General features: G+C 37.8%; 57 protein-coding genes and 1 other annotated feature (2 of these 58 running past the window's edge). Of the genes, 11 read left to right on the top strand and 46 right to left on the bottom strand.

What is annotated here, in order from left to right:
* The 4 genes from IGJ95_RS03405 to IGJ95_RS03390 form a co-directional block, all read right to left on the bottom strand.
* Window positions 1-1,166, bottom strand: the 5' portion of a protein-coding gene (locus tag IGJ95_RS03405; protein WP_153830479.1) for a glycoside hydrolase family 1 protein. Its footprint begins 280 nt before the window's first position; only the first 1,166 of its 1,446 coding nucleotides appear in the window; it begins with the start codon at window positions 1,164-1,166; its stop codon lies beyond the left edge, outside the window.
* 205 nt (window positions 1,167-1,371) lie between these two features.
* On the bottom strand, window positions 1,372-2,184 hold the full coding sequence (locus tag IGJ95_RS03400; protein WP_010736164.1) for an amino acid ABC transporter substrate-binding protein: 813 nt from the start codon (window positions 2,182-2,184) through the stop codon (window positions 1,372-1,374).
* Window positions 2,185-2,202: 18 nt separating this feature from the next.
* Window positions 2,203-2,838: an amino acid ABC transporter ATP-binding protein gene (locus tag IGJ95_RS03395; protein ID WP_153830478.1), complete on the bottom strand. Its 636-nt coding sequence runs from the start codon at window positions 2,836-2,838 to the stop codon at window positions 2,203-2,205.
* Window positions 2,839-2,858: 20 nt separating this feature from the next.
* On the bottom strand, window positions 2,859-3,500 hold the full coding sequence (locus tag IGJ95_RS03390) for an amino acid ABC transporter permease (protein WP_010736166.1): 642 nt from the start codon (window positions 3,498-3,500) through the stop codon (window positions 2,859-2,861).
* Between the two features lie 91 nt (window positions 3,501-3,591).
* Window positions 3,592-3,822 (bottom strand) — a binding site (T-box leader).
* A gap of 92 nt (window positions 3,823-3,914) precedes the next feature.
* Here IGJ95_RS03390 and IGJ95_RS03385 point away from each other — a divergent pair.
* Window positions 3,915-4,400, top strand: a complete 486-nt coding sequence (locus IGJ95_RS03385; protein ID WP_023519207.1) for a YbaK/EbsC family protein — start codon at window positions 3,915-3,917, stop codon at window positions 4,398-4,400.
* Window position 4,401: 1 nt separating this feature from the next.
* Here the strand turns inward: IGJ95_RS03385 and IGJ95_RS03380 are convergent, their stop codons facing one another.
* The 3 genes from IGJ95_RS03380 to IGJ95_RS03370 form a co-directional block, all read right to left on the bottom strand.
* Window positions 4,402-6,477, bottom strand: coding sequence for a DNA topoisomerase III (locus IGJ95_RS03380; protein WP_080674304.1), 2,076 nt, complete (start codon window positions 6,475-6,477; stop codon window positions 4,402-4,404).
* Window positions 6,410-6,787 (bottom strand): DUF1033 family protein, encoded by a 378-nt coding sequence (locus IGJ95_RS03375; protein WP_010736169.1) that lies wholly within the window; start codon window positions 6,785-6,787, stop codon window positions 6,410-6,412. The genes IGJ95_RS03380 and IGJ95_RS03375 overlap by 68 nt, the downstream gene beginning before the upstream one ends.
* 124 nt (window positions 6,788-6,911) lie before the next feature.
* A complete protein-coding gene (locus IGJ95_RS03370; RefSeq protein WP_010736170.1) occupies window positions 6,912-7,478 on the bottom strand; it encodes a TetR/AcrR family transcriptional regulator in 567 nt (188 codons plus the stop codon).
* A gap of 147 nt (window positions 7,479-7,625) precedes the next feature.
* Between IGJ95_RS03370 and IGJ95_RS03365 the strand changes: the two genes are divergently transcribed.
* Window positions 7,626-8,888, top strand: a complete 1,263-nt coding sequence (locus tag IGJ95_RS03365) for a multidrug efflux MFS transporter (RefSeq protein WP_438761452.1) — start codon at window positions 7,626-7,628, stop codon at window positions 8,886-8,888.
* A 50-nt stretch (window positions 8,889-8,938) separates the two neighbouring features.
* Here IGJ95_RS03365 and mnmA read toward each other — a convergent pair whose 3' ends face one another.
* From mnmA to IGJ95_RS03335, 6 genes are all read right to left on the bottom strand, one after another.
* Window positions 8,939-10,060 (bottom strand): tRNA 2-thiouridine(34) synthase MnmA, encoded by a 1,122-nt coding sequence (gene mnmA, locus IGJ95_RS03360; RefSeq protein ID WP_153830476.1) that lies wholly within the window; start codon window positions 10,058-10,060, stop codon window positions 8,939-8,941.
* A gap of 199 nt (window positions 10,061-10,259) precedes the next feature.
* Entirely contained in the window at window positions 10,260-10,883 is a 624-nt protein-coding gene (locus tag IGJ95_RS03355; RefSeq protein ID WP_023519203.1) for a hypothetical protein, read from the bottom strand.
* A 321-nt stretch (window positions 10,884-11,204) separates the two neighbouring features.
* Window positions 11,205-11,480: a hypothetical protein gene (locus IGJ95_RS03350; RefSeq protein ID WP_153830474.1), complete on the bottom strand. Its 276-nt coding sequence runs from the start codon at window positions 11,478-11,480 to the stop codon at window positions 11,205-11,207.
* Between the two features lie 373 nt (window positions 11,481-11,853).
* Window positions 11,854-12,117 (bottom strand): hypothetical protein, encoded by a 264-nt coding sequence (locus IGJ95_RS03345; RefSeq protein ID WP_224434552.1) that lies wholly within the window; start codon window positions 12,115-12,117, stop codon window positions 11,854-11,856.
* Between the two features lie 389 nt (window positions 12,118-12,506).
* Entirely contained in the window at window positions 12,507-12,794 is a 288-nt protein-coding gene (locus tag IGJ95_RS03340) for a hypothetical protein (RefSeq protein WP_023519200.1), read from the bottom strand.
* Window positions 12,795-13,186: 392 nt separating this feature from the next.
* The gene (locus IGJ95_RS03335; protein WP_023519199.1) at window positions 13,187-13,444 is read right to left on the bottom strand and encodes a hypothetical protein; all 258 of its coding nucleotides are present in this window, start codon (window positions 13,442-13,444) and stop codon (window positions 13,187-13,189) included.
* A 2,176-nt stretch (window positions 13,445-15,620) separates the two neighbouring features.
* Here IGJ95_RS03335 and IGJ95_RS03330 point away from each other — a divergent pair.
* A complete protein-coding gene (locus IGJ95_RS03330; RefSeq protein WP_153830472.1) occupies window positions 15,621-17,534 on the top strand; it encodes a hypothetical protein in 1,914 nt (637 codons plus the stop codon).
* Window positions 17,535-17,622: 88 nt separating this feature from the next.
* On the opposite strand, the gene IGJ95_RS03325 is transcribed toward IGJ95_RS03330, so the two are convergent.
* From IGJ95_RS03325 to IGJ95_RS03315, 3 genes are all read right to left on the bottom strand, one after another.
* Window positions 17,623-18,348, bottom strand: a complete 726-nt coding sequence (locus IGJ95_RS03325; protein WP_153830471.1) for a hypothetical protein — start codon at window positions 18,346-18,348, stop codon at window positions 17,623-17,625.
* Between the two features lie 156 nt (window positions 18,349-18,504).
* A complete protein-coding gene (locus IGJ95_RS03320; RefSeq protein WP_438761449.1) occupies window positions 18,505-19,113 on the bottom strand; it encodes a metallophosphoesterase in 609 nt (202 codons plus the stop codon).
* 92 nt (window positions 19,114-19,205) lie between these two features.
* Window positions 19,206-20,477 (bottom strand): MFS transporter, encoded by a 1,272-nt coding sequence (locus IGJ95_RS03315; RefSeq protein ID WP_224434550.1) that lies wholly within the window; start codon window positions 20,475-20,477, stop codon window positions 19,206-19,208.
* A gap of 91 nt (window positions 20,478-20,568) precedes the next feature.
* On the opposite strand from IGJ95_RS03315, the gene IGJ95_RS03310 reads away from it, so the two are divergent.
* A complete protein-coding gene (locus IGJ95_RS03310) occupies window positions 20,569-21,348 on the top strand; it encodes a hypothetical protein (protein WP_010736188.1) in 780 nt (259 codons plus the stop codon).
* A 142-nt stretch (window positions 21,349-21,490) separates the two neighbouring features.
* Here the strand turns inward: IGJ95_RS03310 and IGJ95_RS03305 are convergent, their stop codons facing one another.
* From IGJ95_RS03305 to IGJ95_RS03290, 4 genes are all read right to left on the bottom strand, one after another.
* A complete protein-coding gene (locus tag IGJ95_RS03305) occupies window positions 21,491-21,838 on the bottom strand; it encodes a DUF1831 domain-containing protein (RefSeq protein ID WP_010736189.1) in 348 nt (115 codons plus the stop codon).
* A 75-nt stretch (window positions 21,839-21,913) separates the two neighbouring features.
* Entirely contained in the window at window positions 21,914-23,044 is a 1,131-nt protein-coding gene (locus IGJ95_RS03300; RefSeq protein WP_153830469.1) for a cysteine desulfurase family protein, read from the bottom strand.
* A 166-nt stretch (window positions 23,045-23,210) separates the two neighbouring features.
* Complete coding sequence (locus IGJ95_RS03295; RefSeq protein ID WP_010736191.1) at window positions 23,211-24,191, bottom strand: ribose-phosphate diphosphokinase; 981 nt, start codon at window positions 24,189-24,191, stop codon at window positions 23,211-23,213.
* Between the two features lie 77 nt (window positions 24,192-24,268).
* The gene (locus IGJ95_RS03290; RefSeq protein WP_438761446.1) at window positions 24,269-25,123 is read right to left on the bottom strand and encodes a dihydrolipoamide dehydrogenase; all 855 of its coding nucleotides are present in this window, start codon (window positions 25,121-25,123) and stop codon (window positions 24,269-24,271) included.
* Between the two features lie 237 nt (window positions 25,124-25,360).
* Here IGJ95_RS03290 and IGJ95_RS03285 point away from each other — a divergent pair, with 237 nt between their 5' ends.
* A complete protein-coding gene (locus IGJ95_RS03285; protein ID WP_153830467.1) occupies window positions 25,361-27,268 on the top strand; it encodes a M13 family metallopeptidase in 1,908 nt (635 codons plus the stop codon).
* Window positions 27,269-27,456: 188 nt separating this feature from the next.
* Here the strand turns inward: IGJ95_RS03285 and IGJ95_RS03280 are convergent, their stop codons facing one another.
* The 7 genes from IGJ95_RS03280 to IGJ95_RS03250 form a co-directional block, all read right to left on the bottom strand.
* Window positions 27,457-27,552: a putative holin-like toxin gene (locus IGJ95_RS03280; protein WP_353629272.1), complete on the bottom strand. Its 96-nt coding sequence runs from the start codon at window positions 27,550-27,552 to the stop codon at window positions 27,457-27,459.
* 156 nt (window positions 27,553-27,708) lie between these two features.
* The gene (locus IGJ95_RS03275) at window positions 27,709-27,795 is read right to left on the bottom strand and encodes a putative holin-like toxin (protein ID WP_411151637.1); all 87 of its coding nucleotides are present in this window, start codon (window positions 27,793-27,795) and stop codon (window positions 27,709-27,711) included.
* Between the two features lie 1,569 nt (window positions 27,796-29,364).
* On the bottom strand, window positions 29,365-29,652 hold the full coding sequence (locus tag IGJ95_RS03270) for a hypothetical protein (protein WP_010736195.1): 288 nt from the start codon (window positions 29,650-29,652) through the stop codon (window positions 29,365-29,367).
* 150 nt (window positions 29,653-29,802) lie between these two features.
* Window positions 29,803-30,354, bottom strand: coding sequence for a cysteine hydrolase family protein (locus IGJ95_RS03265; protein ID WP_023519187.1), 552 nt, complete (start codon window positions 30,352-30,354; stop codon window positions 29,803-29,805).
* 12 nt (window positions 30,355-30,366) lie between these two features.
* Window positions 30,367-31,059, bottom strand: coding sequence for a 5'-methylthioadenosine/adenosylhomocysteine nucleosidase (locus tag IGJ95_RS03260; RefSeq protein ID WP_023519186.1), 693 nt, complete (start codon window positions 31,057-31,059; stop codon window positions 30,367-30,369).
* A gap of 17 nt (window positions 31,060-31,076) precedes the next feature.
* Window positions 31,077-31,361: a cell wall synthase accessory phosphoprotein MacP gene (gene macP / locus IGJ95_RS03255; protein WP_010736198.1), complete on the bottom strand. Its 285-nt coding sequence runs from the start codon at window positions 31,359-31,361 to the stop codon at window positions 31,077-31,079.
* A 12-nt stretch (window positions 31,362-31,373) separates the two neighbouring features.
* On the bottom strand, window positions 31,374-31,937 hold the full coding sequence (locus IGJ95_RS03250) for an NUDIX hydrolase (protein WP_010736199.1): 564 nt from the start codon (window positions 31,935-31,937) through the stop codon (window positions 31,374-31,376).
* A gap of 217 nt (window positions 31,938-32,154) precedes the next feature.
* Here IGJ95_RS03250 and IGJ95_RS03245 point away from each other — a divergent pair, with 217 nt between their 5' ends.
* Both IGJ95_RS03245 and IGJ95_RS03240 read left to right on the top strand, forming a co-directional pair.
* Window positions 32,155-32,811 (top strand): 5-bromo-4-chloroindolyl phosphate hydrolysis family protein, encoded by a 657-nt coding sequence (locus IGJ95_RS03245; protein ID WP_023519185.1) that lies wholly within the window; start codon window positions 32,155-32,157, stop codon window positions 32,809-32,811.
* Between the two features lie 89 nt (window positions 32,812-32,900).
* Entirely contained in the window at window positions 32,901-34,100 is a 1,200-nt protein-coding gene (locus IGJ95_RS03240) for a toxic anion resistance protein (RefSeq protein WP_010736201.1), read from the top strand.
* A gap of 64 nt (window positions 34,101-34,164) precedes the next feature.
* Here IGJ95_RS03240 and IGJ95_RS03235 read toward each other — a convergent pair whose 3' ends face one another.
* The 4 genes from IGJ95_RS03235 to sapR all read right to left on the bottom strand — a co-directional run bounded on the left by IGJ95_RS03235 (window position 34,165) and on the right by sapR (window position 38,503).
* Window positions 34,165-35,544 carry an APC family permease gene (locus tag IGJ95_RS03235; protein ID WP_019724164.1) on the bottom strand — a complete coding sequence of 460 codons (1,380 nt, stop codon included), beginning with the start codon at window positions 35,542-35,544 and terminating at the stop codon, window positions 34,165-34,167.
* Between the two features lie 43 nt (window positions 35,545-35,587).
* A complete protein-coding gene (locus IGJ95_RS03230) occupies window positions 35,588-36,454 on the bottom strand; it encodes a GRP family sugar transporter (protein WP_153830465.1) in 867 nt (288 codons plus the stop codon).
* A 331-nt stretch (window positions 36,455-36,785) separates the two neighbouring features.
* Entirely contained in the window at window positions 36,786-37,811 is a 1,026-nt protein-coding gene (gene sapS / locus IGJ95_RS03225; protein ID WP_153830464.1) for a two-component system sensor histidine kinase SapS, read from the bottom strand.
* A gap of 17 nt (window positions 37,812-37,828) precedes the next feature.
* Window positions 37,829-38,503, bottom strand: coding sequence for a two-component system response regulator SapR (sapR, locus tag IGJ95_RS03220; protein ID WP_010736206.1), 675 nt, complete (start codon window positions 38,501-38,503; stop codon window positions 37,829-37,831).
* Window positions 38,504-39,125: 622 nt separating this feature from the next.
* On the opposite strand from sapR, the gene IGJ95_RS03215 reads away from it, so the two are divergent.
* Entirely contained in the window at window positions 39,126-39,956 is an 831-nt protein-coding gene (locus IGJ95_RS03215) for a manganese catalase family protein (protein ID WP_438761444.1), read from the top strand.
* Window positions 39,957-40,006: 50 nt separating this feature from the next.
* On the opposite strand, the gene IGJ95_RS03210 is transcribed toward IGJ95_RS03215, so the two are convergent.
* From IGJ95_RS03210 to IGJ95_RS03200, 3 genes are all read right to left on the bottom strand, one after another.
* The gene (locus IGJ95_RS03210; protein ID WP_023519183.1) at window positions 40,007-40,213 is read right to left on the bottom strand and encodes a hypothetical protein; all 207 of its coding nucleotides are present in this window, start codon (window positions 40,211-40,213) and stop codon (window positions 40,007-40,009) included.
* A 190-nt stretch (window positions 40,214-40,403) separates the two neighbouring features.
* On the bottom strand, window positions 40,404-40,859 hold the full coding sequence (locus IGJ95_RS03205; protein ID WP_010736209.1) for an arginine repressor: 456 nt from the start codon (window positions 40,857-40,859) through the stop codon (window positions 40,404-40,406).
* A 57-nt stretch (window positions 40,860-40,916) separates the two neighbouring features.
* Window positions 40,917-41,567 (bottom strand): GyrI-like domain-containing protein, encoded by a 651-nt coding sequence (locus tag IGJ95_RS03200; protein WP_010736210.1) that lies wholly within the window; start codon window positions 41,565-41,567, stop codon window positions 40,917-40,919.
* A gap of 209 nt (window positions 41,568-41,776) precedes the next feature.
* On the opposite strand from IGJ95_RS03200, the gene IGJ95_RS03195 reads away from it, so the two are divergent.
* Window positions 41,777-43,153 carry an MFS transporter gene (locus tag IGJ95_RS03195; protein WP_153830463.1) on the top strand — a complete coding sequence of 459 codons (1,377 nt, stop codon included), beginning with the start codon at window positions 41,777-41,779 and terminating at the stop codon, window positions 43,151-43,153.
* 178 nt (window positions 43,154-43,331) lie between these two features.
* Window positions 43,332-44,438, top strand: a complete 1,107-nt coding sequence (locus IGJ95_RS03190) for an NAD(P)/FAD-dependent oxidoreductase (RefSeq protein WP_438761441.1) — start codon at window positions 43,332-43,334, stop codon at window positions 44,436-44,438.
* 64 nt (window positions 44,439-44,502) lie between these two features.
* On the opposite strand, the gene IGJ95_RS03185 is transcribed toward IGJ95_RS03190, so the two are convergent.
* The 6 genes from IGJ95_RS03185 to IGJ95_RS03160 form a co-directional block, all read right to left on the bottom strand.
* Window positions 44,503-45,111: a LysM peptidoglycan-binding domain-containing protein gene (locus IGJ95_RS03185; protein ID WP_023519180.1), complete on the bottom strand. Its 609-nt coding sequence runs from the start codon at window positions 45,109-45,111 to the stop codon at window positions 44,503-44,505.
* A 377-nt stretch (window positions 45,112-45,488) separates the two neighbouring features.
* Window positions 45,489-46,655 carry a tRNA epoxyqueuosine(34) reductase QueG gene (gene queG, locus IGJ95_RS03180; RefSeq protein ID WP_153830461.1) on the bottom strand — a complete coding sequence of 389 codons (1,167 nt, stop codon included), beginning with the start codon at window positions 46,653-46,655 and terminating at the stop codon, window positions 45,489-45,491.
* Between the two features lie 15 nt (window positions 46,656-46,670).
* Window positions 46,671-47,417, bottom strand: a complete 747-nt coding sequence (locus tag IGJ95_RS03175) for a hypothetical protein (RefSeq protein ID WP_010736215.1) — start codon at window positions 47,415-47,417, stop codon at window positions 46,671-46,673.
* A 273-nt stretch (window positions 47,418-47,690) separates the two neighbouring features.
* Window positions 47,691-48,626: a metal ABC transporter substrate-binding protein gene (locus IGJ95_RS03170; protein ID WP_153830460.1), complete on the bottom strand. Its 936-nt coding sequence runs from the start codon at window positions 48,624-48,626 to the stop codon at window positions 47,691-47,693.
* Window positions 48,627-48,641: 15 nt separating this feature from the next.
* The gene (locus tag IGJ95_RS03165) at window positions 48,642-49,514 is read right to left on the bottom strand and encodes a metal ABC transporter permease (RefSeq protein ID WP_153830459.1); all 873 of its coding nucleotides are present in this window, start codon (window positions 49,512-49,514) and stop codon (window positions 48,642-48,644) included.
* Window positions 49,511-50,257 (bottom strand): metal ABC transporter ATP-binding protein, encoded by a 747-nt coding sequence (locus tag IGJ95_RS03160; RefSeq protein ID WP_324186887.1) that lies wholly within the window; start codon window positions 50,255-50,257, stop codon window positions 49,511-49,513. Before IGJ95_RS03160 ends, IGJ95_RS03165 begins: the two co-directional genes overlap by 4 nt.
* 241 nt (window positions 50,258-50,498) lie before the next feature.
* Here IGJ95_RS03160 and IGJ95_RS03155 point away from each other — a divergent pair, with 241 nt between their 5' ends.
* Window positions 50,499-51,869 (top strand): amino acid permease, encoded by a 1,371-nt coding sequence (locus tag IGJ95_RS03155; RefSeq protein ID WP_010736219.1) that lies wholly within the window; start codon window positions 50,499-50,501, stop codon window positions 51,867-51,869.
* A 337-nt stretch (window positions 51,870-52,206) separates the two neighbouring features.
* Here the strand turns inward: IGJ95_RS03155 and IGJ95_RS03150 are convergent, their stop codons facing one another.
* From IGJ95_RS03150 to IGJ95_RS03125, 6 genes are all read right to left on the bottom strand, one after another.
* On the bottom strand, window positions 52,207-53,571 hold the full coding sequence (locus IGJ95_RS03150; protein WP_438761438.1) for a sensor histidine kinase: 1,365 nt from the start codon (window positions 53,569-53,571) through the stop codon (window positions 52,207-52,209).
* Entirely contained in the window at window positions 53,568-54,224 is a 657-nt protein-coding gene (locus IGJ95_RS03145) for a response regulator transcription factor (protein WP_019723143.1), read from the bottom strand. Before IGJ95_RS03145 ends, IGJ95_RS03150 begins: the two co-directional genes overlap by 4 nt.
* Before the next feature lie 12 nt (window positions 54,225-54,236).
* Complete coding sequence (locus IGJ95_RS03140) at window positions 54,237-55,469, bottom strand: ABC transporter permease (RefSeq protein ID WP_023520607.1); 1,233 nt, start codon at window positions 55,467-55,469, stop codon at window positions 54,237-54,239.
* A 6-nt stretch (window positions 55,470-55,475) separates the two neighbouring features.
* Entirely contained in the window at window positions 55,476-56,159 is a 684-nt protein-coding gene (locus IGJ95_RS03135) for an ABC transporter ATP-binding protein (protein WP_114543529.1), read from the bottom strand.
* A complete protein-coding gene (locus tag IGJ95_RS03130) occupies window positions 56,146-57,399 on the bottom strand; it encodes an efflux RND transporter periplasmic adaptor subunit (RefSeq protein ID WP_178946657.1) in 1,254 nt (417 codons plus the stop codon). Before IGJ95_RS03130 ends, IGJ95_RS03135 begins: the two co-directional genes overlap by 14 nt.
* Before the next feature lie 61 nt (window positions 57,400-57,460).
* Window positions 57,461-57,671 carry the 3' portion of a hypothetical protein gene (locus IGJ95_RS03125; protein ID WP_023519169.1) on the bottom strand. 20 nt of this gene lie beyond the right edge of the window, so the window shows 211 of its 231 coding nt (coding positions 21-231); its start codon lies beyond the right edge, outside the window; it ends in the stop codon at window positions 57,461-57,463.

Genomic DNA, 57,671 nt, shown 5'->3' with positions numbered 1-57,671 from the left:
TCTGTCAATTTGTCATATTCACCTAAACCGTTTTCCGTGATCAACACAGGGATACGGTAGCGACTCGTGATTCGTCGCAAAGCAATACGTAAACCTTCTGGATCGATTTCCCAATCCCAATTTGTACGTTCGACAAATGGATTTTCTACTTTTTTGTACATGCCAGGCACGCCTGTTTCTTCTGATGAGCCTTTTTTACCTGTAGTATTCATCTTACCAGCGCCGACACCATCTAATGGATTAAAGGCATTCGTTGCTGTTTGGTAGTAGTTGATGCCTAAAAAGTCAGGTTTCGCAGATGCTAGTAGCTCCTCATCGCCTTCTTCAATCGTTGGCGCCCACCCTTGTTCTTCCAAGAATTTCATCGCAGCGATTGGATATTTGCCCCACATATAAACATCCATCCAATAATGTGCCATCAAATCTTCCGCATTTTCAGCAGCCAAAATGTTCTTTGGATCACTGTCGATCGGATAGTTTGGCGTATACGCAAAACTTGGTCCGATTTTCCCAGGCATATCCATTTCATGGAACTCATTGATCACTGCTGCATTAGCTAAGTTGGCAATGTGGTTCACTTGGTACATTCGTTTTGGATCAGTCACTCCTGGAGGATGTACCGCTAATAAATAACCGAGTGAAGTAAAAATATTTTGTTCGTTCAAACTAACCCAATAGTGGACTTTGCCACGAAATGCTTCGAATAATGTTTTTGCATAGTTCGTAAAATCTTCGATGATCTGACGAGATTCCCATCCTTGGTATTCATCTTGCAATGCTTGTGGCAGATCCCAATGATACAAAGTCAACATTGGTTCAATGTCGTGTTTGATCAATTCATCAATCAAATCCATATAGAAAGCTAAACCTTCTTGATTGATCTCGCCGCGGCCATTTGGAAAAATACGTGTCCAAGCTACAGAGAAGCGATACGTTTTCAAACCTTGTTCTTTCATCAAGGCAATGTCTTCTTTATAACGATGGTAGTGATCTACTGCTAGGTCACCATTTGTTCCTTTAAATGTCTTACCTGGAATACGAACAAAGCGATCCCATACAGACTCACCTTTTCCGCCTTCTTGCCATGCACCTTCTACTTGATAGGCAGCTGAAGCAGATCCCCAAAGAAAATCATCAGGAAATGCCGTTAATTTTTGGTGTTCCATGAACATCTTCCTTTCCTAGTTCAATCTTTACCTCTTTAGAATAACACGAAACCCTTTTCATTACCAAGTAGATTTTTGACATTTCTAAATAAAAGTCTAGTCATTTAAAAAATAAGTCCAAAACAAACAAAAAAAGCGGAGCAGCAGATGCTGTTCCACTATTTTGACTTCCCCTATGATTCGATCCTTCATGTCATCCTGTCACCTATTCTGGTGTGACATCTTCACCAAACCACTTCTCTGAGATCTTTTTAAATTTTCCGTTTTCAACCAATTCGGCTATGCCATCATTGACTTTTTCCACAAGTATTTCGTCATTTTTTCGCGCACCGACAGCAAAATCTTCTCCATCAAAGTCCCCTTTGATCACATTGAAATTGTCTAATTCGTCTCGTATGTTCAAAAAATACTCGGCATAGACTTTGTCGATCAACACACCATCTGTACGGCCACTTTTCAAATCGATCAATGCTTCATTAAAGCTTGCATACAAAACTGCCTCTTGATTTTTCACATAGTCTTTGAGTATTTCTGGATGTCTGACAAACATATCATAACCAGAAGAACCGTTTTGTGCGCCTAAGATTTTGTCTTGCATTTGTTCAAAGCTTGTAATACCAGAAGTTTTTGGTGTGATCAACACTTGATCATTTTTCATATATGGTTTTGTAAACAAGACTTTTTCTTCACGTTCTGGCGTTTTTGAATACCCGTTCCAGATCAAATCAATTGTTCCGTTGTTTAATTCGAACTCCTTCATTGACCAGTCAATTGGTTGGAACTCAACAGTAATGCCATATTCATCAAAGACAGCTTTCGCTAACTCAATATCAAATCCTGTCAGTTTACCATCTTTATCACGAAAACCCATTGGTACAAAGCTGTCGTCTAGTCCTACGATAATCTTTTTTTCTTCATTGATTCTTGACCAGCTTTCTGTCGCTGTCCGCTCATTCGTGCAGCCAGTTAAAAAGAAAAAACCAATCAAAGATAAAATCAAAAAGCTGAATTTTTTCATTTTCTCCCCACCGCTTTCCTACTTACTTGGCATAACTTTGATCAATTGATCCCCAACGTTTTCAGCAAAGACTAAATCGTGGGTCACGATGATTTGTGTCACGCCTTCTTCTTTTAATGAAAGAATCAACTTCTCTACTTGTTGGCGTAACTCTGGATCTAATGCACTCGTCGGTTCATCATAAGCTAACACTCGTGGGTTCATCGCTAACGCACGAGCAATGGCCACACGTTGTTTTTGTCCTCCAGATAATTGATAAGGATAATTTCCTAATAAATCACGAATCCCTAATGAGTCCGCTAATTCCTCCACCTTTTTCGTGTATTCTTCTTTACTTTGTTTCAACACCATTTTAGGTGCCAAAGTAATATTGTCAAAAATACTCAAGTGTGGGAAAAGCTGGAAATCTTGAAACACGACGCCTACCACTTGTTCTTCTGTTTTCAATTCAAAAGGGGCAAATTTCGTGCCATCCAGGTAAAACTCACCACTGTCAGCTTTTTCTAAACCGGCTAAAATCCGTAACATCGTTGTTTTACCGCCTCCTGACGGTCCGCCGATCGCTAATGTTTGTCCTTCCGGTATTACTAAATCAAAATCTTTGATCACTTGTTTGTCACCAAATGATTTACTAATCTTTTTTAATTCAATCATCGCTGTTCCCTCCTCGTTTCTTAGCGGTAATAATTTAATTTTTCTTCAATTTGCTTCAACACGATCGTCAGCACTCCTGTTAGTGCGAGATAGATCAGTGCCACGCCAAGCAATGGAAGTAAACTTGCATCTCTCTCCATCGCGATCTTACCCGCTCGCATCACATCACCTAAACCTAAGATATAGATCAACGAAGAATCTTTCACTAGATTGATGACTTCATTGCCGACAGAAGGTAACACGATTTTTGTTACTTGCGGAATAATGATTCTTGTCACTGTTTGGAAAGGACTCAACTGTAAGACTTGAGCTGCTTCATACTGCCCTTTAGGGATAGACTGGATACCACCACGGAAAATCTCAGCAAAATAGGCAGCATAATTTAAAACGAATGCGATCAAAGCAGCTTCGAAACGATCAAACACGATCCCGATCGTTGGCAAACCGTAAAACACGAAGATCAATTGTAATAATAGCGGTGTTCCTCGCATGATCCAGACATACGTTTGTAGGAAATAACGGATCGGTTTAAAATGTAACGACAACCCTAAGGCTAAAATAATTCCTAATGGCAAAGAACCAATCAAGGTAAAGGCAAATAATTTCAAGGTTGTCAGCGCCCCTACTAACAACTGTGGCATCACTTCTAATAAATCATTCATTTTCTTTTCCTCCTCTTTTCTTTAAAGGGGTACATTGTTAGCTGTCCCTTCCAACCACATGAAAAACAAAAAAAGTCCTTTGATCCGAAGATCAAAGGACGCAAAATACGTGGTTCCACCTTTTTTTATTAGTTTCTCGCAAAACTAACCTTATCTGGTCGTCTAACAACGACCGCAGCTATAACGGGCTTCCCGGATTTTCTTACTGGCTGTTCAGAAAATCGACTCCAAGATGTGTTTCACAATCAGTTATTGCCTCTTCTCACCAACCAGAGACTCTCTTCAAACACTTAATTGCTACTCTTCTTTTCGATGTCTTTTATTTAACTTAATGAGTAATTTACCTGATTCATTTTTATTTGTCAATCTTTTTTGTGCTAAAATAAATAAAAAATGAATGGAGGATTGTTTTTTATGTGTCATGCCACGAAACAAGAGGCCTATGAATTGCTTGATCTATTGGCAATCAATTACCAAGAAGTGAATCATCCAGCCATTACTTCTGTCAAAAATCTAACTTTTACTTTACCAGGTCCACAAGTTAAAAATCTTTTGGTCAAATCAAAGAAAGGCAAACAAATATATTTTGTCGTCTTACCTGATGAAAAACAAGCCGACTTGAAGTTATTGGCAGAACAGTTGAATGAAAAACGATTATCGTTTGTGTCAGGAGACCAAGTCAAACAGTTGTTACATGTTCCGCCAGGTACCGTCAATCCATTTGCCTTAGTCAACGATTTAGAAAACGAGATCCAAGTCGTCATTGATTCCTCGATCGATCGCAAAGATACCGTGGGCTTTCATCCAAACAGCAACACCAGTACCATCATTTTTCCCTTTGCAGATTTTGAACGACTACTCGCTCATGTGGATCATCTGCCAAGGTATGAAGTCTTGTAACTTAACTATCCTTCATCGCAGCTTTTAAGGCTGCTGCTAATGGGCTTTCTTCCGGTTCTTCTGCTTGAGAATATTTCTTCATCAAGCGACGTTCTTCATGTTTTGTCATTTTTTTCTTCTGCTCTTTTTTTTCTAGCATCTTCTCTGTCGTCCCGTCAAATTTACAACGGAAGTAAGCGCCATTTTTGCCTTCAATGATCTCCATTTTGCGGTGACATTGTGGACAACGATGGTTAGAGACTTTCGGATCTTTCCGACGACGATAGCTACAATCTTGATTCGTACACACATAGATTTTGCCATCTTTTGTGTTCTTCTCACGAAGATTCGAGCCACAATCCGGACATTTCTTTTGGGTAATCGAAAAATCTTGGTATTCTTGCTTACTTGTTTTGATTTCTTGGACAAGTCGCTTCGTTTCTTTTTCGATGGATTGTAAAAAGACGTTGGCTTGTTTTTTTCCAAGCGCGATCGCTTCTAGATCTCTTTCCCAACTTTCAGTCAAATCTGGTGTCACAAGTGATGGATTGACCAGTTCTAACAACTGCTTGCCCTTCGGTGAGACTTGTAAGCCTTGCGGTGTGCGTTCCATTAATTCGGATTTGATCAACTTTTCAATGATCTCCGCACGAGTCGCGGGCGTGCCTAAACTGTGTTTTTCCATCAAACCTAACAGACTTGCTTCTGTCAAAGGTTTTGGCGGTGCCGACAATTCCTTTTTGATCGTAAAATCAGGTTGGATGCGCATGTCTTTTTTCCAGTCAAACGAATCCACATGACTTTCAGCAGACGTTTTCCAACCAGCTTCCAACACCCGGTTTTGGCGGAAAACAAATTGTTCGTTCCCAAATACGACAGTGATTTTCGTTTGACTGATTTTATGTGGTTCTGCAAATAACCCTAAGAATCGTGTCACGATCATTTGGTAGATTTTTTGTTCTTCGTTACTTAATTTTTCATAGCGTGGACGATTTTCCGTCGGTAACAAAGCATGGTGATCTGTTACTTTACTATCTTGGAAGACACTCGTTTGACGAACCACTGCCCCATTCTTCAAATAAGTTTTCACTTCTGGTGCAAAATCGCTGATGGCTTGAAGTCTTTCTTTCATGGTACTTTTCATATCATTCGTCAAATATTTACTATCTGTTCGTGGATAGGTGACGATCTTGTGCGTTTCGTATAAACTTTGAACAAGTCCTAACGTTTTCTTTGCAGAATAACCATAACGTTGGTTGGCTTCTCGTTGGATCTCCGTGAGATCATAAGGCAGAGGAGCTTTTTCTGTCTTTGTTTTTTCTTCAATGTTGACTACTGTTCCCTTACTCTGACTAAGGGTTTTAACAAACGCTTGGGCTTCTTCATGGGATTTCAAAGCAAACTGGTTTTTTTGGACCATTTTTGCTTGTTCATTGCCGACTGTCAATGAAATCGTAAAATACGTTTGTGGTCGGAATGATTCGATTTTCTTTTCCTGATTACGCACCAAAGCTAAGGTTGGGGTTTGTACCCGACCCGCTGATAAATTGTCTTGATATTTTACTGTCAGTGCACGTGTCACATTCAACCCGACCAACCAATCTGCTTTTGCCCTGGCCAAAGCAGACTCATACAGCGCATCATAGCTTTTAGCTGGTTTCAATTGGCTGAAACCTGTCTTGATCGCTTTGTCCGTTTGAGAGGAGATCCACAAACGTTTCACCGGCTTATTGAAGTGAACGTATTCCAAGATCCAACGTGCAACGAGTTCTCCTTCACGTCCGGCATCTGTGGCGATCACTGCTTCTGAGACATCTTTACGACTAGCCAATTGCTTGATGGCTTTCAATTGATGACCAGTTTTTGGTAAGGGTTTGATCCCTAGTTTTTTAGGGATCATCGGCAAGGTCTCCATCTGCCAGCTTTGCCATTCCTTATTCAGATCCTCCGGCATCTTTAGACCTAATAAATGACCAAGGGCCCAAGTCACGATCACCTTGGGTCCTTCGTAATAGTTTTTGTGTTTTTGATTAGCACCAAGCACCTTGCTTAGGTCTTTCGCAACGCTTGGCTTTTCCGCTAGAATTAGTTGTTTCATAAAAATCCTTTCTGCTTTCCAAAGTGATCGGTTGATAATCTTTCAGCAAAGCCAGTCCTTTGTATTGCTGCAAATCATCATCGCATTCTTCACACCAGCGCTCATCGCCATCATTCCAAAAAGCGCTAAGAAAATTATTTTTGGCATGGATATACTCATAGTTGTCTTTAATGGCCAGCCATTTTTCTTCATAGTTTTGTTGCGCTTCTTCAAAAGAGGAGAAAGTTTCCTCCATTTGAATATCTTCTTGCCAATCTTCAAAGAACCACCAAGGCTCATTATCACCGAACATTGTAATTACTTGATACATACATGCGCTCCTTTTCTCAGGTCATCTTAAAAACATATTAGTCACTTTCCAAGAAAGTTGCAAGAAATTTTGCTTAAAAGGGGCTTTTTATGAATGTTCAGAAAATTAATTTAAATGATGCCTTTTATTTTATTGGTAAAGTTGCAATAAAGTCGTCGATCATCCAGACATAACTTTCTTCTGGAGAAACATTCGGTTCATTGGTAAAGTACCCTAAAAAACGTAACGAAAGGTACCCATGGATCATACTTCGCAGTTCTCGACTTCGATGGACCTTTTCTTCTTTCGACAAAGAAAAAGCGTCAAATATTTGTAAAATGATTTGGTTCGTTTCGTGTATTCCCTCTAATAGAATTTCTTCATTTGTATGCGGTACACTGATCAGCAGTTCATAGACTGCCTGATTTTGAAACGCAAATGACTGATAGGTTTGCGCGTACGCTTGGATCGCTTCTCCCTTACTTTTCCCAACTAACACTCGACGTAATTGATCATTCAACTCCGTTAAAAGTTTCGCAGTCAACGCCGTTTTCACTTCTCGAATATTCTTAAAGTGGTTATAAAGCGACGGTGATTTGATATTCAATGCCTTAGCTAAATGTTGGAAAGTGATTTGCTGTACAGCCATCTCTTCTGCCAATTCTCGAAAGCAGTCTATGATTTTCTCTTGTGACAGCGTTCGTTTTTTCATTTGATTTCCCCTCTTATGGAATAAACTCAATCCCTTTAAGTTTACCATGAAAGACGAAGAGAAAAAAGACTTGTTGTTGATAAACTACACGTTGTAGTTTATAATAAATGATTGTAGATGAAAATTTTCAGAAAGAAGGCTTTAATTGTGGTGTCAAGAGTAAAAGAGACAGTATTCAGAAAAAGAGAAACATGGGAGAAAAACCTAGTTGTTTTGTGGTTTGGTACATTTATGGCAGGGATTGGGTTTAGTCTAGTGATGCCTTTTATGTCGCTTTACATAGATACGTTAGGAAATTACAGTACGTCACAATTGAACTTTTGGAGTGGCTTGACCTTCTCCTCTACATTCCTTGTTACTACTTTGATTTCTTCATGGTGGGGACGACTTGCCGATCAAAAAGGCCGAAAGATGATGTTGTTGCGCGCTTCTCTAGGGATGGCGGTAGTGATTTCCTTGATGGGTCTAGTAACCAGCGTGTATCAATTAGTCGCATTACGTCTGTTGCAGGGAATTTTTTCCGGCTATATCAGTAACGCTACAGCTTTAGTCGCCACTGGTACCCCAAGAGAAAAAAGTGGACAAGTACTTGGCACTTTGGCGACCGGCTCTGTGACCGGAACATTACTTGGTCCTTTACTTGGCGGACTTTCTGCTTCTGCTTTTGGGTATCGCCCTACCTTCTTTATTACCGGGACAATTTTGTTCTTCGTTTTCTTACTTAGCTTATTTTTTGTCCATGAACAATTTGTGCCAGTAGAAAAAAGCGAGTTGGTTTCTGCTAAACAAATTTTCCGTGACCTGAAATACCCACATGTCGTCATCGGCATGTTTATTACCACAATGATCATTCAAGCATCAAATAATTCGATCAGTCCGATCATTAGTTTATATATCCGGCAATTATTACATGGACATGGCAACGTCACGTTGGTCAGCGGGATCATTGCTTCTATTCCTGGGATTGCCACCCTGATAGCCGCTCCTCGTTTCGGCCGCTTAGGTGATAAGATCGGGAGTGAACGAATCTTAGCCATCGGATTAGGCTTCGCCTTGATCGTCTATATCCCAATGGCTTTCGTAACGAATGTATGGCAACTTGCAGGACTACGATTTTTGATCGGGATCTCAGACGCTTGCCTCCTTCCAGCCGTGCAAGCATTGATCACTAAATACTCTCCCCCACAAGCTGCCGGAAGAATCTTTAGTTACAACCAATCCTTCCAAGCCACTGGAAATGTCGTTGGCCCCTTGATCGGTTCAAGCGTTTCAAGTATCTTCGGTTATCGTGGTGTCTTTTTATCCACATCCTTACTTGTACTTGCAAACTTTGTGCTGGTCCACCATAATACGAAGGAGATTCATAAGCAGGAAGAAACAAGCAATGGTCATGCTTTTGTCAATAAATAGCAAAAAAGCCACAGGATTCGTAAAAAATCCTGTGGCTTTTTTAGACTATCTTAGACGTATTGCAAAACTTTCGTTTCTTGATACGCATGATCGATCAATCCGCCACCTAGACATTCCATTCCGTCATAAAAAACAACGGCTTGTCCTGGTGTGATTGCGCGTACGGGTTCGTCGAAGATGACTTCTGCCCGATTATTTTCTAATAAGCGCACGGTTACCGGTACATCTTGCTGACGGTAACGGAATTTCGCTGTACATTTGAATTCTTTTGGCATTGGTTCATTCGTTGTAAAATGGATTTCGCTTGCATCCAAACTGGTTGCATACAATGCAGGGTGGTGGAAGCCTTGTCCAACATATAATGTATTCGTCGCAAGATCTTTCCCCACCACGAACCAAGGTTCTTGTGAATCGCCACCGCCGCCGATACCTAAGCCTTGACGTTGTCCGATCGTGTAGTACATCAAACCAGCGTGTACGCCTTTCACTTCACCATCAAGGGTCACCATATTGCCTTTTTTAGCTGGTAAATAGTTACTTAAGAATTGTTTGAAGTTCTTTTCGCCGATAAAACAGATACCAGTTGAGTCTTTTTTCTTCGCCGTTGCTAGACCGGCACGTTCCGCAATCGCACGTACTTCTGATTTTTCCATACCGCCTAACGGAAACATCGTTTTTGCTAACTGTTCTTGTGACAATTGGCTAAGGAAATACGTTTGGTCTTTGTTATTATCGACCCCACGCAACATATGTGACACGCCATTTTCATCACGTGTGACTTGCGCATAGTGACCAGTAGCAACATATTCCGCTCCTAAGTCCATTGCATAGTCTAAGAATGCTTTAAATTTGATTTCCTTATTGCACATTACATCTGGGTTCGGGGTACGTCCTGCACGATATTCTGCTAAGAAATATTCAAACACACGGTCCCAATATTCTTTTTCAAAATTGACCGAGTAATAAGGAATCCCGATTTGGGCAGCGACTTTCGCTACATCCTTATAATCTTCCGTCGCCGTACAGACGCCATTTTCATCGGTATCATCCCAGTTTTTCATAAAGATCCCGATTACATCATAGCCTTGTTCCTTTAACAAAAGTGCTGTTACAGATGAGTCAACACCGCCACTCATCCCAACGACAACGCGTGTTTTGCTGTTGTCTGTCATGGTATCACCATCATTTCAATTAGATTCTGAAACATCTACGAGTTGAAGGTCGCAACTTTTCAGTATTTTACATTATACGTCATCTTTCTGAAAATTTCACCCCTAAATAATCAATTTAAAAAAACGACGTTTTTTAGTTGGCCTATTCTGTACTTTTCAGATACCAAAACTTTGCTATGAGAGGCGTTTTGTTCGTGATTCAGTTTCTTACTACATTCACCAAAAACAAAAGTAACAGCACAACATTGAAATATGTAGAAAACAAATAGTTGATAAACAATAAGTAAAATTTTCGCCGGCTAGTTTCAAGCTTTGTTGCGGCGTATAATCCAATCAAGCCAGAGATCACCATCAACATCAGTAAAGGAATCAAATAATAACTTTCGAATGAATGACTTTGAAAAATAATCAAATAATGAGCATAAATAAATGCGAGTGTAGAAATAGACATCGGGATGATCAATCCCATGATAAAGAATGCTTTCTTTTTCTCTAACTCATGAAGCGCGCCCACAATTAATACGTACGCAACAGGGAACAATAAATACTCCACCTTACCAAAGCTGACAAAACCTAATAAAGTTCCTAGTACAATACCGTACATCAAAACAAGATGAATGCCAATGAGCACTCTTTTTAAGAATGCTGAGGGGATTCTAGTTGAGTAAAACAAACTGATTCCACTGATGATCCACCAAGAATATTGGACTGTTGCAAATAACCAATAAAATTTGAAAACAAAAACTAAACTTCCTAATAGAAAACAAAGCGCCAATAGATAGAACGAAATATATTTATTCGGCATACTTTTTTTTACAAACATTCCACTCACTCCTTTTAAAACATACTTATCTAGTAGAAAACCACCAGCCAAAGATACAGAACCAGTTAACCAAAATGATCAATACTTTTACCCAACCGAATTTTATTCCTGTCGAAAAAAATAAACTAATCCCACTCAAGAACCAGCAAATCGTGGAAATCATCAATTTAGTCTCGCCAGTATATGGTAAATATGGTAAATACGGTAAAAAATAAAAAATCGCAAAAAAACTGACAAGCACATAAATAGTAGGGAAAAAACTTAAATCTTTTAGGTTCAATCGAAATCATTCATCTCACTCCTTTTTTCAACGATTACCGATCATAGCTTACTAGAAATAAACTCAATCACACGCATCAAACTCATAGCGGTCGCAAATCCATAATTTACGACTAAGAGAAATCCTTTCTGATAGTTACTCATCGTAAGACAGTTCGTAAAATAAATCCCCATAAGTCCAGGAATTACCATGTACAGGATAAATGCAAAACTTGAAAGTGGCTCTTCTCGATATAGAAAGCTCCCTATCATAAATAAGATCATAAATAAGATAGACAACAGCATCGAAAGACCCAATCCTATTTTATGGAATTTCATGGTGATCTCCTATTCATCTTTTATTTATTGTGGCGTTATGGTGCTTTTTTCTATGTACAGTTACTGTTCATTTCACCAGTAAATAGAGTCTTAACTAAAGGAAAACAGCCAACCATAGATACAACTAAAGTTCAAAAAAAATGACTAAGTTTTTTAAGGCTTTACTTTCAATGAACCTTGAAAAAAATAAACTTATACTGCTAAGTAGCCAACAAATCGATGTCAATATTACTCGCCATTCAATACTATAGCGACCTCCTTGAACCATACTGAACGTAATCACACTGATCGATAAGAGTAAAATAATCAATGAACAATATCTTTTGTATGTACTTTTCATTTCAATCTCCCTTTCAAGTAATATTTAACTCTATTAATTGTTCAAAGTTAAAACAATTAATTGAATGAATTGTCCAATAATAATAAATGTAGCAAAAAAATAATTCAGAGAAACAATCATCCATTTGTATCGTCCAAGATTCGCTTTCATCGAATAATAAAACCCAGCTAATCCAGGAAATGTCATAATGAAAAACAATAAGACACTCTGAGGACTATCTCCATAAACGATTTCTCCAACAAAACAACAAATCGAAAAAAACATCGCTATTAATAATCTGAATTGATTATTCGTCATCTTATTCTCCTTTTAATTTTATGAATATCTGTAGTTTCAAAAATCAAAATATAAACCACCAACCATAAATACAAAAAATATTCGCTCCTACAACAATACACTTAATAAATTTATTGTTGATTCCTGTAGAAAAAAACAAACTACATCCACTCAATAACCAACAACTGATAACGATGATTCCTTGATATACAAGAGGCAAAGTTCTATAAGATGAAAAATAACTGCTACTAAATAAACAAGAAGCGAACAAAAAGATGATCGATAAAATCCAGTACTTGTTATTCTGTTTTATAATCATATGTGACTCCTTCTTTCTTAAATCCACTCACAACTAGATATAATTTCTATTAATTTTTAAATTGTTCAATTGATACATAAAATAAAATGTACTAACTTGTAAAAAACTCTATCCCGAAGACTTGTAACCAATAAATTACGATAATCAAGACGGTACTGTAAGTAGCGAAAAGGTAATTCAGCCCTAGCAGTAGCCATTTCAACTTCGTCTTTTTTATTTTTGTCGAACAATAAAAACCAATCAAACCCGGAAAACCTAAACCTAATGCAAAAAGAATCCCCTCAATTTCTCCACTTAAATAAATATGTATATAAAACAGACCACTGACACATGCAAGTATTGACAAAAATAAAACGACTAGATTCAATGCACGTTTCATACTTCTTTCTCCTCCTTATCAACATCAATATTTCTCACTAAAAACAGAAATAGCTTCAAAAATTCAAAGAAAAATGAAAAATCGTAGATAAAAAGACATAGCTAAACACAAAATTCAACGTAATCAACGTCCTTTTCAGGTATCTATCTGCGATTCCTAACGCAAAAACGATACTCCCTCCATTGATGACCCAACAAATCGAAATTGTGACTATAAATAGATGCGGTTGATACTTAAATGAGTCAAACAAGATGGGACTAGCAAAGACACACGTAATAAATACAAGAAAAATTGATAATACCAATAGAACTACTTATTTTTTTGTACGAGACTTATTTTTTTGGAAAAGACATTTATACGCTCCTTTTTACTATTTTACAAGCACACATAGACTAACCAAAATAAAATAACCAACCATAGATACAACAAAAATTCACTAATATGATTCCTCTTTTCAAATATGGATAAGTGATTTTCGTTGAAAAAAACAAACTTGCAGTGCTACATAACCAACAAACCGTCATGATGAATATTCTGATTTCATATTGCAATTTAGAATACGGATAGGCATAGAATAAAAATAAAAGAATAGAGATTGCCAATAAAACAATTGAAAGAATAAATTCTAAATAATTTTTCTTGGTTAACATTCCTATTCCTCCTCGTAAATAGTCTTAACTCATTTGGATAAACTTTCTAATAAACCATTCAATGAATTGCCCAATAACAATATACGTAGCAAAAAAGTAATTCAAAGAAATAAGCAACCATTTATACTGTCGAAGTTCCGCTTTAGTGGAAAAATAAAGTCCTAGCAGACTTGGAAAAGTCATCATGAAAAACAAAATAATCCGTAGAGCACTCTCTCCGGAAATGATTCCTCCAACAAAGCAACTCATCGAAAAAAACATTGCTATAGATAATCTGAATTGGTTATTCGTCATCTTATTCTCCTTTTAAATTTATGAATATCTGTATTTTCAAAAATCATATATAAACCACCAACCATAAATACAGAAAATGTTGATGCTAATGACAATACGTTTCAGAAATTTATTACTGATCGCCCGACAAAAAAATAAACTAAATCCGCTTAGTATCCAACAACCGTAGACAATAATCCTTTGATATACAAGTGGATATAGTCTATAGGATAAAAAATAATGTCTAGCAAGTAGACATGAAAGTATCAATAATACAAACGACAAAATCCAGTATTTTTTATTTTGAATCATTTTTTTCTCCTGCTTTCAATATCTTTATTGATACGTCTGGTCCTTTTTATTTATAAAAAAATCGTAAGAAAACATGGACAACGTCCCATCCGATGAGCGTAGTCGCAAATAAATAATTCACGACTAACAGAGTCCACTCTATGTACTTTTTCATGGTAGTTTTTGTAGTAAAATAAATTCCCAAAAAGCCAGGAATTATGACTACAAATGACAAAATAAAACCAACATACCCTCTATAATCTATGATTATTCCCACTAAACATAAGATCGATAAAATCATAGAAACAACTAAACCGGTTTTATAACCGTCCATAACTATCTCCTCTCATAATTTCATTTAAGTTATTGTTGTTCGGATGCCCAGTTTACTTGATAGAACTTAACAATCAATAAAAAATCCACCAACCATAGATACAGAAAATGTTGATGCCAATGACAATCACTTTCAGAAGTTTATTCCTGATTCCTCGACAAAAAAATAAACTAAATCCGCTTAGTATCCAACAGCCGATAATAATGATTCTTCTATATATAAGAGGATATTGCATATAGGGTAAAAAATAATGCCTAGCAAGCAGACATGACAGACCTAAAAAGACAAATGATAGAATTAAATACTTTTTATTTTGGGTCATTATATTTCCTCCTTTTTCCATTTTTTGATATGTATCATACATTACTTGTATAAATGTAAAATAGCATGAATAAAATACCAACCACTAAGCGTAGTCGCAAATAAATAATTCACGACTAACAGAGTCCACTCTAAGTACTTTTTCATGGTAGTTTTTGTAGTAAAATAAATTCCCAAAAAGCCAGGAATTATGATTACAAATGACAAAATAAAACCAACATACCCTCTATAATCTATGAGTATTCCCAATAAACATAAGATCGATAAAATCATAGAAACAATTAACCCGATTTTATAACCGTTCATCTAATCTTCCTTTCTTCTAAAAATTTTAGGTAACGCTATTCGCTGATTCAGCTGATTTTTATTCGTTGATCTCTTACAACCTATAGAACCCTCGTTAAAAACTGGATGAAATATCTGATATGAAGATGCGTTGCGAATAAATAATTTACGATGAAAAAAAAAGATTTCAGAAGCTTATCCATAGTGATTTTAGTTGTAAAATAGATCCCAAAAAATCCTGGAATAATTGTTAAAAAAACTAACAATAATCCAATTAGTCCACGTCCATCAATCAGCGAACCAATAATACACAGAATAGATAAGGACATTGACGTACACAAGCCGATTTTGTACCCATTCATAAGCTACTCCTTTCTTCGCTTCATTTAAAATAATCAAAGCTATTTTTGGATTAATAGAAAAATTATACATCTAACAATCAAAAACCAATAAATCGTTATTTAAAATAAAAGTTAAAATAACTTTAAAATAAATTAATTAACTTGCAGAGAAATAATGGAAAATCCTTCACATTAACTTTTAATGATAAACATAATTAGATAAAAGCTTTTCCATAAATTCATATAAAAAAACATATAAAATCAAAAAAATAGGTGCTTTTATAAATATTTGTATGTTATTATTTTATCATAAAATTAAGGAGGAAATATCATGAAGCTCAAACTTTTTTTCACAACTTTTTTATTAATCGTTTCACTTCAATTCTCAAATATGCAGGTACATGCCGAAGCGGACTCTTATCAGTCTTTAGAGGATTATTATGAATTTTTCAAAAATGAATACGCTTCCTTCGAGCAGACATTTGAGGAATTTTCAGCTGGTTACTACAACCAGACACCTTATTTAGATGAGGATCAATTAAAAGAATATGCACATTCCGTCAATGACACGTATTTAACCGAGGAAGCAGAATGGTTAGCGAAAATCCCACCACTATGGTCTTTCAATATTGGCAATTCTTTAGATAATATTACTTTTGAAAAGAAGCCGGAATATGGTACTTATGACTTGTTAAATACGGTCCAGCCTGGAGATGTTATTTTTGAGGTAAACAGAGCTGATATGGTCATCAGATATCTGCATCATGTCATGATTGTCGATGATATTGTTGAAGAAACTCATATGATCAACGGAAAAGAAGAAACCTTTACATATATTCGAACAATTGAAGCGACAAAAGGAAACTTCGGCGCCAAAAGTGATGGCGTTGTCTACGGCGTATTAGATGACGAGCGTTTTGATTATACCAATGCCTCTATCTTAAGAGTCCCTGAAGCAACTGTTTTACAAAAACAAGCTGCTGTTTTATTTATGAAAAGTCAATTAGGAAAAAAATATTCTGCATTAGATATAATCGGACATCGGGATCGTACTTTTAGCAGACAAAGTTGGTACTGTTCCATGCTTGTATGGGCTGCTTACATGAACGCTACACCTGATGGCAACATTGATGACCTGACGCCTGGAGATGACCCAAATTTCCAAGGAATCGACATCGAGTCAAAAGATGACCTATTCGAATCGCCAACGATTACACCTAACGATATCTGGCGCTCCGATAAACTGGAAAAAATCAGTCCTTCGTTCCCTGAATACAATGATTATACAAAGAATATCACTTGGGCGGGGGGAGGTTCCCCAATGGAAGGTGAAGACTTTATTTTCAGTAGAAACTCTAACCTTTATTACCTTGAAAACGACTATCATTTCTTAGCCATCGACCAAAACAACCAACGTCCCTACACCAACAAATCACTTACACTCGGTCGGAACGCCAGTGGAAATGTTGTTGCACAATTAGATTTATTCACCAATTTCGCTTTGACTGATGAAGCGAAGCAAAAATACGCAGATAAAAATATCCCTGTTGTACCTAATGGTATTGAACTTGCGGATATCCCAAATTACGTGATGAATTGGATCAATCGCTATACTCAGTGTAGCTTTGATATTGTTTACTCAAAAGATATCACGACGGATAGTAATCACTTACGCTATAATCCGACTTATTCAAAAATCGATCAAAAAGCACATCCTTCATATGGCTATTTAGTTAGTCAAGTAGTACATACTCCTCCAGCATTTACTCAAAGAAAATTTGATTACACGGAGAATTTAAGTGTCTATGAAAATTATGATCTGGCCTATCCGAATCCATTGAATTATGATGTATCCTACACGAAGAACCGTCCGACTTGGTATTACTTCTTTAATAACTTCCATGCCTTGATCAAGCTAGAAAATGGTACCTATCGTTCCGCTACTTATCTACGATTCCATGGCTCTTTCACTACGCCTGCTTCTCAGAGAAACGGGTATGGACTGAACCATGATTTTACAATGACCGATGAAGCCAAAACGATTTACCAAAATTATTACTATCATATCGGCGTCAACCAATCTGTGGATTACGCGATCGACTGGTTGAATCAATATACAAAAGAAGAGGTCCTTATCGTCTACTCAACAAATATCACGAATGATCTTAAACGTTTGAATGATGGGACAGCCACTGTTGGTAAAGGATTGAATAATCAAGGAAAACTCGTCAATTGTATTATTTAAACTTTCAATAGCTCCTTGGATTTTATGTCTGATGAATCTATAAAGTTGTTAACAAGGATTGAACAAATGAACTCTACACTTTTTCCACCTAGTATCTAGATGAATGTCGAAAATAAAACAGGTGTGAGACAAAAGTAACATTTCCTTTTGTCTCACACCTTAAAACCGCATATGCGTTGGAAACATAGGTAACCTCATCAGAAAAGCGACTCATTCCTGTTACAGGATTAATCTCTTCTTTGATCTCTTCATCTTCATAGACTAGATAAAACCGATTTTCTGTACCATATTCTTCTTGCAATGTTTGAAGCAGTTTGTCATTTGTGACTGTTTCAAGTGCTTTGAACGCATCGTACTCTTCAATCGTCCCCTTTTCCTTATCTGTTATTCGAGCCATTCCAGTAATCGGATTGATTTCTTCTTTCGTTTGATCATCTTCATACTCTAAAAAGAATTTGTCCTCTGTCCCGTATTCTTCTTGTAGTGATTTTAGAAATTCTTCTTTTGTAAATAATTCAAATTCCCCGAATGCTTCATATTCTTCCGTTTCCCCTGTTTTTTTATTAGTGGTTCTAGCCATTCCAGTTACTGGATTGATTTCTTCTTTGTATTCATCATCCTCAAATTCAAGATAAAATCTGTCTTCTGTGCCGTATTCTTCTTGCAACATTTTTAATAGTTCTTCTTTTGTTTCTACTTCTTCACCGACTTGTTCTGTTCCTTGCGATGTGTCAGCAAAGGTAGGAACAGCACCAAAAGCAAATGCACTGAATAGGCCAACTGAAGCTAAACTTACACTCAATTTTTTGATCATATGTCATCACCTCTCTATTTGATATGGATTTATAATAACTTAAAATTTAGGTAAAAAATGGATTTAAATTTAAACAAAAACCGCTTATTATCTAAACTATTCTTTAATTAAGAATAATTTAAAAATAACTAACGGTTTAAAATTATCGAGCGATGTTTAGCGTTGAATTTTTTGTAGCTCTTGAAACTTTGCTTCATAGATTTCTTCAATCTCTGCTTCCGAAAGTGGCGTGCCAAACGGGTGTTTTGTTTTTAATAATTCTCGCTCTGGAGCATCTACGCCTACATTGACGTCGTTGCCGATGGGTACGCTGTAGTGATGGATATGTCCATGAAGATTGCGTATTTTATCATTGCCTCCGAGCAACAATGGATAATGGGTCAAATAGTATTGTTGGTGATTGAATTTTATGATGACACCTACATCATAAAAGTGAAACTTTTGCTTTCCTTCCTTTTTCCACGGATCATGTTGTTCCAAGTAGTTGAAAAAGGCCCGACTGTCATGATTCCCTTTGATAAAGTGGATCGTGCCATTCAGTTCTTTGACTAAGGAAAGAATTTCTGCGCTACCTTTTTCATACTTAGGGTGCATCGCGAGGTCCCCTAGATGATAAACATGGTCGGATTCCTTTACGACTGCATTCCAACTAGTGATTAATTGATGGTGCATGTGGGCAATATTTTTAAATGGTCGTGGCGAAAAATCACTATTACCGAGCAACCGTTCATGGAAAAAATGCATATCACTGATAAAATAATTCATCTAAGCTCACTCTCCTTTATAAATATCGTATGTGAAAACAAAAAAATAGGCAATCAATGCCTATCTTTAAAAAAGAAATTTATTGCTTTGTCTTAGCTATGTTTACTTTGTAATTCTAAATCGTAGTTTCTGGCTGAAGGAACCAGGTACAGTGCAATTGCGCAAAGTAATGTACCGACACCAGCAATCACAAACAATTTCTCCACGCCAAGAGCATCTGCTAGTGGTCCAGCAAAGATCAAACCGATTGGACCAGACAGAGACATCAGTGAATTGAACACACCCAACACCCTTCCTAAAATGCTTGGCTCAAAACTTTGTTGGATCATCGCCATGACTAATGTATTGTAGTAAGGCGTAGCCAAACCGGCAATGGCATTCAACAGAACAAAGTAAATAAATCCTTGTGAGGTTGCTGGCAATAAACCACTTGCTGTGACGGATACCCCTAAAACGATATAAGAGATGATCACTAGCTGCATTCGATTCTTAAAATGACCAGAAAAACCAATGACTGCGCCTCCGACTAACATCCCAACGGCGTAAATGACTTCGATCAATCCCGCTTGTCCAACTGTGCCATTAAAATAACCCATGGTCATCAGTGGATATAAGCTTGCGGCAGGCATGAACAACAGCATGAAAACTGCCCCATTGAGCATGATATGCCATAACCCTTGCTTCTCATATAGTTTCTTTACTCCAAATTTAGTATCCGCTAACAAATGAACCGTTTCTCCTTGGATGTCCATCTTGGGAATTACCACAAGAATCAACAATCCTACACCAAGAATGGCACCTAATACATCCAAAAGAATCAAAGCATTCATTGGTACCGCAGCAAATAAAAAAGCACCTAATCCAGGAGCAACGATATAATTCGCTGATTGCACCATACCCAATCGCCCATTGATCCTTGTTAATTCTTCTTCTGGAACCATTGTTGGTAAAATTGATTGGATCGTCGGCATTTGGAATGTCTGTGCGACCGAACGAATAAATAAAGAGACAAACACTAACCAGAGCGGAAAGGTCGACATCACTGTTCCTACAATGGATAAAATAAGTGCAAAGATCGCAACAATGATATCCGTATAAATCAATAATTTTTTCTTATCCCAGCGATCGATCAGTGGCCCAACAAATGGACTTAATAGAACCATCGGCAGCATTCCTAATAATGTGGCAAAACTTAAAATAGTCGCAGAACCTGTTTCTTGCGTCAAATACCAAATAATAGCATATTGAACAACCATACTTGTGATTCCTGATAAAAATTGTCCCATCAAAAATAAATTAATATTCTTTTTCCAGTATTTCTGCATAACGCCTCCTAATTTTGTATTCTTTCTGTATTTTACCATTCATTTGTCTTATATTTTTTTATAATTATGATTATTTTATTATTGCTTGAAAAACATGGTACACTGTAGAAAAAAACGGGAGGATACACCTATGACTAAGGTTAGTTTTCACACAACGATCACTGCTTCTGAAACACAGATCCAATTAGAGGAAGAACAAATCCAACTCTCTATTTGTTCAAAGCCAGTAAAAGAAATAGAAAATTCCTTTTATCTTTATTACTTAGACAAAAAGTGTCTGGCAATTGGTACAAAGATCCGCCCAAAATCCTTTGACCAAGTCATCACTATCCATTTACCATGGGATCTTGAAGCAGATTATTTTATGTATCTAATGAATAATCAAGCCACCGAAGCTGGTCTAACATTAGAAAAAGACAAAGATTTCAAAGAAAAAATCCCAGTTGAAGCAACCAAAAAATTAGCCCCGACGATCGAAAAAGTAATGACTGTGTTATCAACGTTTGGCTACGGATTTGCTCCGCTTGCTGCAACGAAAAAGAAACCTGCCAAAGCGCGTCATCGGTGGACGAAACAAATCAGCGAGATTCCTTTTACTGTGGAATTTCGTGGTAGCAAGGCAACACTTTACTGGATCAGTCGCAATGAGATGTTGATCAAAGCTGGCGCTACGTTATTACTTGATGCCCCTTTGAATAAAGATGGTTCGGTTAGTTATGCCGCGAAATATGGAGATAAGATGCGGGCTGACTACCAAGAGCAGATCAAAGATGGGAAAGTTGTGGAGGACATCATCGTCAAAAGTGTGAATGAAGCTAGCCTATTACTGTATTATGGCGGAACAAATAGTTGGTTAGAACTAAAAGATGCCCAAGGAAAAACATTAGATGAATGGTCAAAAGTTGAATGATCATTGACCGATAAATAAAAAAGTACCCAAGCGCTAGGAAGGACAGTTACGCATGCTCGCTGTCACATGAAGACGATACATGCACTTGTTTTTCTAGTGTTTAGGTACTTTTTTGTTTTTCTTTATTGTTTCACATGAGTACTTAGCCTTCTACTTTTTCAAATAGTCCACGACTGATCATGCTATCCATCAAGAAATAAAACTTATCTTGACTCATTTTTTGCTTTGGATCTTTAAAAATATCGACTGCACGCAAGCCATTGGCTGTCGTGATCGACATCTTCATTGTCTTGATGTCTTTTGCAACCGTGATTTTTAATTTAAAACCTTCTTTGCTTTGTGGTGTTGCATCAAGCGGACGTATCAATTGATAGTTCCCGCCATTTGTTTCTGTAAAGCCATTGTCGCGTAATGTGTATCTTTTTGCATCTGGATGTAAACGGTAGCTAACTGGAGAACCGAGTACGGACGCTGTTTGTTCAAATGCCATCTTTTTCACCTCAGTAAGTTTAGTTTCCTCTTTATTATAAAAGTTTCTAACTCGTTTTACTAGGTTTTTTAGCGCTTAGATTGCTTTGACTAAACCATCAGCAAATCGTTGGACTTCTTCTTCTGTATTCCCATAGCCAAAACTGATGCGGATGGATTCTTTCAAGAATGGTGTTCCTTTTCCATACATGGCTTCTAGTACATGAGAAGGTTCGATATTTCCAGCAGTACATGCCGAACCGATCGAGATCGCAAAGCCTTGTAGATCCAATTTCATCAACAATAGATCGTTGACGATCCCTGGAATACGTAAATTCAGTACATGAGGTAATTTATTCGTCAAATCCCCATTGATTGCATATTCAATCTCATTTTCTGTCAATTTATCTAAAATTAGTTGTTGGAAGTCCAAGTATTTTTTATTACGTGCTTCTCTTTCTTCAAGTGTTAATATTTCTACCGCTTTCGCTAATCCACAGATCCCCGCTAAGTTTTCTGTACCGGCACGGCGTTTTTCTTCTTGTTCTCCCCCTAAAAGCAAAGGTGGGATATTTACGCCATCTCTTTTATATAAAAAACCGATTCCTTTCGGTCCATTGATTTTATGACCAGATATGCTCAAAAGATCGATTCCTAACTCTTGAGGATGAATCGTTTGATTACCATAAGCTTGAACAGCATCCGTATGGAAATAGGCTGGATGTTCTCGTAAAATTTCACCGATTTCTTTGATTGGTAATAAATTACCGATTTCATTGTTCCCGTACATGATCGAGACTAGAATCGTGTCTTCTCTTAAAGCCGAGCGGAAGTCAGCGATCGAGATATTTCCTTTTTGGTCAACTGGTAGATATGTAACCTCAAAACCCTTGTTTTCAAGATACTTCATCGTATTCAAGACTGCTGGATGTTCAATAACTGTAGTGATTAGATGTTTCCCTTCATTTTGACGTGAGAATGCTGTTTCAAGAATCGCAGTATTATCACCTTCCGTTCCGCCACTGTTAAAAATAATCTCATGCGGGCGGGCGTGCAAACTATCTGCCACGATTTGTCTAGCATTTTCTAATTTTTCATGAGCCATCCGACCAAATTCATGAATGCTCGAAGGATTGCCAAATGTCCCTTCCATGATATCCATCATTTCTTTGATTACCAACGGATGCATCGGCGTCGTCGCTGCATGATCTAAATAAATATTGCCCAATGTATTCATCCCTTTCAAATAGAACTAGGCACATTCTAGCATAGAAATAGCCAGTTACCAAAAATAAACTTAGGCAAAAAGAGGATTTTTTAGTAGATATGTCCAAGTTCCTAGCAAAAAACACCATAAAATGACCTAAATTCCGTCATTTTATGGTGTTTCATTTTTATCTAAAGCTCTTCTCTTCCAAACGGAACAGTGGGCTCATTGGCGTGTTTTCATGGATACGCTTGACGGCTTCACCCATCAAGTTTGAACAAGTGACGATCGTCAATTTTTCTGGGTGACGGTCTTCTGGTGTATACACAGAATCAGTGATACAGATATCTTTGATTGGTGCTTCGTCCAAGATCTCTTTTGCAGGCTCTGACAACAAGCCATGGGAAGCACAAACATAGATATCTTTGGCGCCATTTTCTTTCAAGACTTTGGCTGCTCGAGCGAATGTCAATCCAGTATTTAAAATATCATCAACCAGGATACACGTTTTTCCTTGAACATTCCCGATCACGTAACTTGCTGCTGTCCCTTCGACTTCTTCGTCCGCATGATCAACGATCGCTAACGTACTATTCAAGTACTCTGATAAGCTACGCGCGCGTTGGACACCACTGTTCTTTGGTGAAACAACGACAATGTCATCGCCGACCAGACCAAGTTCACGGTAATAATGCGCAAATAATGGCATTGTAAATAAGTTATCTACTGGAATATCAAAGAATCCTTGTACTTGCACCGTATGCAGATCTAAGGTCAATACACGAGTCGCTCCTGCTTCTTCAAGCATGTTCGCAATCAATTTTGCTGTAATTGGTTCATGGGGCTTCGCTGTACGGTCTTGTCTCGCATAACCATAATAAGGCAACACCACATTGATCGTTTTGGCACTTGCACGTTTCATCGCATCGATCATGATCAATAATTCCATGTAGTAATCATTGACTGGTGCATTCGTCGATTGAACGATGTAGACATGGTCGCCACGGATACTTTCTTCAATGTTGATTGAAATTTCTCCATCACTAAATTGTTTGACTACACTTTTCCCTAACTCTGTTCCAAATACTTTGGCGATTTTTTCTGCTAACGGTCGATTCCCATTCAAACTAAAGATTTTCAACGTGTCGTCCTGATACTTTTTACTCATGACATCCTCCCAAACTTCTCTATTCTTCGATAGTTTAACATATTTCGTTCCGTATTTCTGGTATTTTCTGAAAATAATCAAGGAAGTGAGACTGTTCCATTTCCCCAACTTGCAGGAATCACTTTATTTGTGTTTCCCCAATTATCATGGACTTTATAATAACGCTCACCAGAAGCTGATTCATAGTAAGCATAAGCAGTGACCCAATGATTGCCGTAGGTACTGCCTAGCAATCTTAAAATACCGATCATCACAGGTTTTCCTTCGCGAATCCGCTTTGTTGCTCGTTGCCAAGAACCGACTACTGTACTTCTGGCATAAATCGGTTGTTGTTGTGTTCTAAAAAAGGCTGAGATCCCTGTACTTACTTGGATAGGTACAGTGGGCAAGCCTAAAGGTTGGATCGTTTTACGCAGTTTTTGGATCAATTCTTTCGCATCGCGGGAATCTTTTCGGCGAATATCTGAAGGAATCAGATTCGGCATACGATAATCTTGATAGTAGGCAAGTAACACTGCTGCCGCATAAGTGCCACAAAGATAACCAGACGTTGTTCGCCACTTTTTATAAGTCAAGAAACGTTGCTCTGGCAAGCCTACCCAACAATCAACTAAATAAGTCGTTGGCGCTTGTTGCGCCCACTTTGCCAGAAGTTTATCGATCAGCTCATCGTCAATTCCTTCTGCATTTATACTGGCTTCTTGCCACATAGTGGATGTTGCAATGCTTGTTGAATAGGCGTTTACCGCTGTAATAAATTCGACTGGTTTTCCATGAGGATCAACGATCAAATAACTCTCATTTTCAAAAATCACTGCTAAATAGTATTCGTTCTCCCGTCTTCTCTTTAGCAGACGAAACTCACTGATTCGCTCTGTTTTGCCATCGAGCGTGATTTCTTGCCATTTCCCACTTACTTTATTCAGAATCAATCACCTCCACCTACATTATAAGGGATAGTCCTAAAAAAATAAATCAGATCGACTAATGGTTGATTGCGCGTTTTGAACATTTTTCCTGATTCGTATGTAAAATGATTTTTAGAGCTTGCTTACAAAAGAAACCGATTACAAAATTTGTCGCTTTGAAATAGATTTTACATTCCATTTGTTTATTCTGCTTTTTTGTTAGATAATGGGCACACGGAACTAAAAAGGAGCGATGATTCAATGAACCAAGAACGTTTGAAACAAGATTTTTTTGAAGCAGTAAATGAAGAATGGTTAAAAACAGCAACAATTCCTGCCGATAAGCCAGCAACTGGTGGGTTTCAGGATTTAGTTGATGGCATTGATCAACTAATGATGCGAGATACAGATGAGATGTTAGCTGATCCAACAAAAGTTACATCTGATAAAATGCGTCACTTCCTTGCATATTATCAACTAGCAAATGATTATGAATATAGAGATCAATTAGGTGCTACACCTTTACAACCAATCCTCGAAAGGATCGAGCAACTCACTTCCTTTGACGAATTAAATCAGCAATTTCCCGAATGGACATTGGACAGCTTACCGTTGCCTGTTGTCTTAGATGTGGATGCAGATATGAAAAATGCGCAAGTCAATGCCTTTTTCGCTTCACCACCCTCTTTATTTTTACCAGATAAAACTTATTATGAAGCAGAACATCTAAATGGTGCTCAATTATTGTCCGTCTTTTTTGATATGATGGTCCAACTTTTAGAAATGACAGGCAGAGAAAGAAGTCAGGCAGAAGCAATCGTCGAACAAGCGATCCAATTCGATAAATTGATTGCGCCCCATGTTAAAAGCGCGGAAGAAAATGCAGATTATAGCCAAATGTACAATCCACGTGCCTTTAATGAATTTACGGCATATACCGATGCTCTTGACTTAACTACCTTGACTACTGGCTTGATCGGCACACGTCCAGACCAAGTGATCGTTACTGACCCTGTCTACTTTGAACATTTAGCTGAACTTTTGACGACACCACATTTCCGACTACTTAAAAGCTGGATGATCGTAAAAACGGTGCGTTCACTAAGCAGTTATCTATCTGAAGATTTCCGTCAAGTCAGTGGGATCTTCTCTCGGACTTTATCAGGAACCGATGAAGCAATGCCACAAAAGAAAGCAGCTTACTACCTTGCTTCTGGACAGTTTGATCATGTGTTGGGCGATTACTACGGTAACAAGTATTTTGGCGAAGCAGCGAAAAAAGATGTCGAAAAAATGGTCAAGAAAATGATCAATGTTTACCAAAAACGACTCGAAACGAATGAATGGTTAAGTGATGCGACACGAGAAAAAGCAATTGTGAAATTGAACAAATTAGGCATCCAAGTCGGTTACCCTGATAAAATCCCTGCCTTGTTCGATGCGTTCCAAACAGTTCCCGCAAATGAAGGTGGAACCTTGCTTTCAAATGCGTTGAACTTTAGTCATCTAACCCTAAAAGACCGTTTCAGTAAATGGAACAAGCCTGTTGATCGTGATGAATGGGAAATGAGCGCGGATACAGTCAATGCGTACTATCATCCATTCCGAAACGTGATCGTTTTCCCAGCTGCGATTTTACAAGCACCATTTTATAGTTTGGAACAATCTAGCTCGGCAAACTTCGGCGGAATCGGTGCAGTCATTGCCCATGAGATTTCCCATGCGTTTGACAACAACGGGGCGAAATTTGATGAGTTCGGTAACTTGAATAACTGGTGGACAGAAGAAGACTTCGCTCATTTCCAAGAAAAAGCGCAAGCCATGATCGAACAGTTTGACGGTGTACCTTTTGCTGATGGCACAGTCAATGGAAAACTAACCGTTTCTGAAAATATTGCAGATGCTGGCGGATTAAGTTGCGCACTAGAAGCTGCAATGACAGAAGACGATTATTCAGCAGCCGATTTCTTCATGAATTGGGCGACAATCTGGCGTACAAAAGCGAAAAAAGAATACCAACAATTACTTTTACAAATCGATGTTCATGCACCTGCGAAACTTCGGGCGAATATCCAGCCACAAAACTTAGCAGAGTTTTATGAAACATTTGCGATCACTGAAGAAGATCCGATGTATCTAGCACCTGAAGAACGTGTGCATATTTGGTAAATAATTCCCTAACAAACTAGGCGTATGGGGCAAAAAAATAAATTCATTTGCAAATTCATTTTTGTTTCTGATTTAAATTCAAATAAACGATGTTCCAAAAGCTAACCTTAGTTAAATAACAAGTCAAAAGAGTATAGAGCAGACACACCAAAATGTTTGCTTTATACTCTTATTTTTAAAGTTATATTTCATTGTATTAACGTCTTATAGTTAATAATCAGCAAAACTAACATTGCGAAAGCGATCATCAGTTGCATTGCTTCAAAAAATCGACACTTGTCTATTTCATATTTGCAAGGGTAAAATTATTTTGCTATACTATGATTAACAAAATGAGCTATGCGCTAACATAGCTCATTTGTAGAACCGTTAAAAAGACGGCAGCTTTTATTAGTTTGATATTCTAATCATCTAATTACTCGCCAAAGTGGATTAGATGGTTACTTTTTTTGGTCTTTATGGGCAATAATCAGCAAAAATAATGTCGCAAAAGCGATCATCAGTTGCATTGCTTCAAAACTTGACACTTGCCTACCCCCTTCTAGGGATAAAGCTATGAACCATAGGCATCACCCCTTTTTCAAGAGATTAGCCACCATCTTTTCACTTCTCTACCTCAAAATTATATCATATTATTTACAGTGATTTCTTCGATAAACAGTCTTTTTTCATTTTATCTCTATACCAATCTTTGACTCTGATTCTCGAGTGGTGGTTACTCCCACAATTTGACTTAACTGACTTTCAGCGGTGTTCAGTTTTTCAGGTGGGTTTCCTGGTTTTTTCCACCCACCTCTATTTTCAAAAGTTTGTGCATTTCTCCAATCGAAAAAAGCTCTGTTATATTTAGCTCATTTTTATAGATAATCTCCTACTTAATCAGCTGAAGTGAGCTTAGAAACTTGCACTCACTTCTCCTATCAACCACAAACAGAAGTCTGAATCTGAAAATAATGGAAAATTACCGATTCTTCTTATTTGTTATATTCTTCCATTCCTCATTAATAAATAAACACCAAAAAAGGAGTGATACATTAGTACCCTTCCACCACCTAAGGGTAGGAACAGAATTAACCTCTTCGAAAATAAGGCTGAACACTTCTGTCACAACCCCTTTTTATCTGATCTTCTTTTAGTGTAGGGAAACCCCTTTTTTGTTTTTTATAATCAATCTAGCAAAAAAAAAATAATTAAAAGGACTCCTAAGATAATAAGATAAGGTACTAGTGTAAAAGTTATTTTTTCTAATCCTAAAAGATCAAATGATTTTTTCAGTAAATAATCACTCAAAAAGATGAAAAAAAGAGATTTAAATGTACCCCAGCCTTTATGAATTGGTACCAATCCAATCCAATCACAACACCAACAACAATCGGGACTCTAAAATAAATTTCATCGAGAGTAAATGAATAATTTCCTTTCCAAATAAATTCTAAGATTCCTCTTAAAACAAACAATAAAAGAAATACACCCACGATATATCGGGAATCCAGTTTTTTCATTATTTCACCTTACTTACATTGTTTTATTTCATGTACCTTACGTAATAAACAGTCTGTGAAACATTGCTTGGTTCACCAACCTATCATCCAATCCAACCATTTCCACTTGTGTCCAATCCTCTAGCAATAGCATCTTCAGTACTAAAACCTTTTGTAGTTATTCCAAAAATACCTCAAAAAGAAACTACTTCCCCAAATGAGAGAGCAGTAAAGAATGCAAACAAATCTATTTCTACTACAAGATTAGTATATTTCAAAGCTGGCTTTTATTATCATTAATACTCTAAAAGTTTCGCAAATAACAATTATTTAACTTATGGTATTCAAAGGAATATTCTTAATCACAACCTACTACCAAACTTGCAAGTACTGCTGACGGGTTCAGTCGCCAGATTCATTTCTACTCCCCTTAATGGTAGAAATAGAAACACTACTTGTCGAAGAGCCTTTTTCAGCTTATTTCATATTTCTTTTTGATATTTTTAATTTGAATTTATGTATGATTTTACACTTTCTTCACCGATCAGCAGACACTACTCCTACTAGTCTCTGCTCAGATATGAATTTAAAACAATTAACAGAGAAAAAAACATACTAATAAATATAGTGACGAACGCTTGTAACTCTCCCAGTTTTATAGTTAGAATATATGCTAATAACAGTGAAAAAATTATAATTTTCAGTAAGATACTTCTGGTTAAAACTCTTTCTTTCGTAAAAAAATCTTTCAAACCTTCCCCATTTTTTGTTATCCAAAAAAAAGCCAAACAAAGAAAATAATGCAAAGAGCGAAAATAACCCTGAGAGATTTGGCAAATATCCTAAAAACCCTAAAATTCCCAGTAAACCTAAAAAACCCAAATTTGCTTTCCCTTTTCTCATACCGATTCCTTCCCTTCACGTAGAAACGACTTTATGCACACCACATTGATCAATTTGTATGTATCTATTTCTCTTTGTTTCAGTTAATGACCAATAGAAATAGTGGATAAAGTACGATATAAACGCCTTTATCCACTTTATTCACTCTTTTTATCCCTTAATGATCTCCGCACCAAGGGCTGTTTGAAAATGTTTCAATGCCCAGTCATGTCCGATTGGATCAAAGCTGGCAACTGCATCTTCGTAAATAAATAATTGATAGCCTAGGTTATAGGCATCGACTGCTGTATGCAAGACACAGATATCTGTACAAACACCTGTCAAATAAATCTCTGTAATCCCACGTTCCCGTAAACGAATGTCAAGATCTGTTCCACTGAATGCAGAATAGTGACGTTTATCGATCCAATAAACATTGGCTTGTGTTTGATGTTCCGCATAAATCTCTTGCAATGAACCATACAGATCGCGGCCACTCGTTCCGACTACATTATGTGGTGGAAACAATTGGTTTTCCGGATGAAAAGCATCTTCGGGATCATGTGCATCGATCGCAAATACGACAAATTCTTTCTCATCAATAAACTTTTTTGTATACTTCGTTAAAGCTGGTTCAATTGCCTGACCGCTCTTTCCAGTCGTCAATTTCCCATCGTCTGCCACAAAATCATAGGTGTAATCAATCGAAATCAATGCTTTCATTCGGTTCACTCCTTATACAAGATGTTTGACAAATTCAATCACCATTTCAGCTGAACGTTTCCCTGCTTCTTCGATGAATTCGTCAAAGCTTTGTGTCGCTGAATGGTCCGCAGTATCACTCATTGCTCGCACGATCAAGAAAGGAATATTGAATTGTTGTGCCGTTTGACCGACTGCAGCCCCTTCCATCTCACAAGCAAGTGCTTCAGGGAAATTGCCTAAGATCTCTTGGACTTTGACTGGCGAATCAACAAATGTATCTCCTGTGACGATCAAGCCTTCTTTTACATTCAAGTTGGTTGCTTCTGCGGCTCTTTTCATTTCTGAACGTAAATACGTGCTTGCTTCATAATAAAGAGGCATACCTGGTAATTGTCCTGGCTTGTAACCGAACCCTGTAACATCTGCATCAAAATAGGCAACTTTGTCAGAGATCACTACATCCCCTACACGTAGACCTTCACCAATGCCACCAGCTGATCCTGTATTGATGACCATGTTTACACCATATTGTTGGATCAATAAGCTTGTTGTGATCGATGCTAAGACTTTCCCGATACCTGAACGTACAACGATGACTTCATGGTTGCCTAATGAGCCTGAGATAAACAGAGCGCCTGCTCTTTCCCATGATAAGGGTTGTCCTAGTTGCTCTCTTAAAATTTTTACTTCTTCTTCCATTGCTCCGATGATTCCAATTTTCATTTAGTTGTTCCTTCTTTCTATATAAATGCAACTGCCAGAAAAACGATGGCTAACAATAAAATGACTATAACCAAGCCTTTCATCAAAACAGCATTCCATTTACGTGTTTTTTCTCGTTCGCCTGCTCTTGTTTTCGTGATTGGCTTATTTTTCTTTTGTTCTTTACGATAAAAACTCGCGATCTTTTTTTCTTCTTGTTTGTACGTAGCTTCCGCTTTTCTTTGTTTTTTTAATGATTCTTGTGCTTGTTCTTGCTGTCGTTTACGGATTTCGCTACGTGTGACTAGCGGTCCTTTGACCATCAATCGATCCCTCTACTTTCCTTTGTTCATTGATTCCCAGTATTGAATCGCATAAATCGTTTTTGCATCGCAAATGACTTGATCTGACATCGCTTGTTTTGCTTCTGCTAAAGTCAACGCATAAAGTTCCAATACTTCGTCCTCATCTTGTGCGAGAGGCTGTTCCACTTTTTCGATATTTACTGCATGATAGATATGCAGGAGTTCATTCGCAAATCCTGGTGACAAATACATAGAAGTCAAATGATCCAAACGCTCTGCGCGGTACCCAGTTTCTTCTTCTAATTCTCTAGCAGCAGTGATCTCAGGCGCTTGTTTTTCTCCTGGATCAATTTTACCAGCTGGTATTTCGAGGATCACTTTCTCTAAAGGTTTGCGGAATTGTTTGACTAATAGTAGACGATCCTTTTCATCAAAAGCAATGATTCCTACACCACCGGGGTGAAAGACTAATTCACGCTTCCCGATATTTCCATCTGGTAAGCGAACATCATCCACAGCGACATCAATGATCGCTCCATGATAAATTTCTTTTCGTTGGATCGTTTTCTCTTCAAACTGTTCATATTCAAGCATCTTTTCCCCTGCTTTCTTTTGTCCTATAATAACTACTTTTTTTGTTTTTTTCAATTTTCTTTTTGATTTCTTACTTAGTTTACCATATCCAAACCTTAGAAATTCTATAAACTCATAAAATCCACCTTTAGTCCGATACTAATTATTAAGAAGGTTGTGCTAAAATAAAGAAGTAGATGAGCAGAGTGGACAATGAATATACACGGAGGTTTTTAGGATGATTAAAAAGAATTGGAAATGGATCGTAGGTTTACTCTTAGTGATACTGTTCTTCAGTTATAATGATGTATCGATCATATCAATGATCTTGTTAATTGGCGCAGTTTTGCTGATTTGGGGGCTTTTTGGTTTTCGTAAAAAACCTAAGGACAAAACAGCTTTACCAAATCTATCTGACAAATTAGCGACCCATTATAGCGAAAACGGCATGACACCGAGTGAAATCTCTTTTTTTAGAGAAACGATGAATCAAACAAAAAATGAAATCGAACAACTAGAAAAAAATATGTACGAAACGGCAAAGCTTAAAGCGATCGATCTTCGTCACGAACCTGTAAAAGCAGCAAAAGGTTTGTTCAAAGAACTCGTAAAAGAACCCACTCGATTGCACGATGCGAGTCAGTTCCTTTACACCCACTTGCCAAACCTAGTGGATTTGACAAACAAATATATTGAGATCAATGAACACGAGATCAAAAACAAACAGACCTATCAAAAACTGGAAGAAAGTACCCAGATCATTGATCAACTTGCTTCATTAGTCGCGAAAGACTATCAAGATTTCGTTTCGGAAGATTTGGAAGATATCGATGTAGAGATATCTGTTGCGAAACAAAGCTTAAAGCGTGATAATAAAGATGTACCAGAAGAATAAGCACGTTTATTTCTTGGACTCGGAACACTTAGACATCGTCTGATTGTTTCGGGTACTTTTTCTAGCTTAATCGATAAGGAGGAATTTTAATGGAAAATAATCCACATGAACCAAAACACGAAGTAACCCCTGTAAATGATACTTTAGAAGATTTATTGAATAATCCTTTTTCGACACCCGTCGATAAATTGACTCAAACACAACAAAATGAAATCAATGCACTTCAAGAACAGCAAACTGCTGCTCGGCTGATTGATAAATTACCTGCTGAAAGACAAGAACAAGCCAAACAATTGGCTGAAAAAATCGATGTCACTGATTCTCAATCGGTCATCAGCTACGGTTCAGCTGCTCAAACAAAATTAGGTGAGTTCTCACAGTCGATGTTGAATCACGTGCAAGCACAAGATATCGGACCAGTCGGTGATTCATTGACTGAACTGATGTACCGCCTTCAAGAAGCAAATCCAGATGAATTACGTGCAGGAGAAGGAAATATTTTCCAACGCGTATTCGGTAAAGTCAAACAATCGATTTATGAAGTCACTGCCAAATACCAAAAAATCGGTGCGCAAATCGACAAGATCTCAGTCAAATTAGACAAAGAAAAAGATGGCCTATTAAAAGACAATCTGATGTTAGAACAACTTTATCAAAAAAATAAAGATTATTTTGATGCGTTGAACATTTATATCGCTGCTGGCGAATTAAAAATGGAAGAATTACAGACAAAGATCATTCCAGAAGCCATGCGAAAAGCAGAAGAAACAGGGGATCAAATGGATGTACAGATCGCCAATGATTATACACAGTTTCTTGATCGCCTAGACAAGCGCACTCATGATCTACGCTTAGCCAGACAGATCACGATCCAACAAGCGCCACAGATCCGTTTGATCCAAAATACAAACCAAGCATTGGCAGAAAAGATCCAAGCATCGATTGCTACAGCCATCCCATTATGGAAAAACCAAGTGGTTATCGCATTGACCTTGCTTCGACAAAAAGATGCAGTTACAGCACAACGACAAGTTTCTGAAACAACCAATGATTTATTGAAGAAAAACTCAGAAATGTTGAAAATCTCTGCCATCGAAACTGCTAAAGAAAATGAACGTGGCATCGTGGATATCGAAACATTGCAAACCACACAAAATGATTTGATCGAAACGATCCAAGAAACACTTCGTATCCAACAAGAAGGAAAAGAAAAACGTCGTCATGCAGAAGTCGAACTTGGCCATATGGAAGAAGACTTGAAACAAAAATTACTCGATTTAACGCAATAACAAATAGAATGAAAAAACCTTGTATCAGCAATGCTGCTTGATACAAGGTTTTTTGTTTATCTTTTTATTTTTCGGTATTCATCTTACTGTGTTTGTAACCATAGCCAAAGTAAATCACTAGGCCGATCACCATCGTAATCCCAAAGACTAACCAAGTCACCGCTTGTAAACGTGACATCAAGACTAGACAAGATAAGATCGAAATGATTGGTAAAATCGGTACCAATGGTACTTTGAACTCGCCTGCTTTTGGTTTGCCAAACATTTTACGTAATTTCAGTAAGCCTAGACTAACTAACATTAGATAAGCCAATGCCATGATGTTCGTCAACTCTGCCAAGATATTCAATGGGAAGAATCCTGCGAAGAATAATGCGGCGATACCTGCTGCATACGTCGCTTTCTTCGGTGTGCGATGTTTCTTGTCGATTTCTGTCATGAACTGCGGTAACAAGCCATCTTTACTTACTGCAAATAATAACCTAGCTAATGAATACATCATGGAGATCGTCACAGTCAATAAGGTCAAGATCGCGCCAACGGCGATGATCGCTCCTACTGTACCATGTCCTACATAACGCATCGCGAATGCCACAGGATCATTCACACCTAATTCTGTATAAGGCACGATCCCTGTTAAAATCAATGTCACGATGATGTACAACACGGTTGCGATCAAGATCGAGCCAATGATTCCACGTGGTACATCTTTTTGAGGATTTTTTACTTCCTCCGCAGCCATCGCTACCGCATCGAATCCTAAGAATGCGAAGAAAACTAATGCTGCGCCATCTAGGACACCTTCAAAGCCAAATGGTGTGAATGGTTGCCAATTCTCTGGTTTAACAAAAAAGATTCCTACAATAATAAATAATGCAATGATTCCAAATTTCACATAAACCATCATGTTGTTCAATCGTAACGCTTTCTTCGCTTCCAAAGAAACAATGTATGTGACGAAAATCACAACAAGCACCGCAATTAAGTCGATGTATGTACCATTGGCTGGATTATATCCACCTGTTAGCGCCGTTGGTAAGCCAAAACCAAGACTTTCAATAAACCCTTGTACATAACCGGACCAACCTGACGCAACGGATGAAACGGCCAATAAGAACTCACCGATCAATAACCATCCAGTCAACCAAGCGGCAAATTCACCGAATACGACGTATAGATACGCATATGGTCCGCCAATCACTGGTACCCGCGAAGCAAATTCTGCAAAGCTTAGACCAGATAAAATCACAACGATCGCTGCTAAAACAAACGATAATGATAGTGCCGGACCTGCATTTTGGTTTGCTGCCACTCCTGTTACGACAAATATACCTGTACCGATGATCGCGCCAATGCCAAGCATGATCAAATCGGATGTTTTTAGTTCTTTCTTCATCTCACTCGTATGATTGAGACTGATTTCTTTCTTACGAAACAAATCCATTAAATTCCCTCCCCCTGATTTTTGAGTATATAAAAAAACAGCTTTACGCTGTTTTCATATACCCTAAAAGGATACCACCAAAAATAACTAAAAGGCAACCTACAATTACAAATATAAGCTCTTTTTTTGTCTTTTTCTCCCCTAAGATAAAAATACCACCTAGAGTTGAAATGATGATCCCCATTTGAGAAAGAGAGAAACCGACTGCTAGTCCTAATGACTTAACGGTCAATAGCATACATACGTTACCGATTCCCCATAGCAATCCACTCGCCATATTTTTCCAAACATATTGATCAACTTTTACTTTTCGGAAAGCAAAGAAACTTGCCCCTAAGATCATACCGATACTTTGCGGTAAAATAATCGACATCGCATCTAAATTCGCCCAGTTGACGATAATCGTATAGACACCATAACCTAAAGTAGAATAGATCAATGCTCTGAATCCTTTACCAAAATCAAGTATTTTATTATCTGTATCGACTTTTCCTTCATCATCTTGTCGAGCAGTCAAATACGCACCGCTTACAAGAAGAATCAGCGCTAAAATACCATAAACGTAATCTTTTGTTTGTGTCCATTCATGGAAAAAGACAGCGCCCGCAATCGTATTCAAAATTAATTGAAAACCAGTGGATAACGGCAATCCTACAGATACTCCCATGAATTTCATCCCATGAAACTGCCCATTTTGTCCGACACTCCACGCTAGACCAGATAAAAATCCAATCAATGTGATCCATGGCGTGATCGTTGGATTAACGATGAAAAAAGCAACGAGTGAAAAAAGAAATGCACCGATCGTCATTCCTAATGTTTGTTGATTGGCATCGCCACCGATCTTTCCACTGACTAAACCAATACTTCCCCACGCGACCATTGGGACTAATGCGATTAATAATTCCATAAACATTCTCCTTCTTTTAAATGTCACATGTTATAGAACATATCAACGAAAACGTTAACAACACAAGAGTTATTTTTTATTTCTCACTTTTTTCTAACTTAACTTCCTTGACGATTCTATGAAGTTCAATCAGTCACTAATAAATCATAAACAAAATCAACCGTTACCTCGAAAATTCTTCTACTTTCGGGGCAACAGCTGATGTATAACTATATTAAAACTTTTCCAATCATCATCTAAGGTCAACATACTTCTATCACAACCAAATTAGACCATGTTCAACCGGTAGTTCCTTCAGAAATACGCGTGAACATGTCGCAATCCCATTTTTTTAGCGTTCTTCTTGGTAAAAACTCAAGATAGGGAAAAACAAAGACATAGTCGTCCCTTCTCCTTCGATCGAGTCAACAGTGAGAGAAATCCCTAATTTTTCCGCAAGATTTTTAGCGAGGTATAATCCTAGACCAGTAGAGTGGGTTTTGCTCAGACGGCCATTCGCCCCTGTAAAGCCTTTGTCAAAAATCCGTCCAACATCTTCTTTCGGTATACCGATGCCTGAATCTTTGACAGAAAATTTTACGCCTTTTGTCGTCTTCTCGATCAATAGTTTGATCTCGCCTTCATCCGACGTATACTTAATGGCATTACTAAGAATCTGTTTGAAAATAAAAGCCACCCATTTGGAATCAGTCAAAATCGTTTGATCTTCACCTATCACTTCATAACGTATTTTCTTTTGGATAAAATAATTTGCTTGGCTACGAATGACGGGTTGGATGATACTCTTGATACTGTATTCTTGGATCAAGTAGTCTCTTGAAAAACTATCCAAGCGCGCATAATACAATACTTGTTCCACATACTCATCGATTTTAGACAACTCATTTTCTAACAATGTATATTTTTGATCATCGATATCAAACTCGATCGATCGTACTAATAATTCTGAAGCCGCTACGGGTACTTTGATTTCATGGACCCATGAGTCGATATAATCTTTTTGATCTTGCTGGTTCGTGATGGCTTCTTGCATCACTTCCTGATGTTCACGTATCAGTTGATTGATATAATCTTCTATCAACTTCTCTTCCTCTGTATGTCCACCATCTAAATAATTTTGCAAGGGAGAATTTTTTTGTAGATTTGCCAATTTTGCCCACCACCGACGTTTACTCAAGTAACAGACAAGTAAAAAAAAGATTAAGAAAACACCTTCGATCAATGTTAAGTAAGCAATCGTGGCCCAATCGACCGTTATATTAGGGGCTAACCACATCACAAAAATCGTCAATAAAATAAAAAATATCCAACCGACGATCAGCGACCATTGATCTTTCAAATACTTAAAAAAGTTCATAGTTGTATTTCATCCTTTCAGGGAACAATATACCCCTGGCCGACTTTTGTTTCGATATAATCGGTGATCCCTGCCTGTTCGATTTTACGACGTAAGCGATTGATGTTGACCGTCAGTGTATTGTCATCGACAAACCGTTCATCATCCCACAACGCACGCAACAATTTTTCACGAGTCAAAATTTTCCCGTGTTGCTTCATTAAAATAAACAACAAGCGATACTCATTCTTACTCAAATCGATCATTTCACCATTAATCTCCATACTGCCATTATCGACGTTCAACGTGATTCCATTATGGGTCATCATTTCACTCGACAACTCACCATAATTATATGAACGACGCAACAAAGCATTGATTTTAGCAATCAAGACATCGATTTGAAACGGCTTCGTCACAAAATCGTCTGCCCCCATGTTCATCGCCATGATCATGTCCATATTCGTATTACGACTTGAAATAAAAATGATTGGGACTTTGGAAATTTCTCGTATTTTCTGGCACCAATAATAACCATCAAACACTGGTAAATTGATATCTAAAAGAACAAGTTGTGGTTCTTCTTTCTCAAAATCAGCAAAAACCTGATTGAAATCTGACGTTCCATAGGTTTCAAATTGCCATTTCTCCAACTCTTCCATAATCAGCTGACGAATGATCTCTTCATCTTCCACTACCATAATTTTAGCCATGATATACCTCCGATGTTTTTCTTGTACTAACCATATCAAAGAAGCAAACATTCTACAAGTAACAATAGGTCGTGAAAGAAGCGATCAGCACTAAGGCATAAGCAAAAAAAAAGCGAAAATAGCTCTTTCATTATTGATTTTTTTGCTTAGGACCGAAGTGTTGCTTCTTGAACACCGTTTATCAGGTCGTGAGAAACCCGGTCAGCTCCAAGTATTAAGACGGAAATTGAGAAAATAGCTTCTCATATTTTTTCAATTTTTGACTTAATATCGTAGGAGTTGGCTTTCGAACACCGTGGATCAGGTCGTGACAAAAGCGTTTTGACCTGAGACTTAAAAACAATCGTTCTTTGATGTGACCAGCTCTTCTTTCTCGTTACTTACTTTCTGTTAACAAAAATGAGAATACAATTGGAAATTATCAATAGTTATCATTTATAAACAAAAATATTTCATTGAGCTATTCCTAATATTTTCTTTTAACGAAGTCATTCTCACAGAATAAAACATTGATAAATCAACGTTTATAAAATAACTATAATATCTAGAGCGTTTTCTTTGAATTTTTTTCCATTACATATAACAATAGTAATGTATTAAAAAATGATTAGGAGGAGATTTGATGTTTAGACACCAAAAAGAATTACAGTTTGAGGCAAAACCAGATCGTCCGAATCCATTAATCGCAAAATATTTACAAGAATTGATTGGCGGACAGTATGGTGAAATGAGTGTAGCGATGCAATATCTTTTCCAAGGTTGGAGCTGTCGTGGAGAAGAAAAATATAAAGATATGCTGATGGACATTGCAACAGAAGAACTTGGACACGTTGAAATGTTAGCGACAATGGTTGCTCGCTTACTTGAAGATGCACCTGTTGAATATCAAGAAGAAGCAATGAAAAAAGACCCAACGATTGGTGCGATCATTTCCGGCATGAATCCTCAACACGCTATTGTAGCTGGCTTAGGACCTCGTCCTGCGGATAGCGTTGGTAATCCTTGGAGTGGTGGTTATATTGTTGCTAGTGGAAATTTACTTGCTGATTTTCGTGCAAACTTAAACGCAGAATCTCAAGGAAGACTACAAGTGGCACGTATTTACGAAATGATCGATGATCGTGGCGTAAAAGACCTACTATCAGTTTTATTGGCTAGAGACAGTTATCATCAAAACCTTTGGGCAGCGGCTGTCAAAGAATTAGAAGAAACAGAAGGCGGTATTCTTGTTCCTACGACTTTCCCAAGAGAAGAAGAACGTAAAGATATTGCTTATGATTTCTATAACTTTTCAGAAGGTGACGAAAGTAGCGAAGGTTCTTGGGCAAAAGGTAAAGCTTTAGATGGTGAAGGGGAGTATCAATGGTTGGAAGAACCTAAGATCGAAGGCAAAGCACCTAAATTAAAACCGGTAACACCTAAAATGTACGGTACCCCTCCCAAAAAAAAATAAATGAAAATTAAAAACTGATGCCCTATATTAATGGGCATCAGTTTTTTCTATTATTCTATCAACAATATTCCGTCTTCGACGATCTTACCAAAAAATAGGAAAATACTACTGGTGAACAACAATGTCATGTTCACACCAAAATAGATCGCAATTTTTTCTAGGTAATTTTTGATTTCTTTTATTTTAATGTACATAAATGCCAAAAAATTGACGCCGTAAACTAAAATCGTCAGAAAAATGATCATGTTTGTCATCACTGGACTGCTCGCCCCTCTTTCACTGTATACTTGTTCAAATTGATTGGAGCTTTAGAATGATCCAGATTGTAAAGACACCCTTCCAATCATTACGTACCATTCTTGCAAGTCCAGTATCCATGGAATTTAGTAAGATTTACACAACGTCAATATGTTTAGCGCTTCCATTGATCATTAGACTAAACGTGAGCTATTCTCTCATTTGCTCTAATTTTTCAGCGAAAGCCTGGGCTTCTTCTTCTGTGCGACAAATAATAATGAACGTATCAACGCCGGCAATCGTCGCAGCCACTTCTGGATAATCAACTTCATCTAACCAGTTTGTTACCACATCCGCACCATCTTTTTCTGTTAAGACAACGATCATGAATTGAATCCGTTGAATTCGTAATACTTCTCGTTTGACCGCACTTCGCAAGCGATCTTCCATCAAAGAATCCGCTTGTTGATTGAATAACGCATAGCGTATTTGTTTATTCTCATCTTGGATTTTCACAAGTTTCAACTCACGTATATCTCGTGAGATCGTTGCTTGCGTTGCATTGACCCCATTCATCTGCAAATGATTCAATAATTCCTCTTGCGTACCGATGGCATGCTCAGTAATCAATTGGCGAATCAATGATTGTCGTTGATTTTTTTTCATACAAAAAACACCTCTTCGTATCTATTATAGCAAAAAAACAGGGAATCTTTCTCTCTTTTAGTTGATGTCTGACACTTCGACTGATTTGTCTTGTTCAACGGTTACTCGCAAAATCGTCTTTAATTTTTCTGGTGCCGTCCTTCTGGGATCACTCATATAGATTTCTTTATGCTCTTTTGAAGTTCGGCGATAGCCTTTTTCCTTGAGAAATAAAGCCAACTTTTCAAATGTTTCTGGTTCATCGTCGTAGGAACCAATGTGTAAGATCTGTGCCACAAGGCCTTCTTCAATCGTCTTAAAAACGAGCTGACTCGCTAGGTCTTCTGGAATTTTGGTTTTGGCTCGTACTAACGCCTCTGCAGCAACTTGAGGAGTCACAAAATCCGGTTGCTTGATTATCAACTGATAAGAAAAATGCTCTTTTAACATCACTGGTTCGTTCAAAAATTTTTCTTGCAGTCCCCACTGACCTTCTAAAGGATACACAGTATAGGGGGAGTAATCAGGGATCAGCCAATCATTTTTAGGTGCCATTCGGATCGTATAGCTAACAGCATACAAACTACCTACACGACGCTTAAATTCTTCTCCATTTGGATCACCTATCCCGTTGATACAAAAAAAATTTTGAGCAGGGAGTGTGATCAATTGCGGTTTCTTTGACATACGATAACTAGGGTCGGTTTTTCTCCATTCGATTTTTTCCATAGGCCCTCCTTGTTTTCTTCTTCACTACTATCATAACTCTTTTACATTGGATTGGCTAATCTGGTTGACACTATTTTTAGACTTGTGCTAGAATAAGCCGAACGATAAATCGTACAGATAACACGCCTAGCGTGTCGAGAGAGAGGCGGTTTCTATTTTCGAATAGAGATCTCTCTCTTTTTTTACGAAATAATTTAGAGGTGAAAAACATGCAAAAACAACTACAATTAATTCCTGCTGTACTTGCCACAGGGATCATGTCATTTGCAGGTGTTTTGATCGAAACCGCAATGAACGTGACCTTCCCAACGCTGATTCAGGAATTTCAAATCAGTACCTCCCAAGTACAATGGGTAACAACCATTTACTTATTAATGATTGCGATCATTGTGCCACTTTCAACTTATCTGACAAAAAACTTTAGCCTGCGTACTCTTTTCTTGAGTTCCAATTTACTATTTATTGCTGGTTTATTGGTCGATTACTTTTCCCCTACCTTCTTGTTACTGCTTTTAGGACGGGTACTCCAAGGTGCTGCGACAGGGATAGCCTTGCCATTGATGTTTCACATCATCTTGACTTTTGCTCCTATGGGAAAAAGAGGAACGATGATGGGGCTTGGTACTTTAACAACCGCCATTGCACCAGCGATTGGTCCTACGTATGGTGGGATCTTAACTGCTAATTTCTCATGGAGTCATATTTTTCTCTTTCTATTACCAGTGTTACTCCTTTCACTTGGGATTGGCTTATACGCGATTCCTAAATTTAAGGTGGAAAAATCTGGCCGCTTAGATTTACTCAGCGTCCTTGGTATTAGTCTGATGTTCAGTGGAAGCTTAACTTTTCTAAGCATGTTCAGAGACTGGATTGGCTGGGCATCCTTAGTCATCGCCATTTTAGGATTCATCCTTTTCTATCAACGAACAAAAAAAGCCGATCATCCTTTGATCCGACTTGAAATTTTTAAAAACCATACGTTTCGCTTATTCTTATTTAGCTTTTTAGTTTATCAATTTTTATTACTTGGTGTTTCTTTTGTCCTACCGAACTTTGTCCAAATCGTCCAAGGGAACAATGCCTTTGTCGCAGGTTTAGCTATGCTTCCAGGTGCAACGATTGGTGCCCTGTTATCACCTTTTTCAGGAAAGCTACTCGACCAACATGGACCTAAAAAACCAATTTTCATCGGTCTCTTGTTTTCACTTGTTGGCTGGACTACCCTTGTCCTGATCTTAGGTCATGCATCATTAGGTTTTTTGATTGCCTGTCATTTCTTCTATATGATCGGTATTGGTTTGTCTTATAGCAATATGATGACTACTGGAATGAATGCTTTATCGATGGAATTACAAGGTGATGGCAACGCCGTATTCAATACGTTGCAACAATTTTCTGGCGCTGTCGCTACTACGTTGGTGGCTGTGATCATCAACTTTTTCCAAGATCATCGTTCAGATAGTTATGAAGCAGCAACAACGTTAGGATCAAAAGTTGCTTTAAGTGTCCTACTTGGCTTGTTGATCATTAGTTTGATCCTATTTATCCGCTATATGGTGCAAAAACCTAAGCAAATACAAAATTAATAGATAAGGAGGTGTGAGAGAATGAAGCTCACTCCTCCTTGTTTTTTTTGTCTCTAACTTTATCAATAATCAGTTTTCACCATACAATCGTTCGGATGAAATAGAAAAAAATCCTTGGATAAAATATTGTATCTCTAATGATTTTATGAGATGGTAGATAAGTAAAGGAGGTTTTTCTATGGAAAAAATTGCTATTATCGGTGGTGGCATCATCGGTATGACATTAGCCAACTATTTAGACACCTCTAAATTTGAGGTGACCTTATTTGATGCAAAAGAAGGACAAGCTACTCGCGCTAGTGCAGGCATCATCTCGCCTTGGCTTTCAAAAAGACGAAATAAACAGTGGTATCAGTTAGCAAAAGATGGTGCGGCTTTTTTCCCAAAACTAATCCAGGATCTATCACTTGATGATTCCATCTATAAACAATCCGGCACACTGATTTTTCGCCAAAAAGAAGCTTTGGAAGATCTTGCTGCACTTTCCGAACAACGAAAGAAAGACACACCTGAAATCGGCGATATTTCGCTGTTACAAGCTGAAGAAACAGCCAAAGTTCTCCCATTGCTAAAACCAACACCTGCTTTATTTGTGACTGGAGGGGGACGTTTAGACGGTCATGCCTATCTATCTCACCTTGCCACACGCTTGGAGAAACAAATGGTCAAAGTAATCTCTGAACGTGTCCAGTTACGCAAAGAAACCGCACACTGGGTCATCTCTGGTACTTTTGGACAACTTGACTTTGACCGAGTCATTCTAGCGCCTGGCCCTTCATTGAAGCCGTTACTGGAGCAGATTGGCTTTCATGCTGATATTCGTCCACAAAAAGGACAGCTGATCGTTTTTCAAACACCTTATGCGAACAGCCAAGAATGGCCTGTTGCCATGTTAGAAGGGGAAGCCGATTTTATCCCATTCAACGATGGGACTATACTAGTTGGCGCAACCCATGAAAATGATGCGGGTTGGGATTTGGTTCCTACCGAATCTGCTTATCAGCAATTGATAAAAAGTACAGTACCATTTTTAGCTGAACCCGATCAACTTGCTACATGGAAACACACCATGCGAGTAGGCACACGGGCGTACACCTCCGATTTTGCGCCGTTCTTTGCACCTGTTCCAGATGAACCAAGCTTGATCGCCGCAAGTGGCTTAGGCTCCTCTGGTTTGACTACTGGCCCTTATATCGGCTATTTGATTGCAGAGTATCTCAACACAGGCATTTGGCGAGGCGACCATTATCAAAAATCAATCGATACGTACCTTTCAAGATTATAAAAGAAGTAAAAAAAGAGGCCTACTTGCGTAGCCCTCTTTTTTGGATTCATGATTGATGGTTATCTTAGTACCAACCGTTTGCTAACCAGAATGCTTTTGCAGCATCCCATGAACCATAGCGTCCAGCAACGTATTCTTCTACAACACGTTCTTGGTTCGCTGGTGAGTAGTCACCGTTCAAATATGCTGAATCTAATTGGTAACGTCCGATGTAACGGCCGTTTGTTGCAGTGTAAGAACCACCTGATTCTTTTTGTGCAATCCATTCTTTCGCAGAGTTGCTGTTTGTTGTTACAGTAGTTGTAGCTGGTGCTACTTCAACTGTTTCAACAGGCGCAACGTATGTATATTCTTGCGCTGGTGTTTCTGTTACTACAGGAGTTTCTACTTTTTCAGTTGTTGGTGCTACTTCTGTTGTTTTTACTGATGAAGCGTCAGTTGGAATTGTTAATTCTTCACCAACGAAAATGCGGTTGATATCGTCAATCGAATTTTGCTCTGCAATAGCTTTGATCAGTGAATTGTCACCTGCAAATTTTTGTGAGATTTTAGATAATGAATCTCCAGCTTTTACTGTATAGACTTCATCTGCATGAGCAGTAGTCCCTACAAACATTGCAGTTGCTCCAGCGGCAACAGTTGTCCCCAAAACGATCTTTTTAATTGAATTCATAGTAAGCTCCTTTTTTTCTCTTTGATTTGTTTCAACGTCACTAACTTTATCATCTAGAAATATTTCATAGGTGAAAGAATTATGACATTTAATGACAAAATCGTCACATTTTTAATATTTGTAATATTTGATTTTCCGAAAAACTAGGACTAAAGTCGTAGAAGCTTTATAAATCAACGTTGGAATCGTTTTTCAATCCTTTCACAGAAACTTTAAAAAAACTTACATTCTGTAATATTTAGAATAAATTTTTTTCAATTTATTGTATTTTTCTGCGAAATTCTTCTCATTTTCCCAAAAATTGATGCAATAAACACAAAAAAACCAGTAATTGTTACAACAATTACTGGGAAAAATGACGTATTCGAGTAAAAAAGTCATTTTTTAGGAGTTTTTTTCTTTTGTAACAATTGGATTGCTTGGTTCATTTCATGGATTGCTTCTTCGTCTGTTTCTTTTTCCAGTGCGCAACTTAATACTTCTTGCCATTTTTCAGGATCTTTGATTCCTAACTTACCGATTGCCCACGCTGCTGTCCCGCGAATCACTGGACGAACATCACTTAGACACTCTTCAATATGAGGCAAAGCGGCACGTTCTCCTAAATTGGCTAAGGCAATCAGCGCATTTCGTTGAAGAGGTTTCCTTCCACGCCATGAGCCAGCCAAATGACCGTATTGCTGTTTAAATTCTTTATTAGAGATCGTTAACATAGGCGTGAGTTTCGGATAGACTTCGTCTACTTTTGGTTCCATTTCTGGATGAAAGTGAAAATCTTTCCCTCTATTATAAGGACAAACCAACTGACAGATATCACAACCATAAATGACGTTGCTCATCTTCTTTCGATACTCCTCTGGCATCATGCCTTTTGTCTGCGTTTGATAAGACAAACAGCGTTTAGCATTCATTCGCCCATCACCTAAAAGTGCATCCGTTGGGCAAGCCGTCACACAACGCGTACATTCGCCACACCCAAAGACACCAGGAGTATCTGGTTCTAGGTCGATATTGGTCACGATCTCACCTAAATAGACAAACGAGCCAAATTCCTCTGTGATCAATAATCCGTTTCGACCGATAAACCCTAATCCAGCACGTTGCGCCACAGCTACGTCGATCAACTCACCTGTATCTACTTGCGGCGCCAAGCGCCATTCTTCTTCCTTTTGCCAATGTGTCGCTCGTGACTCAATAAATGAAATCAATTGTTGCAGACGATCCCGTAAGACATCATGATAATCGATGCCCCAAGAAGCACGAGCAAACTGTCCACGCTTTTCATCTCTAGGCATCTTTTCATGGATCTTTGTCGGATACGCTAAAGCAATTGCAATAATTGATTTCGGCCGATCAAACGTCATTTCCGGATATAAACGTTCATCGATATTAGGGTGTTCAAATCCAGAAGTATGTCCAGCAGCTTTTTGTTCTACCAACGATTCTTTCAAATGATCAAATGGCTCTGCTGTAGTAAACCCGATTTTATCAATCCCGATTCGCTTACTTTCTTGAATGATTTCTTCCTTTAATGTTAGTGCCATCATTACCACCCTCGATCAGACACGACTATATAATCCGTAATATAATCGTTCTTTTTTCAATTGAACGAATTGGATCTGTTGATCTGGGATTTTTCTTTCTTCCATCCAACGATTTCTAGCAGCAAAAACTTCCCAGAAATTCACGGATACCCATTTTCGACGTTGGTCTAATGCATTGAAAAAGTTCAACGAAACAGGTTTTGTGTGGAGTAGTTCATGTAAACGTAGTTGTTCTCTTGCTGAGAACTCAGATAGATCCCGTGAATAAACAACATCTTCGTATAGATTTTTTTGTTGCCCATAAGTGAACGTTTGTGGAATTTCTCCTGGACGAGCAATTTCTACTAAACGATTATAATACGTATTCATTAGTTTGCTATTTGCAATAAATGCACTCTTGAAAAATGCGGATTGGATTTTTGGAATCACACCCTCTGTCCCTATCAAAGAAAACAACGCGGGCCATGCTTGAACCTTTAGTTCGTTCTTTTGTTTGACTAATACACCAGGAGTAAAACCGACGGATGAAAGAAAGACAAAGTAGCCAATGCCTGTTTCTTCATCTAATGGCTGAAAATCATCAAATAACCATTTTCCAGGGTATTCCTCTGTTTCCAATTCTTCTGGGCTTGCTATGAACGCTTTCGCCATTTCTGCTTCAAGAAATAGGAGATCTTGATCTTTCTCCTTATTTTCTAGTTGGTTGATTTTTTTTGTTATTTCTTTTGCAATCAATTGTTTGTCTTTGCTAGTAAAATTCATAGCTTCACCTTCCTTTCCTCTCTTTTAACTATAACGGAATTTCACTAAAATTGGTATCTTTAAAACAATAAACGAACGAATTTTTATTTGTATAAATTGCGGAAGCATTAGTCCTCACGTCTCCAAAACTGAGCAAACGGAAGGAATAGAAGGACTCTCTTCAAAAACAAAGCGCCATCCACAAAAATTTAAAGAACAATTTTCGTGGATGACGCCTTATTTATCGAGGCTACACACTTTTGCCTCTTTTTAGATTATTAAATCGATTAGTGATTATTTCTTTTCTTGAGATAGACCATCGTGGATCGTTTCGATGTTCCATTTCATCATTCCATAATAAGAATCACCAGTTTCTCCTTCTTTTGCAATGGAATCAGTGAATAGCTCATCATAGATTTCAAGGCCTGTTTCACTTGCGACACGTTCCATGCTTCTCGGATCAACACTTGTTTCCACAAATAAGACTGGAACATCCGAAGTACGAACTTGGCTGATGATCGACTGCATTTGTTCAGGTGTACCTTGGCTTTCTGTGTTGATTTCCCAAATATACCCTGCTGGTAGATCGTATGCTTGTGAGAAGTATCTAAAAGCTCCTTCACTTGTTACTAATAGTTTTTTATTGTCTGGGATCGATCCGAAACTCTCTTTCGCTTGTTTATCTAATTCTTTCAATTTTACGATATATGCATCTGCATTTTCTTCATATTGCGGAGCATGGTCTGGGTCTTTTTCGGCAAAGATGCGTGCGATTTCTTGTACATATTTGATTCCGTTTGAAAGATCCAACCACGCATGTGGATCTGCTTCTGTCTCTGATTCTCCACCGGTCAAATAAAGTGGTTCAACTTCTTTACTTACTGCAAAATAGTCTTCATCTTCTTTTTTATTTGCCGTATCCATCAAGTTTTCAAACCAAGCATCCCCTGTTTCCAAATTTAACCCATTGTATAAGATGACATCAGCATCACTTGCTTTTTTGATATCTTCTGGCAATACCTCGTATTCATGTGGGTCAGTTCCAACAGGGACGATACTATGCACATCGACATGTTCTTTTCCAACTTCTTTCGCCATGTCGGCGATGATCGAATTTGTTGCTACGACGGTCAGGTTTTCTTCTTTCTCTTCTGCTGCGGAACTGCCACAACCTGCAAAAATAAATAAGACAGCTCCCATTAACCATAAGATATTCAGTTTATTTTTCATGTACATACTCCATTTCTATTCGTTAGATTTTTTACGACTCGGCATTTTTTTCGTTTTGTTTCTTGAAAAAATAATCCCTTTAGTCGGTGAAAATAAAAAGGCCAACGTAAAGAATACTGCACTGGTCAACACGATGGTCGCCCCAGAAGGCCAATTATAACTATAACTATAAAACACACCGATGATCGCACTTAACACGCCGACTGTTGCCGAAATAAAAATCATTTTTGCCAATCGATCGGTCAATAGGTATGCAGTTGCTGCTGGTGTGATCAACATCGAGATGACCAAAATCGTTCCTACTGTCTGTAAACTCACAACGGCAACCAGTGTTAAGAAGAACATCAACAAATAGTGAACAAGTGTCGTATTCAACCCATAAGCTTTTGCCATCATCGGATCAAAAGAAGTGATTTTCAGTTCTTTATAAAAAATAAATACAAACAATAAGACGATCCCACTCACTATGGCAGTCATCAACATATCACTTTCTCTAACTGCTAAAACATTTCCAAATAAGATATGGTACAGATTAGTTGCACTTTGAGCAAAAGAAATCAAGATGACACCTAATGCAAAGAACGAACTAAAAACGATCCCAATAGCTGTATCATTTTTCAAACGGCTACGCTGTGTGACAAATCCGATTATGCCAGCTGTCAACATCCCAAATGCAGTGGCTCCTAGAATGTAACTAAAACCAAACATATACGAAATCGCGACTCCAGGCAGTACCGCGTGAGAAATCGCATCCCCCATCAAAGACATCCCTCTCAAAATAATAAAAGAGCCAATCACCCCTGAAGCCAATCCAACTAACATAGATGTAATCAATGCATATTGCAGAAATTGATAATCCATTAACCCCTCAATAAACGATTGAATCATTTTTCTATTACCCCTTTAACTAATTGCCCAATGATCTCCCCATAAGCCAACTGTAGATTTTCTGAAGTAAATACTTCGTCAACTGATCCAGCTGCAATCAATTCTTTATTCAATAAAATTACTTCATCAAAATAGGCTTCGACTTTGTGAAGATCATGATGGACGATCACAATAGTTTTCCCTTCATTTTTCAGTTCATCCAAAATAGCAAAGATTTTTCTTTCACTGACCGCATCGATCCCAACAAATGGTTCATCTAAAAAAATCCATTCTGCGCCTTGAGCCAAGGCTCTAGCAATAAATATCCGCTGTAATTGTCCTCCAGATAATTCACTGATTTGTCGATTTTCATAATCTGTCATGTCCACTTTCGCTAAGGCTTGTTTTGCTCGTTCCTTTTCTTTTTTCCCAGGACGTTGCCCCAAGCGCAAGGATGGATAGGTTCCTAACAAAACTACCCCTAATACATCGATCGGAAAAGAAAGATCCAGCTCACTACGCTGTTCGACATAGGCAATTTTTTTGCGAATCGTTTTTATGGAGCGACCGTCGAAAGTGATTTCTCCGGAAATTTTAGGAACTAATTCTAATAAAGCTTTCATAAAAGTAGATTTCCCAGCGCCATTCGGTCCAATGATCCCTGTAAATTTTTGTGATTGGATAACTGTTGATACATGATTTAATACTGTCTTTCCTTGATAAGCAACCGTCAAATCTTTAACGGATATTTCATTTTTAGACACCTCTTACCACTCCTTTTCGGTGTACCTAACTTTTTATTCAAACTTAGTTTAACTAATATCAAAATCATTTACAAGTGTTATAGCTAATTTTTTTGATTTTTTAGATTTTTCTCGCAATTTTTGAAAATTTTCTGTAAAATCACAAACAAGAGCTATAAAGTAATGGTCGTTATTTTGTTTGCTAGTTATAGAATAAACTTATTTTTTACTTTATCACTCAACTTAAAAAAGGAGTTTTTGTATGGAAGAAGAAAAATTAACTCGTAGTCTCAGTGCACGTCATATTCAAATGATTGCGCTAGGAGGAACGATCGGTGTCGGTCTGTTCATGGGTGCTTCATCCACCATCCGTTGGACAGGACCTTCTGTAATGGTTGCATATGCTGTAGCAGGCTTCTTTTTGTACCTGATCATGCGTGCATTGGGCGAGATGTTGTATTTAGATCCTTCTACCGGTTCTTTCGCTAATTATGCAAGTGAATACATCCATCCCGTCGCAGGTTATTTGACGGCTTGGAGCAATATTTTTCAGTTTATCGTGGTCGGTATCAGTGAAGTCATTGCTGTAGGGGAATATATGAACTATTGGTGGCCAGACTTGCCCCAGATCATTCCAGGAATCGTTGTGATCCTTTTCTTGATGTTCGCCAACCTTGTTTCTGTCAAAGCATTCGGTGAATTAGAATTTTGGTTTTCTACTATTAAAGTAGTGACAATTATTTTGATGATCATCGCCGGTTTAGGCATCATTTTATTTGGATTCGGTAACCATGGAGAAGCAATCGGGATTTCAAACTTATGGAAAAATGGTGGTTTCTTTACTGGTGGCGTGAAAGGATTCTTTTTTGCTCTATCGATCGTCGTTGCCTCTTACCAAGGAATCGAGTTGATTGGGATGACTGCAGGTGAAGCGAAAGATCCCCAAAAAACGATTGTAGACGCTGTCCAATCAACGATCGGGCGGATCTTGATTTTTTATATTGGGGCGATCTTCATCATTGTCAGCATCTATCCTTGGAATCAATTGAGCGAACTAGGATCACCGTTTGTTCAAACTTTTTCTAAAATCGGGATCACGTTTGCTGCTGGTTTGATCAATTTTGTTGTCATCACTGCTGCTTTATCTGGTTGTAATTCCGGTATTTTCAGCGCCAGTCGCATGGTCTACACATTAGCCATCAACGGCAAAATGTCTAAAAAGTTTTTGAAACTTACACGTCATGGAGTGCCATTTTACCCAGTAGTAGCCATCTCATTTGGTATTTTGATTGGGTTGATTTTGAATTATTTGTTGCCCTTCGTCTACTCCCAATCACAGGATTTATTTGTTTTTGTCTATAGTTCCAGTATCTTACCAGGGATGGTACCTTGGATCGTTATTTTGATCAGTCAAATCAAATTCAGAAAAAAACATCCGATAGAAATGCTTGAACATCCATTTAAAATGCCCTTATCCCCATATACCAATTACTTGTCATTGGCCTTTTTGGCAGTGGTATTAATCTTTATGTTCATCAATCCCGAAACAAAAATCTCATTGATGATTGGTTTGATTTTCTTGATCTATATGACGGGTTACTATTTTGTACGCGAAAGAAAAATCAAGGAATAGTAGAAGAAAGTATACAAAAAGAAGTCAGGACTGCGCGAACGTAGTCCTGACTTCTTTTAATCTATCACAACCTGATTGCACAACTGCTACTTACCAGGGACTAAATTTTCTACAAGAGTTTCTAGTACGTTGTGAGTTTTTTGATCATTTTGTTCTTACTATTTAGTGGTATGGTATAGTGTGGTTTTGTACATTCCAGTTGAGTGTGTAAAAATAAAAAATCAAAGTCCCTGGCAAATAGCAGTTGTGCAATTTGGCTATTAGCTTCGCTACCATCACAAAAATATCCAATAAATCTTGTGGCGACAGACCGTTTGTCCTTTAGGAATACCATCGATCAATTTAGGCTTCTTCCACTAAAAATGACAGAAAAGCACATCCTGGAATTAGCAGTTGACTTGAATGAATACTCCCAGCCATATTTTTCAAAAAGTTGTTGTACGATAAACAATCCTAAACCAGAACCTCCAGTATCTCGACTTCTGCTAAAATCCGGTCGATAAAAAGGTTGGAAAATCTTACTTAATTCCTCCTCCGTAAGTATCTGATTCACTTCATTTTCAATCACTAATTGTTTACCATCAAAAAACAGACTGATTTCTCCCTCATGCTTCGTATATTTGAAGGCATTACTTAGTAGATTATCTAAAATTTTATCCATATCATTTTTATTACCGATGATTTTCTCCCCTTTTAGATTGACGACTAGTTTTTTCTGTTCTGCTTCCGCAAGTATCCGGAAAGAAGTCAATTTCTGTTCAATCATTTCTTTGATTGAGACTTCTTCATAGACCACATCATCTGAAGGCAAATTGTTTCTTGAGGCAAAGAGGATATTATTGATCATTTCTGTTTGTTCTTGCAAAATATTTTTGCAAACTTCTAAATATCGCTCTCTGTCTTTAAATTTTCCGACATTATAGATCATGCCATCAATCAACCCCATCAATGAAGCAACAGGTGTTTTCAATTCATGAGAAGCGATTTGCATAAACTCTGACTTTGCTTGTTCCAATTCTTTCGTTTTAGCTACTTCAAGCTCTAACACTTCAATTGTTTGGATCAAAGAAACATATAGATGGTTGATATCTTGCGCTAAAAGTGAGATTTCATCCGTACCTTTGACATCACAACGAATATCCGCGTCTAATTCGATCATTTTTTCTGTTACTTTGGATATCTCTTTGATTTTTTTTGTCGAATAAATACTATAGTAGTAAGCGCCGATGCCCCCAATGATTAGTGAGACGATGATGATGAATGGATATAAATGAAGTAAGACTTTACTTGCTTCTTCAACTGGTTGCATTGAGTACATACCAACTAGATAATAAGTGTTACCTTCTTTGTCAGTAATTTCTTGATAAAGGTTCATTTCATCAGATAAAATACTTATTACTGAATAGCCAATACTTTCGTCAAAGAAGGAACCAAGGGCTATACCATCGGTATTGGTCAGGAAGAGATCAAGATTTTGTTCTCTTCCACTTTCAAGCCAGTATTGATCAACCACCTTTTGCATGGTAGCTAAATCTTTGTTTTCTATACTCTTTGCCACTTGATTGAATTCTTTGTTTATTTCGTTCAGCTTCATTTGTTCATAGTAGACAGGCATCGTAAAATATAAGACGATCAACGAAAGAATCGAAACTAGAAAAATGATGATCCCAGAAAAGAGAAAATTTTTCAGCATGATACTCATGGGGTGTCCTCAAGCTGGTAGCCTCTATTTTTGATCGTTTTTATTGATAAAAGTGGCATTTTCTTTCGGATATTTTTTATATGATTATCTAATATTCGATTTTCCAAATGATATTCATACGACCAAACTTGATACACTAATTGTTCTCGCGTGATGATTTTCCCTTTGTTTCTTATTAGAATCACTAAAATATCGTACTCTTTTCTTGTTAAATGGATTTCTTCCTCTTGGTATTTTACAAGACCACCATCGAGATCAATGGCGTACTCCCCGATAGTGATGTGGGGATTTCCTTGATTCATCCGAAACACATTTTCGATCCGTTTGATCAAAATAAGTGGGGAAAAAGGTTTAACGACATAGTCACTGATCAAATGGGAAAAACTGAGCAACTGCGTATATTCATCATCCAAGGCAGTCAGCATGATGATCGGCACATCCGACGTTTCCCGAATTTTCTTTAAAACATCCGTCCCCCTTATCCCAGGCAACATAATGTCCAATAGGATCAAGTCAAATGTTTCTTCAGCAAAAACTTCCAATGCTTGTTCGCCACTCCTTACTGAATAAACTTCATATTTACGCTCTTTTAAAAATTCCGTCACGATTTGATTGATCATATATTCATCTTCAACCACTAAAATTCTTTCCATATCGCTCTCTCCTTATTCAAAGCGTAATGCCTCGATAGGGTTTAATTTCGAGGCTTTCATCGCCGGTAATAGACCAAATATCACACCCATCAGGGAACAAAAAACTAAGCTAACAACAATGGAAATCACGGATACGATATAAGGATAATCCAGTGACTGTGTAATGGCATAGCCACTCAATAAACCAATAAGCACACCTAATACCCCACCAATCAAAGTCAGGACGACCGCTTCTACTAAAAATTGTTTTAAAATTACTTTTCTTCTTGCACCGAGTGCTTTCTTGATGCCAATTTCTTTCGTTCTTTCCGTGACAGAGACCAACATGATATTCATCACACCGATTCCCCCCACTAATAACGAGATACTTGCTATACCAGACAAAAGAATAAAACTTGACTGGTTCATTCGTTCCAATCCTCTGGCAAATTCTTTCAGATTCCTGATACCGTATTCATAATCTGACTTCGGAATATGTTGATTGAGAATCTCTGCAGCTTTTTCTGCAGCGCTTTGTAATTGATCGGTATTATTTGTTTGGATCGTGACAAGTGGCACAATATCTAACTCATCAGATAGTTTATGTGCTTGCTGTAAAGGAACATAAGCTCTTTTCTCAAAGCTAAATAGATTACTACTATTGGGATCTAACTGAAATACCCCTTGAACTTTAAATGGCACGCCATTCACTTCGACAAACTGTCCGATCCCTTCTTCATTGGGAAATAATTCGTCATACAAGGAATCTTCCAGAAAAATGGCTTGTTGTTGCTCCTTGAAGGCTTGAGAAGCAAAACCTTCCCCTTTGATGAAGTTTAATTGCTCCAGATCGGCTACAGATGATGTGACAGCAGAAACTTTGGCGTCAGCCTCTTTTGCTTTCCTGTAGATTTTCCCATCTTTTTGATAGGACAAGCCACTTGCTAAGACCTCTGGTATCTCATTGACTTTCTTTAGTATCTCCTCGTCTAAGAATGGAAAATATAACGGTTTTTTCTCTTCCTTTTCAGATAGGATTCCATCTGACATAGTGTTCTGTTGAAAAGCACTTTTACTGTCATATTGGATATTAATTGTATTATTGTTACCACCAATCATTTCTCGTTTCATTTTTTCGGTGTTTCCGCCGATGATGCTGAAAATCGAAATAATGGCAGCAATCCCAATAATGACACCTAACATAGTCAACACTGAACGCATCTTATGAGCAAAAATCGATTGTAAGGCAAATCTGATTTCTTCCATTCTTGATCACCTCACTTCATTTTGTTCATCACTGATTATTTGACCATCTCGTAAAGTGATCGTGCGCTGACATAACGCTGCAATTTCTGGCTCATGGGTAATTAGAATAATTGTTTTTCCTGCTTGGTGGAATTCCTTAAAAAGGTCCATGATTTGGCTACTGGTTTTTGTATCAAGTGCCCCTGTCGGCTCATCCCCTAAAACAAAACTAGGGTTAGTCACTAAAGCTCTCGCAATTGCGACACGTTGCTTTTGTCCTCCTGATAATTCCATTGGTTTGAAGTCACTTCGATCCTCTAACCCTACGAGTTGCAACATATCCAAGGCACGCTTACGCCGCTCTTTTTTATTGACTTTTTTATACGTTAATGGCATTTCCACATTTTGCGAAACAGTTAATTTTGGCATGAGATTGAAATTCTGGAAAACAAAGCCGATTTTTGCGTTACGAAAATCGGCTAATGAATTGTCCGCTAACGTTTTGACATTCGTTCCTTCAACGATGTAATCCCCTGATGTAGCCGTATCCAGACAACCAATGATATTCATCAACGTCGACTTTCCTGACCCCGATGGCCCCATGATTGCGACCAGTTCTCCTTCATTGATTTGCAAAGAGATATCTTTAAGGACTTTTAGTTCTTTCCCGCCTTGCCAATATGACTTCTGAATGTTGTTAAGCGTCAACACTTGCACCAACCTCCATTCCCTCGACCATTCCTGTTTGAGGCAAAGCAAGTTGATCTTCAACAGTCAATCCTTCGACTATTTCTGCGAGTTCATTATCCATCGGATTTACCTTGACTTCATGCTCTTTGATCCGATCATTTTCTACTTTCCATACATAATATTTTCCATCTTTTTCCATGAGGTATCTTTGGTTGATGATCACTTTTCCTGACACAAAATCTTTCGGTAAAACATTGACATACACATTGGAACCAATCAGTGGCATTTCTTCTTTTGGATCAATCTTAACTTTGTAAGGAAACTTAGATAAATTTGGATTCTCTTCTTTTTGATCGTCTTGTTTTGCATCACTTGTTAAATTTGCCACCTGCACAATGGTTCCTTGCCAAGTATTCTCTTGGTCTTTACGATCCATAATTTCTACTCGCTGATCGACAGCAACTTTTTCACGATCAAATTCAGTGACTTGGCCATCCACGTACAAGTTCGAATCATCAAGGATCTCCATAAAGTTTTCTTCTTTTTGACGTTCTTTTGATTGATTGACTAAGTCACGATTCAATGATTTGATTCTTCCTGAGTTATCGGCTGTCACTGTGTCTTCATTCAGCCGTTCTTTTTCGTTTTCGTGAAGTAGTTGGGCTTTTCGCAAGTCTGTTTCTATATTCTTCACTTCATTGTCACCAGCAATAGCTTCTGCATGTAGACTGGTGATTTCTCCTTCTAATGCTTTGATCGTACTTTGTAACTCTTCGGATTTTTCCTTCGCATAATCTTGTCTTGCTTTTCCAAGCTCTGCTACTTTTTGGTTATGTGCTGTCCATTTTTGATTTGCAGTCACTCGTGCTTGTTCTACTGCTCTCACTTTGATTTCTACGTCCATTTCAGCTTCCACAACTTTTCTCTGTTGATCCGTTTGGTATGTAAACAAAGGTTGCCCTTTTTCTACGACATCGCCTTCATTTACCAGAATATCTTTCACTGTTCCTCGTTCTGGATCAATTTTGATTTTGTTGCTATTATTTGGCATGACTTTTCCTGCTAAAATCAAATTCGCCGCTTTCACCTCATCAATGAGGGATTTGACAGACCGTGCTTCAATATTTGTTCCTGCATTTTCTTCTTTTGTTTTCCCACTAGAAACAACTATACTGATTGCACCAACTACTAGTAAAACAGTGATGACTGCTACTAAATAATACCATTTTCGGTTGAATTTTTTTATTTTTTTAGGCTTCATGTACCTACTCCTTCATTCAGATCAGTCATTAGAAAAGCGCTTATATAATTCTATCCAAAGCTCATTCCTCTTCTTTTTCCGAGACTTCTTCCTCAAACTCTTGAACAACCATTCCATTATCTAAAACTTTTTCTGTTCCTTCTTTCCCATCCACGGTTATTTTTCGTTCACTTTTTACTTTTGGCATATCTGATTCACTTGTATCTTTGGTCTCTGAACTGCATGCTGCTAAAAGACCGATAGAACATACTAATACCAGATAACCTTTATAC

The sequence above is a fragment of the Enterococcus sp. AZ156 genome (assembly GCF_051714165.1).
Lineage (GTDB): Bacteria > Bacillota > Bacilli > Lactobacillales > Enterococcaceae > Enterococcus_B > Enterococcus_B pernyi.
The sequence above is the reverse complement of the archived record's forward strand: the minus strand, read 5'-3'. Positions and strand labels throughout refer to the sequence as shown.

Bases quoted from the DNA above. Each gene is read 5' to 3' on its own strand.
- IGJ95_RS03350 (WP_153830474.1), bottom strand. From the start codon at position 11,480: ATGAAATTCCATAAAATAGGATTGGGTCTTTCGATGCTGTTGTCTATC.
- IGJ95_RS03375 (WP_010736169.1), bottom strand. From the start codon at position 6,787: ATGTATCAAGTAATTACAATGTTCGGTGATAATGAGCCTTGGTGGTTC.
- IGJ95_RS03130 (WP_178946657.1), bottom strand. From the start codon at position 57,399: ATGAAGCCTAAAAAAATAAAAAAATTCAACCGAAAATGGTATTATTTA.
- IGJ95_RS03385 (WP_023519207.1), top strand. From the start codon at position 3,915: ATGTGTCATGCCACGAAACAAGAGGCCTATGAATTGCTTGATCTATTG.
- IGJ95_RS03235 (WP_019724164.1), bottom strand. From the start codon at position 35,544: ATGGATTTGTTTCGTAAGAAAGAAATCAGTCTCAATCATACGAGTGAG.
- IGJ95_RS03310 (WP_010736188.1), top strand. From the start codon at position 20,569: ATGACTAAGGTTAGTTTTCACACAACGATCACTGCTTCTGAAACACAG.
- IGJ95_RS03285 (WP_153830467.1), top strand. From the start codon at position 25,361: ATGAACCAAGAACGTTTGAAACAAGATTTTTTTGAAGCAGTAAATGAA.
- IGJ95_RS03195 (WP_153830463.1), top strand. From the start codon at position 41,777: ATGCAAAAACAACTACAATTAATTCCTGCTGTACTTGCCACAGGGATC.
- IGJ95_RS03250 (WP_010736199.1), bottom strand. From the start codon at position 31,937: ATGCTTGAATATGAACAGTTTGAAGAGAAAACGATCCAACGAAAAGAA.
- IGJ95_RS03395 (WP_153830478.1), bottom strand. From the start codon at position 2,838: ATGATTGAATTAAAAAAGATTAGTAAATCATTTGGTGACAAACAAGTG.
- IGJ95_RS03390 (WP_010736166.1), bottom strand. From the start codon at position 3,500: ATGAATGATTTATTAGAAGTGATGCCACAGTTGTTAGTAGGGGCGCTG.
- IGJ95_RS03140 (WP_023520607.1), bottom strand. From the start codon at position 55,469: ATGGAAGAAATCAGATTTGCCTTACAATCGATTTTTGCTCATAAGATG.
- IGJ95_RS03175 (WP_010736215.1), bottom strand. From the start codon at position 47,417: ATGAATTTTACTAGCAAAGACAAACAATTGATTGCAAAAGAAATAACA.
- IGJ95_RS03145 (WP_019723143.1), bottom strand. From the start codon at position 54,224: ATGGAAAGAATTTTAGTGGTTGAAGATGAATATATGATCAATCAAATC.
- queG (WP_153830461.1), bottom strand. From the start codon at position 46,655: ATGGCACTAACATTAAAGGAAGAAATCATTCAAGAAAGTAAGCGAATC.
- IGJ95_RS03345 (WP_224434552.1), bottom strand. From the start codon at position 12,117: ATGACGAATAATCAATTCAGATTATTAATAGCGATGTTTTTTTCGATT.
- IGJ95_RS03370 (WP_010736170.1), bottom strand. From the start codon at position 7,478: ATGAAAAAACGAACGCTGTCACAAGAGAAAATCATAGACTGCTTTCGA.
- IGJ95_RS03170 (WP_153830460.1), bottom strand. From the start codon at position 48,626: ATGAAAAATAAACTGAATATCTTATGGTTAATGGGAGCTGTCTTATTT.
- IGJ95_RS03240 (WP_010736201.1), top strand. From the start codon at position 32,901: ATGGAAAATAATCCACATGAACCAAAACACGAAGTAACCCCTGTAAAT.
- IGJ95_RS03185 (WP_023519180.1), bottom strand. From the start codon at position 45,111: ATGAATTCAATTAAAAAGATCGTTTTGGGGACAACTGTTGCCGCTGGA.
- IGJ95_RS03320 (WP_438761449.1), bottom strand. From the start codon at position 19,113: ATGAATTATTTTATCAGTGATATGCATTTTTTCCATGAACGGTTGCTC.
- sapS (WP_153830464.1), bottom strand. From the start codon at position 37,811: ATGAACTTTTTTAAGTATTTGAAAGATCAATGGTCGCTGATCGTCGGT.
- IGJ95_RS03190 (WP_438761441.1), top strand. From the start codon at position 43,332: ATGGAAAAAATTGCTATTATCGGTGGTGGCATCATCGGTATGACATTA.
- IGJ95_RS03295 (WP_010736191.1), bottom strand. From the start codon at position 24,191: ATGAGTAAAAAGTATCAGGACGACACGTTGAAAATCTTTAGTTTGAAT.
- IGJ95_RS03315 (WP_224434550.1), bottom strand. From the start codon at position 20,477: ATGGTAAAATACAGAAAGAATACAAAATTAGGAGGCGTTATGCAGAAA.
- IGJ95_RS03400 (WP_010736164.1), bottom strand. From the start codon at position 2,184: ATGAAAAAATTCAGCTTTTTGATTTTATCTTTGATTGGTTTTTTCTTT.
- IGJ95_RS03155 (WP_010736219.1), top strand. From the start codon at position 50,499: ATGGAAGAAGAAAAATTAACTCGTAGTCTCAGTGCACGTCATATTCAA.
- sapR (WP_010736206.1), bottom strand. From the start codon at position 38,503: ATGGCTAAAATTATGGTAGTGGAAGATGAAGAGATCATTCGTCAGCTG.
- IGJ95_RS03265 (WP_023519187.1), bottom strand. From the start codon at position 30,354: ATGAAAGCATTGATTTCGATTGATTACACCTATGATTTTGTGGCAGAC.
- IGJ95_RS03205 (WP_010736209.1), bottom strand. From the start codon at position 40,859: ATGAAAAAAAATCAACGACAATCATTGATTCGCCAATTGATTACTGAG.
- mnmA (WP_153830476.1), bottom strand. From the start codon at position 10,060: ATGACAGACAACAGCAAAACACGCGTTGTCGTTGGGATGAGTGGCGGT.
- IGJ95_RS03230 (WP_153830465.1), bottom strand. From the start codon at position 36,454: ATGGAATTATTAATCGCATTAGTCCCAATGGTCGCGTGGGGAAGTATT.
- IGJ95_RS03245 (WP_023519185.1), top strand. From the start codon at position 32,155: ATGATTAAAAAGAATTGGAAATGGATCGTAGGTTTACTCTTAGTGATA.
- IGJ95_RS03270 (WP_010736195.1), bottom strand. From the start codon at position 29,652: ATGAGAAAAGGGAAAGCAAATTTGGGTTTTTTAGGTTTACTGGGAATT.
- IGJ95_RS03165 (WP_153830459.1), bottom strand. From the start codon at position 49,514: ATGATTCAATCGTTTATTGAGGGGTTAATGGATTATCAATTTCTGCAA.
- IGJ95_RS03215 (WP_438761444.1), top strand. From the start codon at position 39,126: ATGTTTAGACACCAAAAAGAATTACAGTTTGAGGCAAAACCAGATCGT.
- IGJ95_RS03340 (WP_023519200.1), bottom strand. From the start codon at position 12,794: ATGAAACGTGCATTGAATCTAGTCGTTTTATTTTTGTCAATACTTGCA.
- macP (WP_010736198.1), bottom strand. From the start codon at position 31,361: ATGGTCAAAGGACCGCTAGTCACACGTAGCGAAATCCGTAAACGACAG.
- IGJ95_RS03260 (WP_023519186.1), bottom strand. From the start codon at position 31,059: ATGAAAATTGGAATCATCGGAGCAATGGAAGAAGAAGTAAAAATTTTA.
- IGJ95_RS03200 (WP_010736210.1), bottom strand. From the start codon at position 41,567: ATGGAAAAAATCGAATGGAGAAAAACCGACCCTAGTTATCGTATGTCA.
- IGJ95_RS03305 (WP_010736189.1), bottom strand. From the start codon at position 21,838: ATGGCATTTGAACAAACAGCGTCCGTACTCGGTTCTCCAGTTAGCTAC.
- IGJ95_RS03325 (WP_153830471.1), bottom strand. From the start codon at position 18,348: ATGATCAAAAAATTGAGTGTAAGTTTAGCTTCAGTTGGCCTATTCAGT.
- IGJ95_RS03330 (WP_153830472.1), top strand. From the start codon at position 15,621: ATGAAGCTCAAACTTTTTTTCACAACTTTTTTATTAATCGTTTCACTT.
- IGJ95_RS03355 (WP_023519203.1), bottom strand. From the start codon at position 10,883: ATGTTTGTAAAAAAAAGTATGCCGAATAAATATATTTCGTTCTATCTA.
- IGJ95_RS03335 (WP_023519199.1), bottom strand. From the start codon at position 13,444: ATGTTAACCAAGAAAAATTATTTAGAATTTATTCTTTCAATTGTTTTA.
- IGJ95_RS03150 (WP_438761438.1), bottom strand. From the start codon at position 53,571: ATGAGTATCATGCTGAAAAATTTTCTCTTTTCTGGGATCATCATTTTT.
- IGJ95_RS03380 (WP_080674304.1), bottom strand. From the start codon at position 6,477: ATGAAACAACTAATTCTAGCGGAAAAGCCAAGCGTTGCGAAAGACCTA.